This is a genomic window from Tamlana sedimenti (assembly GCF_038148895.1).
Classification (GTDB): domain Bacteria; phylum Bacteroidota; class Bacteroidia; order Flavobacteriales; family Flavobacteriaceae; genus Tamlana.
In genome coordinates this window covers 1-57671 of the sequence record NZ_JBBVGQ010000006.1, presented here as the reverse complement: position 1 = coordinate 57671, position 57671 = coordinate 1, and the positions used below count along the sequence as shown (strand labels likewise).

Here is a 57671-nt window from a genome sequence, read left to right as displayed (position 1 = left end):
CTAATATCTGTTTGCTCTTTAATGTGCTGAAGCGCCTCAACAATAGCCGTTTTTAACGCTGAAGGTTTACCTGCTTCTATTAAACGCTTTTGTACACGGGCATATTTTTTATCACCTTCGTATTTGTCCTTTAATAAATTGTTGCGTCTATTTAGTTCGGTAATAGCTTCATGAATTTGTTTTAAAGACTTCATATTAGCTTGCATCTCTTCCTGTGAAACCTCGCTTAAGTTTTTATTATCAAACAAACGCCTCAACTCGTCATACAAACTAACCCATTCAGGATCTTTAGTATCGAAATTACCACCTAAAGCCTCTCTGGTTTTCTTTAAAATATCTTTAAGGGCATCGCCCAAAATCATTTCAGCCTCGCCAGTTTTCTTAAATTCAAACAGGATATCTTCGAGTGCAATATTAAGCAAATTACTAACTTCTTCATTGTTTTGTAATGCTTCTTTAGCATTTAATAATGCTAACCTATCGGAAGCCATGATACGCAGCGCACCTAAGGTTCTAAAATCCAAGGTTTCCAGTAAATCATACTCACCAACTAAGCGAATAACATTATAAAGTGATCGTGCCTCTTCTAATGCTTTTCTAATTTTAAGCATCTCGCCACGATTATTTATTTGTGAAATCTGCGAAGAGAAATTTTCAGTGTTTTTTAAGTCGAAATCCGCTAACGTTTCTTTAATTTCTTGAATGTTTTCCTGCATTTCTTCACGCGACATGAATAAATTAGAATAACTTTCCATTTCATCTCCTAAAACCTCCTGAAGCTCGTCGAAATACGCACGGTTGGTTTTATCAAATTCTTTAGATATATCAGCAAAATCTACCACATAACCATATTTATAGTCTTCGTATGTTCGATTAACACGGGTTAATGCCTGCAACAGGTTGTGGCTTTTAATAACACGACCTAAATAAAGCTTTTTAAGGCGTTTAGCGTCGAAACCAGTTAACAACATATTATAAACAAATAAAATATCTATTTTACTTGCTTTAAAATCGTCACGCCATTGCTTTAATTCTTCTTTACTACCAGAATTATAAAGAATTAAGGCAGCTTTCTTAGCCCGACTTTCTTCCGTCATTATTTTACCATAAGTAGGGTTTGGTTCCGCGGCATTTAATAAACCACTATCATCAGCATATTTTTTATTAAAAACTTCAAACAACATTTCCGCTTGTTCAGCACTATCGCAAATAACCATAGCCCCCGTACTCGGATCTGAATTTCTTATTCTAAATTGCTCGAAATCTTTAATAATATATTCTAACATAGGCTCAACAAAAGACGGATGTGCATATACATCTGTTTTCTGAATATCCCCCTTTTTAATATCGATGCTATCTAATGCATTCTTTAATATAACCTTATATTCGGTTTCAATTTCTTCACGAATTAACTTTAAAGTATAACCATCGGCTATCGACTTGTTGTAGTAATACTTATGAATATAATCACCGAAAAGGTATTTAGATTTTAATGTCTCACCAATTAAAGGCGTACCTGTTAGCCCTATTTTAATTGCTTTTTTATCACTTTGCTCCAAATTTGCTAAAAAGCTTCCTTCTGGGTTGTAACTACGATGTACTTCGTCAAGGAAATACACGCGCTGCACATTAATATCATAATCGGTAGCTGCGCTAACGTGAGTATCATCCTTAAACTTTTGGATGTTAACTACGGTTATTTCTCGTATACCTTTATCGTTATTTACTGCATTTTTCTTTCGTAAATCCTTTACAAACTCGTCTCTTGAATTTACGGTATGTACTTTTAAACCCCTTGCCGTAAACTCATCTCTAGCTTGGGTTAAAAGGTCTAAGCGGTCTACAATAAAATAAAACTTCGGTACTTTATGTTGTTTCTGAAAGTAGTCTGTTAAATGATGTGTATTATAATAAGCCAATGCCGTTTTACCACTACCTTGTGTATGCCAAATAATCCCCTTTTTAATACCCTTATCTAAAGCTTCTTCAATTGCTTTAGTTGCAAAAAACTGTGGATAACGCATGATATGCTTTTGCAAGCCTGTTGTTTCCCTTACATAGGCAAACGCGTATTGCAGCATAAACTTTAAACGATCTCTACTTAACAATGAAGTAAGCACCCTGTTAGTTGGTGAGTTAGGGTTTTTATTCGTATTAAATTCTGGACTGCTTTTTAACGTGGGGTAATTGGTGTCCTGTAATAAAAACTCCTGCGTCACTTCATCTAAAGGCCTTAACTCTTTATTCAAGTTAAAACCTATTTCTTCCCTAAAATAATTAAAGATTGGTTTTTTATACGATGGTGACGCATAATAAGCCCCCTGCCACGGTTCAATTTCCTCAGGATCGTATTCCATGTTGTTAGAAAAGATCATAAACTGGGTAATGTTTACAAACTTTCTAAACTTCTTATTTCTAAATCGTTCCTGTATGCGCTTACGTTCTGCTAAAACACCATCTCTATTGTTTGGCTTTTTAACTTCAATAAACACTAAAGGCATCCCGTTTATTAATGCTATTATATCTGGCCTGAACTCATCCTCGCCGTTTTTATAGGTTAGCTCAGTAACAACATGAAATTGGTTATTTTCAAAATTCTCAAAGTCGATAAGACGAGTTCCAGAACGTTGGGTAAGCATTTCGTAAAACACCTTTCCTAAATCATCATTTTCTAATGCTAATTGAACATCCTGATATAGCCGATTTAAATCGTGGCTATTTAGGTTAGGGTTAATGCTACTAACAGCTTCAAAAAAGATATCAGTAAAAACATTAGTTTCAACATCCCATTTTGCCCCTTTTAAAGAAAGGTATTTATAGCCTAATTGTGTTAGATGTAATATAGCTGGTAACTTAACTCTTGAGTCTTCGTTTTGGTTCATGCAGTGTTAATACTTCAAGTTTAATGTAGGGAGTTTATAAAAATATAAATCTTTTCTGTCAGATCCCTATAATTTTCACAATAATTTTGAAGTAATAAAACACATTTTTTTACCACTAACTAGGTATCACAAAAAAACAACTACGTACTACAAAACCTGTATTACGCCGTATTACACTATATTTAACGTTACAAACGTCACTAAAAACCTTAAAAAAGGCATTTTATTAATGTAATATCTGTACCACGAAACTCTTTTTTTGTCTTACGCTACAAGCTCTTCTAAATTCAAAAAATCTACTAAATCATCACCTTCATCTAAATTTTTATGTTCTAGTAAATCACTACATTCAATATTGTAGCCTAACCGCCGTAAACTTTGGGATTTCAAATGCCAATCCTTAAACTCTGTCTTATCAGGAAACAGCGTAATATTATAGCTTTTTAAAGGCTTTAAAAGCGCTTCTTTTAGGTTAGATTTAGAACCTGTAGCTAACCATAAGAACGTAGGGTATATTATACTTAAAATAACGGCTGTTTTCTCGGACTCGACTATACAAACAGTTTTACCTAGCTCGTAGTCAATTATGTTATGCATTCCGAAAAGACACTGCTGTAACACGAAAGTATCTATCCCTAAAATCCTATGCATCCAATTTATACGGACTTTAGGTTGTTTTACTCGCTTACCTGTAACTTCGTCGTATAACATGACTTTACCTGCGCAAACATTCAATTGCTCATCAACTTGCCAAAAAATTGTAGCGCCATCCCAATATGTACTAGTCCCGATATGATACTTTTTAATAGCTTTGATTACATCTTCACTTCTGAAATATTTTAGCAAATAAGTGACAAAATGGTTTTGGTTATTCTTATAATCTCGACCATAAGCCCCAATCACACCATCATCATGACACGAAGGTTCAGGCTGAATAACAGGATTACTTAATGTTACTAATGTTTTATTTCCGTTAGGTGCTAGATGGTAACTACATTTACTCTCTCTATCACAACGTCCAATCGATGCTTCAAGGTAGCTATTAGTCTCTACTTCAACATATTTTACAAACGTTTTTTTACCACAACTTGGGCAAATAAACTTTTTACTCGATTTATCTAAAGAATATTTATACATCATAATTTTAAATTAGTACTTCTCGTACTCTATTTTAAGTACGAATGGTACGAGGTTGTTTTTTAAGCGGCTTTTACTTTATTAAAATGGTTGGCTAACAAATACCTGATACCGTCTTCTACCGTAAAGTCTGGCAATGGTTTCTTTTTTGGTTTTATAGCCTTTTGGGGTTGATAGTTAATTGCGAGCATATCACATAGCTTATCCAGCTCTTCTTTAGGAAGAGCCTTAGCTACATTATATACATCGTTAGCGTTCATAATTACAGACCTAAAGCTTTTCTTCGTTTTCTTATTGCTCCTTCAGACAAGCCTAATTCTTCTGCTATTTTAACGTTAGAAAGCCCTTGACTCATCAAATCCTTCATTACTTCATCTCGTTCAGAAATGGTGTCATAGGCCCCCTGTTTTAAGTGATCTTCTTCGAAACCATAGTCTTCAAACTCAAAGCATAAAAAATTAGCTGCCTTAGATAAACGACATACCACAACATTATTCGCATGATATAAATGCTCTGTATTACGCTGTTTAATCTGAATTAAATACCTTAGTGCAGGATCTACCGCACTGCCACCAATAGCAAATGAACTATCGCAAAAATTCATTAACATCTTGCTTCCTGCCAGATCGTTTTTAGTTATTGGGTTCGAGGCATTTCTTTTGGGTGTATGCGCTAAAACTAAAATGGAAACATCTTTAGTTTTAGTCAGATACTTTAAAAACTTCATGAGCTCTAAAGCATCTTTAGCCCTTTCGTTATCGGTTTTTAGATAAGTAAGGTTATCAACTATTATAACTTCTACACCCTGATTAACTATTGTATTTTCTAGTGTTTTTGTTAAATAATCTTCAATGTTTTTACAATCTTTAGGCAAATCAAATTCAGGGTTTAGTTCAGCCCTAAGTAGATTTGAAGTGAAATTATAGTGGTTAGTATAATTTTCGGAGCAACGATTTTCAAACTGCTTGTCGGACAATTCGAAGTCTAAATACATAACCTTTTTAGGCTGTGTTTGAAGCTTAAACCCTGAAACAGGTCTACCGCGGCTTATACTATCGGCTATTTGCACAGCTAAAATAGATTTGCCGATGTTTGTATCGGCAAATAAAATACAGAGTTCTTTTTCATACCAAAATTCACTAAAAAGCATATTCGGTATTGGACGGTTTTTAGCCTCTTCTATCCATTTATTGGCAGGTTTAACAATTAAGCATCCCTGTTTCGACCATGTGTCTTGAAGCCTATTTTCTTTGGCAGTTATTTCGTTTAAAACTTCTGTAAACGCTTCATCTTTCTGTCTAGCCTCTATCATATCTCATGCTTTTTTTCAAGAGACCAGATCTCTTTAATTAATCGGTCATAATTGAAGGATTGATGATTTCCCATAACAGAAAACGCAAACTGCTTATACTGGTAATCGGGCTCTAACAAAAACCGATTTAAATCGTTAAGTACCTTTAAGAACTCCATTTTTAATTCTTGTGAAAACCCACTAGAATTTATTACAGACTCCACCTTACTTTTAATTCCCTCCAATGCCTCTTTACTAGCAGGTTCAACAGGATTTGAATACCTACAAAACAGCCACGTCAAAAGTGCCGTAAACTCAAACGTTTGTTCGTAGCCTTTAGTTAGTTTCTTGGCTGGTATGTCTAAATACACAACTTCAGGAATACTATCATAATCCACTTGAAATTGCTCGACATGATCGGAAAGCAATGTTCTTAAATACACAGATAAGGTCTGATTTTCCTCTCTGGCTAGTTCTTCTAAACCAAGCTTAACATCTTGGTCAATTCTTAAGTTAATTTTTTCTTGCATTGATAATTGGGTTTATTATTCTAGGCAAGATTACGACGATAGGGCCGGTGATTTGCTATGGATTGAAACAAGGTTGAAAGAAGATTGAAAACCTTAAAAACCTAAAAACAAACACTTTAAAACAAAAAAAATAAGCTTATCAAGCTTATTTTTAGTAAAAAATTGATTAAAACAGTAGACTTTTACTTATTTAATTTATTAGAAACTTCCGTTTTCATCATTCTAAGTCTACCTGAAATAGCCTTTAATTTTAAACTTTCTAGTTTGGATAATACAGAGTTTATTTTTTCCAGTTGTAATTTTTTATTTGTTGTGTAATCAATCCCCCTATACGCCATCTGATATATAGTAGATTGTTGAATTTTATCATTAAACACAGACCAATCTTCATATAACCCAACAATTTTACAAGCTCGAATAAATTCAGGTAATTGCACACCATGGTTTGGTTTCGATACCAAGTCATAAAGGACACTTAGCACTAACATACGTTCATCATCTTTAAAATCTGCTATCATACTTTCAGTAATACTTACATTTTGATTTACATCTTGATTAAAAGGTTCTTTTTCATTGTTATCACCCTCATTAGACGCTTCAAATTCTTTTGCCTTATACGGGTATTTTACAACAATCATCTCTTTATATTCTTCAGAACTTTCGTAAGACATATTAGTAAAATCTTTTAAATAAAAGTATTGGTATTTTTCCTGTTCGTAAATAAGTTCGTAGTAATTGTAATGAATATGGTAATGCCTAGATATCTCATTCAAAGCATCGTTAATTGCTAAATCTTTAATAAAAGCATTATACGTTTTGTAATTCTTTCCGAGATAAGCTTGTTTTACTTCCTCTTCTAATACCCATTGATGTATCTTCGATGGTTCGCCTTGGTAAAGGGTGTATCTTTCGCTAAATTGAGAAAAGGCTTCATATTCTGAAGCCTTTAAATTATTCTCAAATTTAGCTTCCCTATAAGGCGTTATCCATCTTAAAAAATCATTATTTATTTTATTAAATGGCCTATGCCTTTCTTTTGATTTTTTAAAATATCTTATAAGTAATCTTTTGGCTGCCTCTGTAGTTTTATTGTATGTAGTCTGGTAAACTTGTTGGTATTTCATCTATTTTAATAATGCTGAATAGTCTTCTGGTAATTCGGCATCAATATCTCTTAGATATTGTTCTAAAGCCTTCATGGTAGCATGACCCGTTATTAATTGTAATTTGCTTTTTACTTCAAAAGCGGTAGCATTTTTCGCCATTTCCTTATATAATTTAGTTATAAAAGTGTGCCTAAAACTATATAAACCATAGTCAACACCCAACCCGAAATGATCTTTCACTTTTTTAAAACGCTTGGTATAAAAATCTCGTTTGTTCGTTTCTTCCGTTTCCCACTGCCCTCCAATATTGGCTTCTGCAAATAAATAGTCTTCTTTACTAAATTGAGACAAATCAGGAAGTTCTTTTATTAATATATCTGGTATTATTTTAATCTTTACTGGCTGGTTCTTGGCTTTTACATATAATTTTTTGTCCTGAATATCTATATCTCCTATTTTAAGCCTACACACTTCTATAGGCCTTAAATAATTGTAGGATATAAACTGAACATATAAGAATAGTGTAGGATCATATTTTCTTAAATACTTAAAAATTTCTTCTTGTTCCTTTGGCTTGTATGTTTTATTACGAGAAGGTATAGCCTTTAATACATTTATCTTTTTTACAAAGTTCTCTAGTACTACGTCATTATCTTCTAAAACTTGATAAAATGACGCTAAGTCAGTTCGCGTATTATTTCGGTTTCTTGGACTGGTACGCTGTAATACGTCATTTAGATATTGTATTACATGCTTTTTGGTAATACTTGTAATTTTATCAACATCCTTTAAACCTTCTAATTTAATCCATTTAGTAAAGTTGTTTATACGGCTTTTAAACTTCACAAAAGAACTGGGAGACATCATGTTCATCTTTAAATCTAAAGCTAGTTCAAAGGCCTCTTTTATAGTCATAGAGTTATCTTCAACTACTTCTACAATTTCTACCGAAGCTTGCCTTACTTCTTTCTTTTTAGTTTTAGCTTTCTGTTTATTATCTAACTTATCCAGTAAATATTCGGTTAATGATCTGTTATCTTCGTATGGATTAAAGCCTTCTCGCAACACAACAAGTAGGCTTTCTTTCATAACATTTAATAAATGTAATCGTGTACGTCTATCTTTATGCTTATTAACACCTCCCTTAATATTCGTCTGACGGGTTAACTTGCCTGTTTTAGGATTTCTAAATGTATAGTATACATACCACTCCTTTTCTAAAGCTTCTTTCTGTTCTTTTTTTGACAACTTAGACCATTGATTGACATCAACACCACCAGTGTAAAATTTAGGTTCAGAATAATTGATTTTCATGGGCAAAACGTGTACGGAATTGTGTACGTTTTGTAAAAGTAAAAAAATTGAAGACATAAAAAAACGGATTGTGAGTACACAATCCGTTGATTTTACTAGCATTTCGCTTTGTAGCGGGAACAGGACTCGAACCTGTGACCTTCGGGTTATGAGCCCGACGAGCTACCTACTGCTCTATCCCGCGATATTGGACTGCAAATATACAATCCTTTTTAGTTTCTGCAATATTATTGCGAAAAAATATTATTGCCCAATGCTATCCGCTTGAAAATGTTGCAATTCAGAGTCAATAAATTGTAAAGAAATTTGAATAGGGTTACAACAAACCTCGCAATCCTCAATATATTTTTGATTTGGAACTGAGTTATCCAATAACATAGAAATGTTTTCCCAACAATACGGACAAGTAAAATAATGTTCAAGCATTTTTAAATATAAAAAAAGCCATCAAATTTGATGGCTTTAACAAACTAAAATTTATAAACTTTACTTTTCAATTATTCTTTTTCAATATCCATTACAGCAGTTGAACTTTCTAACTCTAAATTCATAAGCACTGGAGGATTTTTACCTGAAACACTAATATATTCTTGGTTTAAGTTATTATCGCTAACCATAAATGTGTTTAACTTAGTTAAATTCATAAACTCCTTTGGCACATCTCCACTAAACTGATTTGTTGACAATAATAGTTCTTCCAAATCTCTTAATTGAGCAATTTCAGAAGGAATTTCACCATCCATTTGGTTATCCATCAAACTTAATTTTTGCAATTTGGATAATGCGTAAATCTCTGTTGGAATTTGACCTGAAAGGAAATTGCTCCCCAATAAAAGTTCTTTAAGGTTTGTCAACCCCATTAACGAACTTGGAATTTCTCCAGTAAATTTATTGCTGTATAATTTTAAAGATTCAAGCTTTTTCAATTCTCCCAATTCTGATGGAATATTACCTTCAAAACCATTCATGAATAATTCAAGGTCAGTTAACTCTTTTAAATTTTGCAATGTTGAAGGAAGTGTTCCATATAATTTATTGAAACCTAAATTGATAACCCTCAAATTGGTCAAATTACCAATTTCTTCAGGAAGCTCACCATTCAAATTATTGAATTGAAGATTTATTTCAACAATTTTATCACCTTCCACTTTAATACCATACCAAGAATCAGCTGATGCGCTTAAGTCCCAAGTGGAATTCCACTCAGCACCGTTGGTGGCATTATATATAGCGATTAGAGCATCTTTTTCTGTTGGAGATATGCTGGCAAACGAATAAGCCGTTACAAAGAAACATACCACAATAAGTTTTAAAGTCTTCATTTTTTGGATTAAATTTGGGATTAATTCTCTTACGAAAGTAACCCAATACTAGACTAAAAACTATTTTATTCGATGAAATGCATAATATTTTAACATTTTCATTTCGACCAACTACATATTTAGGATATTTTTTCTTTTAAAATTTGTATGATTTTCAAAAAATTTAAAATTCCACATTTAATAATTCACCACAAATTTGAAGCATTTCAAGTTCGGCAAGTTTGGCCAAATACCTTGCGCGATTTCTACTTAATTCTGTACTTAAAAGATTAAGCTGTGCTTGTCTAAACTCAATGGAATTAACCTGTCCCAATTTGAATTTTTCCTCGGTACGGTCAAAGTTGTTTTGTGATGTTTTAATATTTTCTTCCTGAAGCTCGTAAATTTTAAGTTTGTTTTGAAAATCGTCCCAGGCATTATTAAAGTCATGGACTATTGTTGCCTGCAACTGCTCCTTTTCAATGGCACTGGCTTCCAAATTTATTTTGGCATTCTTAACCCTTGTAATGGTACTTCCCCCATCAAATAAATTCCAACTTAAATTTAATCCGCCAGAAAGACCTGTATTTGTTGATACAGAGACAAAAGACGCCGCGTTATTGTTATTTTTATTCCATCCATAACTACCTGTTAAACCAATAGTGGGCAAATAAGCAGACTTTTCAAATTTCACCCCCAATGAATTGATATCGATATTCTTATTTACTTGTAACAAACGAACATTATTGGTCATTGCCTTTTCCAAAAGTTCATTTTCATCGTACAAGTTCTTAAATTCAATGGTTGTTTCAACATCAAATTCATTCAACAATGCATTTCCCAAAACCAAATTCAAATCCCTTTTATAGTTAAGCAATTGCTGCTTAGAATTCATTAAATTGATGCTATCGTTATTTATATCAACTTGCGCATTAAGTACAGCCAACTTGGTGCTTTGCCCATATTGAAACTGATACTCCGAACGGGTTAACCTATCCTTTGATATGTCCAAAGTTTGAGCAATGGCATCAGTATTTTCAATAAGTTCGGCAACATTATAGTAAACCGTAAAAAGTTGTAAAATTGTATTTTCAATAGTTTCGCGGGCCTGAAGCTCCGTTAGTTGTTGAGTTTCCTTTAATTGATTGTAGTTATAGGCACGCCCCAAACCATCAAACAATACATAGTTCAAATTTACTGATGCATTGTATCTTGAACTTTCAGCACCATTTAGTGTGGTGACTCTTCCATCTGTGAATTCAGCCTCAGTATTATCTACATTGAATGTTCCTCCAGCATTTCCTGTAACCGTAGGCAGATATCCTGAATTCAGTACTCCAGCATTGTTGGTAGCTATTTCAACATTAGTATTCGCCAATTTGATACCATAATTATTTTCAAGAGCCAAAGTCACGGCTTTTTCTGGCGTAATCAATTCTTGAGCAAAAACTGAAACCTGCGACATTAAAAAAATACTAAAAAGGCCTATTTTAATATTCATGTTCTTCTTTTTGTTCTTTAATGGCTCTCTCTACTTCCTCTTTGGTTACATCATTTCCAGTAGCCAACCATTTTACATTCTTTTTTAATTCATTGCTGAATGACAAAAACAACGGCAAAACCAACAATGTGAGTATGGTGGCATAACCTATACCAAATGATATGGAAATAGCCATTGGTTTTAAAAACTGCGCTTGTCTACTTTTTTCGAGCAATAAAGGGGCAAGTCCCGCAATAGTAGTCAATGAGGTTAAGAAAATAGCCCTAAATCTTGATTTTCCAGCCTCAGAAAGAGCCAAATCAAAGGGCATACCCTCTTTTAAATTTGAATTGAATTTCCCGATGAGTACTAGACCATCATTAACCATAATACCTATTAAAGCTATAATACCCAACAAGGACAAAACGTTTACTGGAAAACCTAACAGCCAGTGCCCCCAACCAACGGCCGTTAAACTAAACGGCACGAGCAGTAAGAGTAAAAGTGGCTGACTGTAACTTCTAAAAGTAAATGCAATGGTAATATAGATAAGCAGCAGAATAGGAATACCAGCCCTTTTTAGGGAATTTGACAATTTGGTCGCTTCTCTATTCTGGCCCTCAAAAGATGCCGATATTGTTGGGTACTTTGATTTGATTTCTGGAAGAATATTGTTTTTAATATCATCCAGAATATCTGTAGCACTATTACTAGGGTCTTTTAAATCAGCCGAAACTTGTATCTCACGTTGTCCTTCCAAATGGTTTATGGCAACATCTCCTCGCTGAATGCTGTACGTGGCAATGTCCTTTAAGGTAACACGCTCACCCGTTGGTGTTACGATACGCATATCGTCAAGGTTATTAATCGATTCCCTGTTGCTTCTGTCGTAACGCACCCAAACTTTAATTTCGTCCTGTCCGCGCTGAAAACGTTGTGCTTGAACACCAAAAAAACCTCCCCGAACTTGGGACATAACTGTTCGTAAATCCAATCCCAATAAATAGGCACTTTCTTTTAACTCTAATCTGATTTCCTTGATTCCCGCTGGATCATTGTCTTCAACATCCTTCAACAGCGGATTGGTCTGCAAAACCTCCTTTAGTTCAACTTTTGCGCCTTTTAAATCTTCAATATTATTACTTAAAAGAGATACTGAAACTGGACTTCCACCGAAATTTCCTCCCGAACCAAAAATCAAGCGCTCAGTACCGATAACAGGACCAACAACTTCGCGCAATCTGTTGGCTACCAAACTTGAATTTATGGCATCTGGACGCTCTTCCCCTGGAAGCATATTGATATCCAAACGTGCACTGGATGAACTATTCAATGTTAAAATAGTGTTCTCAAAAAGTTCTTTACCAGTACCTTTAAAATATTTTTCCGTGAATTCCTGATTTACCAAAAACGATTTTTCCTCAATCATGGAAATGATGGAATCTGTTACTTTTACATTGGTGCCATTAGGCATATCCAATTCTACCGAAACCCTGTCACTCGCAATGGATGGAAACAATGTCATCCCAATTATTCCACCACCAATAGAACCAAATGTTAGAATTAATAGTGCCACAAAAATGCCAAATGATAATAGTTTGAATTTTAGAACAAAGTCTAAAGTGGGACTATAAACTTTATCCCTTAAAAAGGACATAATGCGATCACCTATTTTATTGATAAAACGCATTTTAGCAAAAAACTGCTTGGTTTTGGAGGGGTTTTCAACCTCAACTGGTTTTCTCAATGCTTTGGAATGTGCCAAATGTGCGGGAAGAATAATAAGGGCCTCTATCAATGAAATTGACAAGGTTAACATCACTATAACAGAAACTTCACTGAAGAATTCGCCAATCCTACTTTCTAAAAACAAAAACAATGAAAATGCCAAAAGTGTTGTTACAATAGCCGAAACTACCGGCGGAATAACTTCCATAGTTCCATCAATGGCCGCCTGAATAGGTGTTTTACCCTTTTCGTAATGCTGATAAATGTTTTCCGCAATTACAATACCATCATCCACCAAAATACCAATTACGATTATCATCCCAAATAGGGATAGCACATTAATTGTGACATCAAATTGGCTGGCAAAAATAAACATGCCCAAAAATGAAATGGGAAGACCAAACGCCACCCAAAATGCCAATCGCGTATTTAGAAACAATGAAAGAAATAAAAGCACCAAAATAATACCGGCAACAGCATTTTTTATGAGCAATTCTGTACGTTGGTTTAATGTAATGGATAAATCGCGAACAACATCAAGTTTTACATTATTATGGCTTTGGTTATAACCCTCAATGTATTCTTTTACCTTATCGGCCGAAGAAATCAAGTCTTCATTATTGGTACTGGTAACCGTAACATTAACTGCAAGATTTTCATTAAAATATGAAGCATTTGGAGTTTCAGAAAAACGGTCTCGAATGATGGCTACATCCTTTAATCTTACTGTTTTTCCATCACTTGAAGCTTTTACAATAACATTTGATAGCTCGTCACCATAATAAGATCTGTTGTTAGCACGAATTAAATACTCCTCTGCCAATGTTTTGATATTTCCACCAGTAACCAAAATATTGGAAGCACTTACAGCTTGTGCCACATCTGAAAAACTCAAATTATAGGCCAATAAACTAGTTTCGTTAACAGCAATTTCAATTTCCTCTTGAGGGTATCCAGTGATTTCAACTTGCGAAATACCATCAATGGCCCGTAAATCGTTTTCAACTTGTCTTCCCAATTGCTTTAAGGTAGCCAAAGGAATATCCTTTCCGCTTACAGCAAAAGAAATGGTTTGCCGCACCTCTTCCCGCTTGGCGACAATTAAAGGTTCCATTCCTGTTGGGAACGACGGCACTCTATCTACTGCATTCTTAACCTCCAAGAGCATGAAATCGATATTTTCTCCCTTTTCAATTTCAACTGTAATGGTACCACTATTTTCTCTAGAAACGGAAGTTACACGGTCTACACCTCTCAATCCTTTTAAATTGTCTTCTATTTTAAGCACGACGCCCTCCTCTATTTCTTGGGGAGATGCTCCAGGATAAGTAATGTTAATATTGATAATTTTGGAATCTACCAATGGAAAAAAGGACGACTTTAAGGAGAACATCCCAATGATACCAAATGCAAAAAACGCCAAAATGAACACGTTTACCGCAACATGATACCTTATGAAATAGCTGATTAATTTTCTCATGTATTAACGTCCTATTTCGTTGAAGTTTCAAATGGTTTCACGAGCATTCCCGCATAAGCACCAGGCACCGATTTTTTCAAAATGACGGTACCATCCGGCACATTTTTTAAAACCACTTTGCTTTCTGAAAAATAAACAGGCTTAACATCAACAACATCCAATAGGCTATCTCGAACAACAAAAATCTGTTGGCTTTCCAAAAGCAAATTCCTATCTATTTCAATGGCATTTTGCTCTTCTTTGGCATCCAAATTAGCTTCTAAATAGAGCCCTTCTTTCAAATTATCATCTTTAACCTCAATAAAAGCAGTGATGGTTTGCGTATTGGCATCAATACTACCGTTAACGCGAGATACGGTACCCTTATATTGCTCTGTCTTGTTTAAGTTGTTTAAACTCACAGACTCGCCAACCTTAAGCAAATTTGCGTAATCCTTACTTAATGCCACTTCCATTTCGTAAACTGAGGGATCAATGAATTCGCCAAGCTTTTGCCCGTTTCTTATCAAGGAACCTTCGGTAACCAACGCCTCAGTTAAAACACCAGAAAACGGAGCGGTTATGGTGTATTTTGACAAACGTTGTTCTAAGTTTTTAACATCGTAGTAATCTGTAACTATATTACGTCCTGTGATAAAATAGTTTTCCTTTTCGGAAGTCATTTTTGGCAGTTCAGGAGTGGATTTGCTTAAATCAAACCCATTAAGATAATTTTGCCATTTTGGATAAACCTCAGGAAAATCCAAACGCAAATCCGGCATTATGGCTGCAATGGTATTATATAATTTACTTTTTGCTGATTGCACATTAGCGTAATGCTCTGAGGCATCCATACGAATCAAAGCCTCGCCTTTGCTGTATTTTTGACCTGGTTTAAAGAGTTTTGCCGATGGCTTAAACACACCTTGAACTTCAGAATACAATTCCACTCTTCGTTTGGCAACCAAACTTCCATTTGCAGGTATTACAATTTTTATTGTGCTATTTTCAACCGTATCGGTAAAAACAGTCTTAACCACCTTTTCCTTTACAGGCTTCGGTTTATTTTTATTGGCAATGAGTCTTTTAGCGAAAAGAAAGGAAAAAACAATTAGTAAAATTCCTAATACGGAAAGTATAATTTTACGCATGCTGGTAATTTTGATGGTCAGAAATCAAAAATACCTAAATAGTTCTGTATATCAGTTAAAATAAACTTAAAAAACTATCCCTCAAATGTCTCAATTTGAAGCTGGATATCTTCCCATTTTTGCATGCAATCCTGCAAATCTGCTTTCTTTTTTTGATAATCGTCAAAGAAGTTTGGTTTTGAAGTTACTTCTTCGTAATTAATCTCCAGCTTTAAATCAATGGCCTTAATATCTCTCTCCAATTCATTTATTCTGGCCTCAACATTACTGAGTTTATTGTTTAAAGATTTGAGCTTTTTTTGGTCTTCGTATGATTGCTGCTTTTTTTCCTTTGGCTTTTCCTTTTGTACCGTGCGCTTTTCAACTTCGCGTAAACTGGCTACCTTTCGTTGTTCCAAATAATAATCAATATCGCCCAAATATTCCTTCAGCTTGTGGTCTTTAAATTCATAAACAACATTAGTTAGCCCTTGAAGAAAATCACGGTCGTGCGAAACCAAAATCAACGTGCCACCAAATCGTTTTAAGGCCTCCTTTAAAACATTTTTAGATTTGATATCCAAGTGGTTAGTGGGCTCATCCATAATCAGGACATTAAACGGCTGCAGCATGAGTTTTGCCAATGCCAATCTGTTTCGCTCACCCCCTGAAAGCACACTTACATATTTTTCAACCTCATCGCCACGAAACAAAAATGAGCCTAAAATATCGCGCACTTTACTTCTGTTGGTTTCGTTGGCAGCATCAATCATGGTATCTAAAACGGTTTTCTTACCATCTAGATACTCAGCTTGGTTTTGAGCAAAGTACCCGATTTGCACATTGTGGCCCAACTTCAAATGCCCTTGGTGCTTAATTTCACCAACAATAATTTTGGCCAAAGTAGATTTACCTTGTCCGTTTTGCCCAACAAAAGCCGTTTTGCTATCGCGTTCAACCATTAAATTAATGTGTTTTAAAACCTGGTTATCGCCGTAGCTTTTGGAAATATTTTCAGCTTCAACTACCACTTTTCCGGGAGTGACTGAAACGGGAAAATTTAGGGTCATAACGCTATTATCGTCTTCATCAACCTCAATCCTATCAATCTTATCAAGCTTTTTGATGAGTGACTGCGCCATTGTTGCCTTTGAAGCCTTTGCACGGAACTTTTCAATTAATTTTTCGGTATGCTCAATTTGTTTCTGCTGGTTTTTTTGTGACGCCAATTGCTGTGCCCTTATTTCTTCTCGCAGTACCAAATATTTAGAATACGGCTTTGGGTAATCGTAAATTCTGCCCAAAGAAATTTCGATGGTTCTGTTAGTTACATTGTCCAAAAACATTTTATCGTGAGATACGATTACAACCGCTCCCGCATAATTTTTTAAAAAGCCTTCCAACCAAATTATAGATTCTATGTCCAAGTGGTTTGTTGGCTCATCCAGCAATAAAATGTCGTTATTTTGAAGAAGCAATTTGGCCAACTCAATGCGCATACGCCAACCGCCCGAAAACGTGTCGGTCAGTTTGTTGAAATCCTCTCGCTGAAAACCTAAACCTTGAAGTATTTTTTCAGTATCGCCTTGGTAATTGTACCCTCCTAAAATTTCATATTGGTGCTGTAACTCATTAATATCGACCATAAGTTGATGATAGCCCTCACTTTCATAATCAGTACGCTCTGCCATTTGGGTATTTACAGTCTCCATTTTGGCTTCCAATTCTTTTATTTCGGTAAAAGCCTCATAAGATTCCTCCAAAACTGTTCTACCAAAAACAAAATCTATATCCTGTTTTAAAAAACCTATTTTAAGTTCTTTATCTGTAGCAATTTGCCCAGTATCAGGCTCCATTTCCCTGGATAAAATTTTGAGCATAGTAGATTTACCAGCACCATTTTTTCCGATAAGCCCAACCCTATCGCCATTTCCTAGCTTAAAAGTAATGTCCTCAAAGAGGTATTCCCCTTGAAATGAAATCGATAAGTTATGAATATTCATCATAGAAATGTAACTTTTATCACAGACCCAACATTATTAAATCTTACTTTTGCCTGAAATTTAGGTTGCAAAAATACATTAAATTATATGTTTAAAAAAGGAACAAAATTATATAGCATATTTACAGGCACATGCCCAAAGTGCCATGAAGAATCTATGTACACCAACAAAAACCCTTATATACTTTCTGAGGCCTTAAGCATGAACGAAAAATGCAGCAACTGTGGCACAAAATACAAAATAGAACCTTCATTTTTTTATGGCGCCATGTATGTAAGTTATGCTGTGGGCATTGCCTTTGCGGTAGCGGCTTTTGTTATAAGCTTCTTGGTTTTTAATGCCGGTAGAAATATTATATTTATTTCAATTATTGGCACTTTGGTGGTTTTTATGCCAATTATCATGCGTCTATCAAGAAATATTTGGATTAACTTTTTCATGAGTTACGACAAATCACTTACAAAGAAAAAATAGATAATGCTCCCACTTATTTGAAAAGCTAATTTTATTTAATTTTCAAATCGCCTAATATCAATTTCTCCATCCAAAGAAATGTTGTATTCTATAAAATTATAGAGTTGTTTAGCCACATATGGACCAATCATAACGCCCCGAGTTCCCAGGCCATTTAGTACGTACATATTTTTATGACGTTCATGTTGCCCAACCAAAGGTCTTCTATCTTTTACTGTCGGCCTAATGCCAGCCACTTGATTAACGACTTCAAAATCACATTTTATCAGTTTTTTTAACTTAGATAACAGTTCGGTTTTTGCTTTTATGGATATCTCTTGGCTTAAATCCTTCCATTCGTAAGTAGCTCCAACTATATATAAATCGTCATTTAAAGGAATTAAAAACACGCCTGCCTTTAGCACAAAATCTATTTTTAGATTTGGGGCATGAATGGTCAAAAGTTCGCCTTTTGCGGGAACAAGGGGTGAATTTTTGAAATATGGGTTTTTTAAAACGCCATAACCTTCAGCAAAAACAATATGCTTCGCTCGGGTATCCTTATATTCAACAACATTGCTTTCAGTTTTTAAAAAATTATATTCAAAGGGTTCTTGAAACAATATCCGCTTTTCTAACAAATCTGTTTTATAAGCCTCAATCATGGTTCTCACATCAATTCTGCCCGTATTTAAAACTTCACCAAAACCAAATGGCGCAGCTATAGAGTCATTATTGTTTTTTAAAATATTTGTTGAAAGGTATTTCGAGAGGAGCGGTTTATCTGAAGCGCTAAACCAATCATTTTGTTCTTCCAATGAGTTAAATCTTCTGTAAACCGGCACTTTATAATCCAATTTTATGTTTAACTCATTTTCAATTTTCGCATAAAGGGGCAATGCCAAATCAAGTTGCTCCTCACTTTTCCAAACTGATGTAAAACGTTTTAATACCACAGGATTATACAGACCTCCCGCAACCACGGAAGATTGTTGTGAAGCATTGTCGAAAACAACAAAGGTTTTCCCATTTGCTTTTAATTGCTCACAAAAGCTAATTCCGGCTATTCCAATGCCAACAATTATATAGTCCACATTCATAATTACGCGCAATATAGTCAGAAAATAAATTTCTACATCTTTAGGAATAACCCAAAAACAAAAACGCCCACTTTTTAGGTGAGCGTTGTATTATTTAAATTAATTATGGCCGAATTAGTACGTCCACATATCAAGTTCAAAATCTCTAATTTTGTTTTTAATCCTTTCAGATTCAAGAAGTTGCATTAAAGCATTATCTGAAATGTACTCAGATATTTTTCTATCCTGCTGTACATTTTCTTCCTTATAGATATAAGCCTGAAAACGTCTTGCATTCAACACATGGTCAAACGAAAATGGCATAGAACTATTTGCATTGTTAAAGGATTTAGCTTCGTGCAACACTTCTCTAGCATCTGGGAAAAATACCCAGAATAATTCAACTAGATCAGGTGTATCTGTATCAATGAAGTTAACATCTGGTGCTACAGGAGCTATACCTAACAATCTGTATTTCATTTCAGCTTGGCGTTTATCAAAATACCAAAGTCCTCTAATACGGTATTCCATAATATCGGCTGCCGTAATATCTCTTCTAATAATATATTGAGGATCTAATTCTTCTCCAGCATTAATCTGTTCAATACCTAATTCTGTGGTATCAATCATAGTTAATGCACCTTCAATATCTTTTAAGGTTCTTTTTGTGGTAAAATAAGAATCATCGTAAATATTTTCTATTTTACCGTTTTTGATGTTCTTCATCAGCACATCATATAAAGACCGTCTATCGCTACCGATATTGTTGGTATCTATGGGATAGTACAAAGGGAAGTTCGCACGTTCGTCAAGAACGATTCTTTCCCAAACCATCTTAGAAAACAAAATATCTCTATCATCAACATAACCATACTCCAATGGTTTATCATTGTCAACAGCTTTTTGGGCTTCAGTTCTTACACCAATTTCCTCAGGGCTTTTTGCATTAAGTATATTGGCTTGTGCAAACATACTTGTAGCCGTAAAAGCGGTAACAACGGTTAATAAAAAACTTTTTAAATTCATCTTATTCTTGTTTTACATTATAATTATTTGGGATAAGCCAAGGCTTATCCCAAATAGTATCCTTTTAATTTGTAAGCTCAACAAATACAGGAGATACTTTTTTAAGTATCACACTTACGCCACTGGCTTTAGCTTCGATATCAAATATTTGAACATCAGAGCCACGTTTTGCTTTGCTTAACGCTTGTTTTGCTCTAGCATCTAGCTTGCTACCATTTACGTTTATTGTTGGCTGTCCTGCAACTTTAAATTTAAATCCTGTAACGTTTAACGGTAATTCAAAATCAAAATCATCGAACTTAGCACCAATAGTAGAAATCTCTAAGCTATTACGTTGCATTTTAATTGCACCATCTTCACCTCTAACAGTTCCTGTTGGTTTTGGCAAATCTTTAATTCTGAATTTTGCATTATCACTAACAGGTTTGCCATCTGGCAAAGTACCAGTTACATTGATTGTTACTTCTCTACCTTTAATTAATGTAGCATCCATAACATATCTGCTTCCTCCAAGTGAACTCAAACCTTGGGCTGAAGCTCGTACTTTGTTATCTGGAATACCTGCAAATGAAATAGTCATTGGGTTTTTAACACCACGATACACAACGTTCATCTTATCAGCTGAAATAGTAGCTGCATTTGGTTTTGCAACGGTTGCGAATGATGAGCTAACAGGTACTTCAATTTCTTCACCATCTTGCGCAAAGATTAGCTTACCTTCAATTTTGTGTTCACCAACACCACCTGTACCAATTTTCAACTTCACTTTTCCATCTTCAATAGAGTATTGATTTTCAGTAAGTGGTCTTCCATCTAATTTTAATTCTACTCTACTTGGTTTTGTAGTAGCGTCTTTACGACCTAATACAATTTGACCATCAAACTGCTCACCATTAAAGTAAGCTGATTTTGAAGTTTCCATTAAAGTGGTATAGTTTGTCATAGACACTTCACTTGAAAGGGTGCCTTGTAACATATTTGACAACACTTCTGATTCAGTTGTTTTAATATCAGCTTGCAATTGTGTCATCTTTGTTAACGATGCAACTAAAGGGAAACCTTTGTAGTGGTAATCTAACCAGTCTATTTTTATACCATCTCTGTTAACTTCTTGTTCGGTACTGAATTTTTCTTTCACATCTTTCACAATGTGTTCCATACCCTTTTCATCTTTCAACAAGTCAACTACACCATCTCTAAACGAGTTGATTTGGTTTAAAAACTCCTTACCGTCGTCTTTAAGTTTGTCTCCTTTAAAGAAATGTTCATCAAGATAGTCGCCCTTGTCCATTACTTCATAATCGGTAGCGTCGTCTACCGTAGCTGTCATTTTTCCTTTTAAGTCTTCTAAATAAGCATCAAACTTTTTTGCCATAGCATCAATTTGATCTGCTTTAGATTTTAAAGGCACATACTTTTCTGGTTGATCTGAAGCTTTTTGCTCTAAATTTGCCATAAAGTTATCGTTACGTAACGTAGTGGCTTCATTAGACTCTGTAAGCTTTTTGTTCATTAATCCGAAGGCTGAAAGCACTTCTTTCGACATATTTAATGCTAGCATTGCTATGAAGATTAAATACATCAGATTAATCATTTTCTGTCTGGGTGATAAATTTGCTCCTGCCATGTTTAACTAGGTTTTTGGTTAATTAATAGATTTAGGTAACCCCTAATTAATTTTTGTTCATAGCAGACAACATACCACCGTATACGCCATTTAATGAAGATAAGTTAGACGCCAATGATTGCATTTGCTCTTTAAGTTTAGCGGCATTTTCAACAGACTCTTCGTTAATAACAGCTTGTTTGTTGATGCTCTCTAACTGTACTTTGTAAAGGCTATTTAAAGACTCCATTTGAGCTGCAGCCAATGACAATTCTTCACCATATTTTTTAGTAGCTTCAATTGAATCTACAGTAGATGACATATTTTTAGCAGCACCTTCAAAGTTTTTGATGCTTTCACCTAAACTAGCGATAAGTTCGCCATCTATTTTAGCTTCTTTCAATAAGTCATCTAATTTTTTAGATAATAATCCTTGTGGATCTTCTTTCTTGCTTGATTGTCCCCCAGCAAGTTCTGGATAAACTAAAGACCAATCTAAATCGTCATCAACAGGTTCGAATGCTGATAAAGCGAAGATAATTGCTTCTGTTACAAGACCAATGGTTAACATAACGTTACCAGTTAAAAATCCAATTTCGAAATGAATAATTTTGAACAGTGCACCAACGATTACAATTGACGCTCCTAATCCGTAAGCCATATTCATGAACTTCTTGTTTGCTTTTGACTTTGCCATAATTTTCGGTTTTAATTTTAAGTAGGTTTTTACTTAAGTAGGTTAATTAATAGTGTTTAAAAAAATTGATTTGATTCTAAATTATTGTCCGTTCTTTGTTACTTGTGTCCCCATATAATCTTGAACGGTTCTGAAACCTATATAACTTCTTGCTGAATCAGCATACTCGTAATCTCTTGAGCTTACCTGTAAAAAGTATGCTACGTCTTTCCAAGAACCCCCTCTTACTATTTTACGTTGGTTATTTTCATCATTAACACTTGGGTTAATTGTTGATGTATATTGGTAAGATGACGGATCGTAAGATGCATTCACCCATTCTGACACGTTTCCAGCCATATTATACAAATTGTAATCGTTTGGCTCATAAGATTTTGCTTCAACGGTATATAATGCTTGGTCTGCAGCATAATCTCCTCTTACAGGCTTAAAGTTTGCCATAAAACAACCTCTATCGCTCTTAGTGTAAGGCCCACCCCAAGGATAAGTAGCCGCTTGTAGGCCTCCTCTAGCAGCATACTCCCATTCTGCTTCAGAAGGTAATCTAAATGTGTTTACCAATGCTGCACCTTTTCTAGATTTTTGGTAAGAGTTCTTATTAATAGTTCTCCACTCACAGAAGGCTTTTGCTTGTTTCCAAGTCACACCAACAACTGGATAATCACTGTAAGCATCATGCCAGAAATAATCGTTGTGCATTGGCTCATTATAAGAATATGCGAAATCTCTAATCCATACTGTTGTATCAGGATATACTTCGATTTCCTCCTTCATAATAACATCCTTTCTTTTAACACCTCTATTTCTAGCGGCTTCCTGGATGTCCATATAGTTGTATTGAAACTTAAATTTAGTAACATCCCAAGTACGCTGACCATTATAAGATTCTTCCAAAGGCAGATACATGGTATCCATAACCTCTGTGTAATATTCATCTGGATATTCTGATGTATCAAAAATCAAGTCAATATCTTTATTGATTTTTCTACCTTCATAGCCTGTTGGACCTAATCCAGTATAGTTTTCGAACATATATTTTTCGTAAACGGACATATTGGCTGTATCTGCATCTTTAAATGCATACTCACCAATTCCGCCATCTTCTGGAACTTTACCAACCTCGTCAGCCAAGATTGCTAGTTTCATTCTAACAATAGAATCTCTTACCCAATTAACGAATTGACGGTACTCACTATTCGTAATTTCGGTAGCGTCCATGTAAAAGGCTCTTACTGTCACTGTTTTTGATGGGGCATCCTGCACGCCGGCAAGGTCATCGTCCGCTTTACCCATTATAAAAGCACCTCCTGGAATAAGTTCCATTCCATAGGGCTTTTCAGGGTGCCACTTCTTTCCTTTAACACCTACTAGCTCGCCTCTATCTTTAGAGCCACAACTTGTTAGTATTGCTAATACTGCGGTTAATAATATAAACTTCTTCATATCCATAGAAAACTCGAGGTTAATTATTCATGCTTCAATTTTGAGAGCGTAAACATATTTATATATTTTTTAAAAAACAACTTTTTATCTAAAAAAATAACGTTTCATCGTAAAAAAATAGCATTTCACCGATAAAATTGACTGTTTACCTATACTTCGTCTTTTACACACTATTCTTCTGAAACGCTTTGTACCAGCGGTCTGGAACCATATTATTACATGCATCAAGATAATCTTGGTGCATGCATGGTAATAACGTGTGTCTTTTTAATTTATTATTGACTTCAGCCAAAAAAGGTATCTCAATCCACCATCTACCCGTTTTATTGCTTTTATAGAACACCAATTCTTGGTCATCTACCAGACTAATAAACTTTTGATAGTTTCTATCATCTTGGAAATCATCGTCCTTTACCCTGTAATTAACACCTTCAATGAAATACCAAAGCATTTGTGAAACGAGCATAGCCGTCATTTCATCATCTTTTGAAGGTTTATATTCATAAATTCCAAAAGAAGTTACTTTATTACTAATACCAGCATAGCGTGCAATGGCACAAATTTCCTTGCCATCCAAGCCGTTTGGCGAAGATTTTTGATTTAGACTGACTTCGGAACCTTTAACACAACTTAAATCGATACTTACAATATTGGCGTCCCTTAAAACAGGTTCTACTATGGTAATATCTTTTGAAACTTGCCCTAATCTATAAGACTCAAAGTACAGACTGTCCATTAAATCAATTTCTTCTTGCGAATTAAAATAGGTTTGGTAGCCAATATTGGCATAATTGAACAAATTGTAAGGCTTATCTAAAATGATTTTGCCCACAAAACTATTATTTTTTATGGGTTTTGTGGAATCCCCCAAGTTAAATTGGGTATCTACATTTACTATGTTCACCATTGGGATTAATGCATCATAAGCCCGATAATTGGCATAAGTAAGGTCTTGAGATCCTCCTAAGATAATAGGAATAATATTTTTTTTAATAAGGATACTTATAGCCTCTTTTACGGCAAAATAGGTATCCTCAACACTTTCACCCCTATTTATGTCGCCCAAATCGGCTATTGTAGTGTTCCAACTTCCAGGAAAAAGCCCGTAAAAGGATTTACGGATTTCATTTAAATGAAATTCTTCACCTATATAATTAACATCATTTCTGTTTTCCAACACCCCGAAGATGGCAATAGTAACATCATCTAAATCTGGAATACCCTGTTGGGCTGAATGAATTTTAAGTTTTCTTCCTAGTGCTTGTGCAGATAGTAGCTCATTATGGGCGAGAACAGAATCTGAAACGGGTGAGAGAAAATTAAAGTTCATGGGCTGTTATTTCTTTTTTGATGCTGTCGTCTTTTTGGTTGGCGTTTTTCGTTTAGCAGTTTTTTTCTTTGGTGCCTTGGCCTCAATTATGCCTTTGGCTTCTTCTAAAGTCATATCGTTCACATCAACGGTTTTAGCCAATTCAACCTTCACCTTGCCTTTTATAACGTTATGCCTGCCCCAACGTGCTTTTTCAACACGAATGCCTTCATCTTTCCAATTGTGGATGACTTTATCTTTTTCCTTTTGGATTTTATCTTCAATCAATTCAACAATGTCATCATCCGATAAATTGTCCCAATCGTACTTTTTATTGACGTTGATAAACATATTGTTCCATTTTATGAATGGCCCGAAACGTCCTTTACCTTTCTGCACCGGCAAATCTTTAAAAATATAAATAGGTGCATCGGCTTTTTGTTTTTCCTTAATCAATACAATGGCATCATCTAACTCCACACTTAAAGGATCTGTACCATTTGGAAGTGACACAAAACTATCACCGAATTTTACATAGGGCCCAAAACGGCCATTGTTAACCTCAACTTCTTCACCTTTATATTCACCCAATGATTTTGGCAACTTGAACAAATCCATGGCCTCATCATAGGTGATCGTATTTAATTGCTGGTCTGGGCTTAAGCTTGCAAATTGGGGTTTTTCTTCATCGTCTACCGTACCAATTTGAACCATTGGCCCAAAACGTCCTAAGCGCACACTTACTTGTTTTCCCGTTTTAGGATCGGTTCCCAAAATGCGTTCCCCAGATTCTCTATCAGCATTTTCCTTTACGTCTTCTACTACGGGATGAAAATTGCTATAAAAAGATTTCATCATTTTTGTCCAATCTTCCTTGCCTTCGGCTATATCGTCAAAATCCTCTTCAACCTTGGCAGTAAAATTGTAATCTAAAATGGCATCAAAGTGGTTTACCAAAAAGTCGGTTACAATCATGCCTATATCGGTAGGCACCAACTTTCCTTTATCTGAACCTACTTTTTCGGTTAGGGTTTTATCCTTAACAACACCATTTTTTAAAGTAAGCTGTGCATACTTGCGCTCTACACCTTCAACAGTTCCCTTTTCAACATAATTTCTGTTTTGGATGGTTGAAATAGTAGGGGCATATGTTGATGGACGCCCAATACCCAATTCTTCTAACTTTTTAACCAAAGAAGCCTCCGTGTATCTTGACGGCGGACGGGTATATCGTTCTGTGGCCGTAATATAACTGTTAAGTAAAGTTTCGTTTAACTTCATTGCTGGCAACATACCGTCTTGCTCAACGTCTTCATCATCAGTACCTTCTAGATAAACCTTTAAAAATCCATCAAAGGTAATCACCTCGCCATTTGCCGTAAAGGTTTCATTGTGCGTTGAAGCCTCAATCTTAACGTTGGTACGTTCCAATTCGGCCTCACTCATTTGTGATGCAATGGCCCGCTTCCAGATTAAATCGTATAAACGCGCTTGGTCTCTATCAATATCTACCGAGTGCGTGGCAAAACTTGTTGGTCTAATGGCCTCATGCGCCTCCTGTGCCCCTTTTGCTTTGCCTGTATAATTTCGTGGTTTACTATACTTTCCTCCAAATGCGTTCTTAATTTCGGCCTCAGCACCTTTTCTAGCCTCATCAGATAGGTTAACACTATCGGTTCTCATGTATGTAATCAGACCAGCTTCATATAGGCGTTGGGCCATGGTCATGGTTTTACTTACAGAAAAATATAGTTTACGCGATGCTTCTTGCTGAAGCGTTGACGTTGTAAATGGTGCAGCAGGTGATTTTTTGGCTGGTTTCTTTTGTAAATCTGAAACCTTAAAAGTAGCAGATGCATTTTGCTCTAAAAATTTTTGAGCTTCTTCTTTAGTTGAAAAATTCTTTGGAAGTTTTGCTTTAAAGGTTTGCCCATCTTCATTTGAAAACTCAGCATCAATTCTGTATGACGCTTCAGGCGTAAACCCCTCAATCTCTCTTTCTTTTTCCACAATCAAGCGCACAGAAACCGACTGAACACGACCAGCAGACAACCCTCCCTTGACTTTTCGCCATAGAACTGGGGATAACTCATAGCCAACAATTCTATCCAACACACGGCGTGCTTGCTGTGCATCAACCAAATCATAATCAATACCCCTTGGATTTTCAATGGCTTTCTGAATGGCCGATTTGGTTATTTCATGAAAAACAATACGTTTTGTTTTGGCTTTATCAAGTTTTAAAGTTTCTGCCAAATGCCAAGCTATAGCCTCTCCCTCACGATCCTCATCACTTGCTAACCATACGGTATCTGCTTTTTTGGCTAAATCCTTTAATTTTTTTACAACTGCTTTTTTATCTTTTGAAACTTCATATTTGGGTTCGAAATCACCATCAACATCAACCCCTAATTCTTTGGAAGGTAAATCGGCAATATGCCCAAAACTTGATTCTACCTTATAATCTTTTCCAAGAAATTTTTCAATGGTTTTTGCTTTTGCTGGTGACTCTACAATCACTAAATTCTTCGCCATACTTCGCTTTTTGGTGCTACAAATGTATATCAAAAAAAGTTTATCTGTAACATTTTAAGGATTATCTGTACATTAACTAAATAAAAAAACCTGCTTTTAAGCTAATAAAAACAGGCCTTTTTAAATAAAATTTGAATTTTATTCAATATATGTTCCAATTTCATCAATAATACTTTGCTCATCAAACCCTATGACGTCTTTGTAAATAAAATAGGCCGGCAAATATGCAAAGGCCGCGGTAACAAAAACCCCAACAAAGCACATAATTAGCCCAACCATTTGAGCCAAAAACCCCGAAACAAGCATCAAACCAAAGGTTATTAACCATTTTTTGTTGCCCAATTTAAAACCAATATTTACAACATCGGATGCAGAAATTTCAGGATTGAAGGCATAAATAACATTCATCAACGCCACGGGTACCATCACGTAAATAACAGGAAAAACACACAATAAAGCCGCTATTAAGGTTATTCCGAAGGTCATTGCAGCCAATTTTATAGTTTTGCCCAAATAAGGTTTTTTGAAAAAATAAAAATAATCGTCTTTTGAAGCCTCATTGAAATCTTTAAACTTACAAATCCTATAAAAAGCCGATTTTAGGGCAAAACCTATTATTACCGCAAAAAACGTGAACACAATCATGAGCAAATAAAAAGGCACGAGAATCGCCAAATTAGGCTCGCCTCCTTGCTGTAGGGACTCAGGATCAAAAACGCCCATGGCTATTAAAGGCAAATACATAATGATATAGAATGGAATCATCATTGCCATGGTTAATAACAACATGACCAATCCCTGAAGCCATACTTTTTTAAACAGTTCTATAGACCTATTAAAAATATCTCCGAAGTCAAGTTCTTTAGCGTTTTCTACTTTTTCCAATAAACTGGTTAATGCATTCATTTATAAATTAATTTTAAAATTATTAATAATCGGAATCATCAGCTCGGCCAATTAGATCAATCTCACTGGTATCATCAAAGCCAATAACTTCCTTGTAAATAAAAAATGCCGGCAAATAAGCTATGGAAATGGTAAACAAAATACCGATGCCACAACCAAGAATACCCAATGCGCCCATGAGCCCACAAACGAACATGGTACCGAAACTGATAAACCATTTTTTATTGCCGAGTTTAAAACTTGCCTTTACAATTTCCATTTCACTTAATTCAGGATTATTGGCAAATATGATTGAGAAATAAGCTAACGGCACAAAAACATAAATTATTGGAACTAAAAACATGAGCTGGGCCACCGTGGAAATCGCCGTATGAATGATGCCCAACATCAATAATTTAGAAAAATATTGTTTTTTAAAAAAGTAAAAATAATCGTCAACCACAGTTTCACCTGACACAAATTGCTTGCAGATTTTATAGAATGCCGAAACAAAGGCCAAGGTTAATGTAGCAATAAGAATGTTTTGTGGAATACTATAGAGAGCACTTGATGAATAGAACTGCATGTATGCCTCCAAACTAAATCCATCCATAAAGACATTACTGTTTGGCGCCAATCCAATCAAGGAAAACAAAATACTCGCTACGATAGCACAAACACTAACCAACAAAATAACCAAAAAGCCTTTTAGCCAGACTTTTTTAAAAAGTTCTATAACATTGTCAATAATTTCACTAAAATCTACAGGTTTTGCGTTATCTATTTTACGCTCTAAGGATTGGTAAGAATTCATATAGGTTTTGGTTAGCTCATCAATTAGCCATAAAAGTAAACGTTTTTTAAAAACCACAAATAAATATGACAGCATTTGTTGGTTTTTTCTGCATTTTTTTGACCAAAATAAAACTGCCACTTTGTCATAAAACACAAATTAATTGTATCTTTGCATACTTATTGAAAAGCTGGAGTTTCATTAGTTATTATGGAAAAGATTATAGACGAAAATAAACAAGGAGAATCCTTGATTTTAGAACAAAAAGAAGGCAACAAACGTAAACTTTTTATTGAAAGTTACGGTTGCGCCATGAATTTTAGCGATAGCGAGATTGTGGCCTCCATTATGGCCGACCAAGGATTCAACACCACGCAAAATTTGGAAGAAGCCGATTTGGTTTTGGTAAATACCTGCTCTATTCGAGACAAAGCCGAACAAACCGTGCGTAAACGCCTTGAAAAATACAACGCCGTAAAACGCGACCACAACCCAAAAATGAAAGTGGGTGTTTTGGGCTGTATGGCGGAACGCCTTAAAGCAAAGTTTCTTGACGAGGAAAAAATTGTTGATTTGGTGGTTGGCCCTGATGCCTACAAAGATTTGCCAAACCTTTTAGCAGAAGTAGACGAAGGCAAAGATGCTATAAACGTCATTCTATCCAAGGAAGAAACTTACGGAGATATAGCTCCTGTACGCTTAAACTCTAATGGCGTAACGGCTTTTGTATCCATTACCCGTGGTTGCGATAATATGTGCACGTTTTGCGTAGTGCCTTTTACCCGAGGCAGGGAACGCAGCCGAGACCCGCAAAGCATTTTGGAAGAATTAAACGATTTGTGGAACCAAGGCTACAAGGAAGTGACCCTACTAGGACAAAATGTAGATAGTTATTTATGGTATGGCGGCGGTTTAAAGAAAGATTTTGAAAAAGCTAGCGATTTACAAAAAGCTACAGCCGTTAACTTTGCCCATTTATTGGAACTTTGTGCCAAGGCACGGCCAAAAATGCGTATTCGTTTCTCTACATCCAACCCGCAAGATTTTACTTTGGAGGTTATTGAAACTATGGCGAAATACCCTAATATTTGCAAACACATTCATTTGCCGGTTCAAAGCGGAAGCGACCGCATTTTAAGGGAAATGAACCGTTTGCATACTCGAGAAGAGTACATGGAGTTGATTGACAACATTAAATGCATCATTCCAAACTGCGCCATCAGTCAAGATATGATTGTTGGTTTTCCAACGGAGACTGAAGAAGATTTTCAAGATACGGTATCGTTGATGGAATATGTGAAATACGATTTTGGCTATATGTTTACCTATTCTGAACGCCCGGGAACATTGGCAGAACGGAAAATGGAAGACGATGTACCCGAACCCGTTAAAAAGCGAAGGCTTGCCGAAATTGTTGAACTCCAACAAAAACATAGCGGAATTAGAACCAAACAACATTTAAATACCATTGTAGAGGTGTTGATTGAAAAAGAATCAAAAAAATCAAATCAGCATTGGTCGGGTAGAACATCAGAAAATGTAGTTTGTGTTTTCCCGAAAGAACATTATAAAATTGGCGATTTTGTGAATGTAAAAACAACAGATTGCACCACAGCCACCCTAATTGGAGAGGCTGTTGGGTATTCAGCCAATAACTAACAATGAAAATAAAAATGAATAAGTGGTCAACTTTTCAATATTTTAACTTTCAACCTTAACCTAACATGGAATCCGTTCAAGCAATAAAACAACGTTTTGGCATTATAGGCAATACACCTGCCCTAAACCGAGCTATTGAAAAAGCTATTCAAGTCGCGCCAACCGATATTTCGGTATTGGTAACAGGTGAAAGTGGTGTAGGCAAGGAAAGCATTCCTAAAATCATTCACCAATTATCACACAGAAAACACAACAAATACATTGCAGTAAACTGCGGGGCTATTCCAGAGGGCACTATTGATAGCGAACTTTTCGGGCATGAAAAAGGAGCTTTTACAGGCGCCACGCAAACCCGCGAAGGTTATTTTGAAGTGGCCGATGGCGGCACCATTTTTCTTGATGAAGTTGGCGAACTTCCACTAACTACACAAGTGCGGTTATTACGTGTTTTAGAAAACGGTGAGTTTTTAAAAGTAGGCTCCAGTAAAGTACAAAAAACCAATGTGCGTATAGTTGCGGCCACCAACATCAATATGTTTGAGGCTATTCAAAAAGAAAAATTCCGTGAAGATTTATTTTACCGTTTAAGCACGGTAGACATCCATTTACCACCATTGCGCGAACGTCAGGAGGATATACATTTGCTATTTAGAAAATTTGCTAGCGATTTCGCTTTAAAATACAAAATGCCGACCGTAAAACTAACTGATAACGCCGTCCATTTGTTACTTAAATATCGTTGGGGAGGAAACATCCGTCAGCTGCGAAATATTGCAGAACAACTTTCTGTTTTAGAGCAAGACAGAACCATTACAGCCGAAACATTGCGATCTTATCTACCAACAACAGGTTCTAATTTGCCTGCCGTTATAAAAACCTCAAAATCTGAAGGCGATTTTAGCAGCGAGCGCGAAATACTCTATAAGGTTCTTTTTGATATGAAAAGCGACCTCAACGATTTGAAAAAGCTCACCATGGAATTGATGAAAACGGGTAATGTTAAAGATGTTGAAAAAAACAATGAAGGCTTGATTCAAAAAATTTACGGCGATGCGGATGAAGATGAAGCCGATTATGAGGACACCTCAGAAGAAACCGAAGTTTTGTCCATTCCAGAGCATCTAGAATCTATGGAAGACATTGGTAGCACCCAGGACAAATATCATTTTGCCGAAGAGATTGAAGAAGAAGAAACGCTTTCGCTTCAGGACAAAGAATTGGAATTAATTAAAAAATCGCTTGAACGTCACAACGGAAAACGTAAATTAGCCGCTGCCGAATTGGGTATTAGCGAACGTACATTGTACAGAAAGATTAAACAATACGATTTATAGTGTTTTTTGTTTAAACAACAATGTAAAAACTGAAACGTTTATAAATAGTTGTTTTATCAAGTGATTGCCCTAATTTTAAAAATTTTATTGATGAAAAAAACAATTTTCTTTTTAGCACTAACCATTTCAACATCCATATTTTCGCAAAACAAGTTTGGAGCTTTTGCTGGAATAAACTACCCTACAATTTCAGACGGATTTCTTAAAAAATTTTACTTTGGAAGTGAAATTGCTTTCCATATTGGAGGTCTTTATGAATTCGAAATAACAGACAATATAGTCTTTAGACCGAAGATTACGTATTCCCAACAAGGAGATAGAGAAAAAAACAACTACTCATTTATTGACGTCAGAAGCATTGACTATAAACTTTCATATCTAAATGTACCTTTTAACTTCAAATTCTTTAATAAACCCTACTTATTGCTAGGTCCTCAAGTTGGGTTTTTACTTTCAACTGAAAAACAAAGTCAAGATTTTGGAAACGTCAGAAGCAATGTCGACTTTGGAGCCAATTTCGGAATGGGTTATGATTTTAAAAATATTTTTTTAGAATTTAATCTTTATCAGGGAATGTCTACACTTATAAAAACTCAAAGTGTATTTGCTAAATCTGTCGGATTTGATGGAACAAATACTGTTCTCCAACTTAGCCTTGGTTATTATTTTGACTAAATTACCAACGGAATAATGAAAAAACACCTCATATATTTTACACTTTTAGTATTCAGCTTTACACTTGTTAGCTGTGGTTTTTATTCCTTTACGGGTGCATCCATTCCACCGGGCACTAAAACCTATCAAGTAAATCGTTTTGAAAATACGGCACTCTTAATTGAACCTGGCCTTGAGCGTGATTTTAAACTGGCTTTGGAAGATTTAATTCAAAACCAAACCAATTTGACCTTAGTGCAATCAAACGGCGATTTGGTTTATGAAGGCGAAATAACCGATTATAGAATTTCACCCACCACAGCAACATCACAAAATACAGCTGCGCAGAACAGGTTGACCATTGCTGTAAAACTCCGTTTTTTTAACACGAAAAAAGAGGAAGATGATTTAGAACAAACCTTCACCTTTTTTTATGACTACCCAGGAAGTGCGCAGCTTTTAGGTGCACAAAAAACAACAGCGCACGAAACCATTTTTGAACGTATTACGCAAGATATTTTTAATGCCACACTGGCAAAATGGTAATTTGTTAACCGTAACAAAAAAATGAATAAATTTGGCATAGCCAATGAAAACATCAGATTTTATAAACACCCTTCAAAACCCACAAGCTATAACACATGAGCAAACTGAGGGCATAAAATCTATTATTGACGATTTTCCATATTTTCAATCGGCACGAGCCATTTACCTTAAAGGATTAAAGGACCAGGGCAGCATAAATTACAATCAAGAAATAAAAACTACCGCAGCTTACACTACGGATAGAAGCATTCTTTTTGATTTTATTACTTCTGAAACCTTCATTCAAAATAAAATTTCAGAATTAATAAAGCAAAACACCTCAAATTTGAAAGACTTTGATGTTGATGCCGATGTTGTAGACATTTCAGTCCAAAAAAGTATTAACATTGATGATGCCCTTAACCAGCAAATAAAGGAAACCGAAGGCGTTTGGGACCCAAAACTTTTTGAACCAAAGGAAGAGCGCCCGAAAAAAACAACAGCTTTTGTTTTAGACGAATCTGAACGTATAGAAAACGTTACCCAAGAAACCAAAACCCAAGAAGCAACGGCAGAAGACATTTTGAATTTGGGAAAACCGCTTCAATTTGATAAAAGAGAAAAACATTCGTTTAACGAATGGCTAAAACTCACGCGATTTAAACCTATAAACCGAGATGAAGAAAAGGTTGAAAAACTGATTGTAAACGAGGACGTATCGGAAAAAGAGAAAAAATTTGAACTTATTGATAAGTTCATTTCAACAAACCCAAAAATAAACCCAACATCTCCCATTTCGCAAAAAGGCAATCTAGCAAAAGCCCAAATGTTAAAGCCTGAAGCCTTAATGACAGAGACTTTGGCACGCATTTACGTTGAGCAAAAAAACTATAAAAAAGCAATTCAATCTTATAAGATTTTAAGTTTGAAATATCCAGAAAAAAGTAGTTTCTTTGCAAACCAAATTAAAGCAGTAGAACAATTACAAGAACAAAACAATAAAGAATAATGAGTACGTTTACAATATTTTTAATCCTTATAGTAGTTGTGGCATTTTTACTTGTTGTAGTAATTATGGTGCAAAACCCTAAAGGTGGCGGATTATCATCATCATTTGGTGGTGGTGGCACACAACAATTGGGTGGCGTAAAAAAGACCACGGACTTTTTAGACAAAAGCACATGGACTTTGGCAACAGTGTTATTGGTATTGATTTTAATATCCAATGTGGCCATAAACAAGGGTTCAGAAAGTGTTGATTCAAAAGCATTAGATCCAGATGCAACTACAACACAGCCATTACCTGAGGCTTTGCCAAGCAACCAAGATGCCACACCAGCTATGTCAAATGACACAGATTCAAACAACACAACAGCAACAGAATAATTTATTTTTGCAAATAATAAAAATGCCAGCTTTTACAGTTGGCATTTTTTATTTCCACCATTTCAATAAACAGATATGAAAGTTTGTCAGTTAAATTGCATTGGCACATTTTTAGCATAACGCCTAAGCGTTAACATTAATTTTAAAATTAAAAATATACATCAAATGGCATTAAACATTAAACCATTAGCAGACCGTGTTCTTATTGAACCAGCTGCAGCTGAAACTAAAACAGCATCAGGAATCATCATTCCAGATAACGCTAAAGAAAAACCACAAAAGGGCACTGTTGTTGCTGCTGGAAAAGGCACAAAGGACGAGCCCATTACCGTAAAAGTTGGTGACACTGTTTTATATGGTAAATATGCAGGAACAGAGCTAAAACTTGAAGGCAAAGATTACCTAATCATGCGGGAGAGCGATATTTTGGCGATTATATAACTGCTATTAGTTTTTGACTTCTAGCTCCAACTAAAAAGAATTAATAAACAAATTAGCCAGTAGCAAATAGCTATAGGCAAACAGCTAAAAATTAATAAAATGGCAAAAGACATAAAATTTGATATTGAAGCACGCGATGGTTTAAAACGCGGTGTTGATGCATTGGCAAATGCAGTAAAAGTAACTTTAGGTCCTAAAGGACGTAACGTAATAATCAGTAAAAGCTTTGGAGCACCACAAGTAACCAAAGATGGTGTTTCTGTTGCTAAAGAAATTGAACTTGAGGATGCTCACGAAAACATGGGCGCTCAAATGGTAAAAGAAGTAGCAAGTAAAACCAACGATTTAGCTGGTGACGGAACAACAACTGCTACGGTTTTGGCGCAAGCCATCGTAAAAGAAGGCTTAAAAAACGTAGCCTCTGGTGCTAACCCAATGGACCTAAAACGTGGTATTGATAAGGCTGTTGAAGCTATTACTAAAGACCTAGAAAAACAAGCCAAACAAGTTGGTAATTCTTCAGAAAAAATAAAACAAGTTGCTGCTATTTCAGCGAACAATGATGACACTATTGGAGAATTAATCGCAAAAGCGTTTACCAAAGTTGGCAAAGAAGGCGTAATCACTGTTGAGGAAGCAAAAGGCTTAGACACATATGTTGATGTTGTTGAAGGTATGCAGTTCGATAGAGGATATTTATCACCTTACTTCGTAACTGATTCTGATAAAATGATTGCTGATTTAGAAAATCCGTACATTTTATTGTTCGACAAAAAGATTTCAAACCTACAGGAAATCCTTCCAATTTTAGAGCCAGTGGCGCAATCTGGCCGCCCGTTATTAATCGTTGCAGAAGATGTTGACGGACAAGCTCTTGCTACTCTAGTGGTTAACAAATTGCGTGGTGGACTTAAAATTGCTGCGGTAAAAGCTCCTGGTTTTGGAGACAGACGTAAAGCGATGCTTGAAGACATAGCCATCTTAACTGGTGGAACCGTGATTTCTGAAGAAAGAGGATTCACCTTAGAAAATGCAGATTTAAGTATGTTGGGTACGGCCGAAACTGTAACTGTTGATAAAGACAATACAACTATTGTAAACGGTTCTGGTAAAGCTTCTGACATAAAAGCTAGAGTAAACCAAATTAAAGCCCAAATTGAAACCACAACTAGCGATTACGATAAAGAAAAACTTCAAGAGCGTTTAGCTAAATTGGCCGGTGGTGTTGCTGTACTTTATGTTGGTGCCGCCAGTGAAGTAGAAATGAAAGAGAAAAAAGACCGTGTTGACGATGCATTACACGCTACAAGAGCTGCCGTTGAAGAAGGCATTGTTGCCGGTGGCGGCGTTGCCTTGGTAAGAGCCAAAGCTGTTTTAGAGAAATTGACTACTGACACTTTAGATGAAACCACAGGCGTTCAAATTGTGAACAAAGCTATTGAGGCGCCATTACGTACCATAGTAGAAAATGCTGGTGGTGAAGGCAGTGTTGTTATCAATAAAGTTTTGGAAGGCAAAAAAGACTTTGGTTACGATGCTAAATCTGAACAATATGTTGATATGCTTAAGGCTGGTATCATCGATCCTAAAAAAGTAACCCGTATTGCTTTAGAAAATGCAGCTTCTGTGGCCGGAATGATTTTAACTACGGAATGCGCATTAATCGACATTAAAGAAGATGCTCCTGCAATGCCAATGGGCGGCGGAGGCATGCCAGGCATGATGTAGTCGAGAGCCTAGAAAGGCACCTTATCTCACTCGGACTCAAAAAAACGAGTGAAACTAATATAAAAAAACGCTCTGATCGATTTCAGAGCGTTTTTTTTATGTCTTTCAATTTTTAAGCCTGTGATAATAAAAAGCCGGCAACAACAAAATCAAAATTATGGGTTGTATCAAAAACCGCCGTATATTAAAAAACAAATAATAGTCTTCTTGCCTCGGGTTGATGACAAAATACAGATAGATTATAATTAAAATGATAAAGGCTAAGGCATAAATAATGGCCGAAAATTTCACGATACTTTTATCCTTAAAGAACACATATAAAATACCCAAGGAAACTAAAGTGTTCAAAGTGTATCGCAAAGTTGTAAAAGCAACTAATTTGGCTACTTCTCGCCTTGGACTATCAATGTACAGATAATCATTTTGAAAAAATGTAAGATACGGATCGTAGAACAGGGTATCCTCAAAAAACCTAATCAATACCAATAAAAGAAACAGAATGGCTAACCATATGTATTTTGAAAACTTACCCATTACTTTTATTTAATTTTGAAAATCGATTCACCCAAAAAATCCACAGCAAAAATACCATGCCGTAAATAATAGCAGGAAAAATTACCGTGTGCAACACATCTTCATATTTGGGATAATGATACAACCCAATGGTCAACAACACAATGCGCAACAAGTTTACCGAATAAATCAAAACACTTCCCGAAAGGATATAAAAAAAAGTGGTTTTAAACTTGCCCGAAAACGCCACGATAAAAGACAAAAATAGAATAATAATACTCACGGCATTACATCCCTCGATAACGCGGGCCAAATATTGCCCGTTAACAATTACTTTCATGGATGGCTCATCTGGGTGCGGCAAAACTTCGGCGTTATAACCAAAGGAATCCAAAAGCGCTTCACTTTGTTTGGCCACCAAATGCGTCATATAATCGGGGTAGAATTTTGAACCATCAGAATACTGTAAATACAATTTATACCCAAAAGACAGAACACCATAAACCAACAAAAATGTTAGAATGAATCTTATAACCGATTTGTATTTTATGAAAAGCTGCTTCAATTATCTTTTGTTATTTTCCCTGTCCACAAAAACGGAAACATGTTAAAGTTGTTTGAACGGGATACCGAAATTAAGCCTTTTTAAATACTTTTACCAAAACTTTTTATGCTATGATGTTCGAACAGTTAAAACCCCAAGTAAAAACAATTGCTTCAAATTCCAAAAAGACCGTTGACGAACGACTTTTGGCCATTTGCGCTTTACTTGAAAAACATGTTGACCATTACAATTGGGTTGGGTTTTATTTTCGAAATGGCGATAAGGAAGAATTAAAGCTAGGCCCCTATGTTGGCGCACCAACCGACCATACCATTATTCCTTTTGGCAAAGGCATTTGCGGACAAGTAGCGGTTAGCAACCAAAACTTTGTGGTACCTGATGTAGCCGCTCAAGACAACTACATTGCTTGCAGCATTACGGTTAAGTCTGAAATTGTCATTCCCATTTTTCTAAACGGTGAAAATATTGGTCAAATTGATATTGACTCAAACACACTAGACCCATTTACCGAAGCTGATGAACGATTTTTGGAATTTGTTTGTGCTGAAGTTTCATTGCTCTTTTAACTTTTAACTTTTCGTGTTAACAACTTCACTTTTTCGTTAAAAAATCACCGTCATTTTTAATTATTCTGCATTTGTTTTTTAAAGGAAATAAGTACTTTTGCACTTATTTACAAATTTCAACATAAACTCCTGAAAAACAGCAAGAATTTTAATTCATAACAACTAAAAATGAGCAACGAAAAAACCATTAAATCGGCATTAATATCAGTATTTAGTAAAGACGGTCTAGAGCCGATAGTGAAAGAACTGAACAAACAAGGCGTTACCATATATTCAACCGGTGGCACCGAAAAATTCATTAACGATTTAGGTATTAACGTTGTTCCTGTAGAAGATGTAACCTCCTACCCTTCCATTCTTGGTGGACGCGTAAAAACATTGCACCCAAAAGTGTTTGGCGGTATTTTGAACAGACAAAATCATGAAGGTGATGTGGCTGAATTGGCCGAATACGAAATCCCACAAATTGATGTGGTTATTGTGGATCTTTACCCTTTTGAAAAAACCGTGGCTTCAGGGGCAAGCAATCAAGATATTATTGAAAAAATAGATATTGGAGGCATTTCATTGATTCGTGCAGCGGCTAAAAATTATGCTGATGTAATTTGTGTTTCTTCCGTGGATGATTATGCCGAGTTTTTAGAATTAATTTCTGCCAATAATGGCTCTATTTCAGAGGAAGACAGAAAACGTTTTGCTGGAAAAGCCTTTAACGTGTCATCGCATTACGATACGGCTATTTTCAACTATTTCAACCAAAACCATGATGAAGCGGCTTTAAAAATAAGCGAAACAAAAGGTAAGGTTTTACGTTATGGCGAAAATCCGCACCAAAGAGGCTTCTTCTTCGGTAATTTTGATGAACTATTTACCAAACTTCACGGTAAAGAGTTAAGCTACAACAACCTTTTGGATGTCGATGCGGCGGTTAATTTAATGTTGGAATTTAAAAATGAAGCACCAACCTTTGCCATCCTAAAACACAACAACGCTTGTGGCTTGGCACAGCGAGACAATTTACACCAAGCTTACGTTGATGCATTGGCAGGCGACCCTGTTTCTGCCTTTGGCGGTGTTTTAATAAGCAATACCGAGATTGATTTGGCTACTGCCGAAGAAATCCACCAACTGTTCTGCGAAGTGGTGATTGCACCTTCTTTCGCTCCTGAAGCTTTAGAATTACTAAAAGGTAAAAAGAACAGAATTCTATTGGAAATCCACGACATTGACATGCCAAAAACCAATGTAAGGAGTTGTTTAAATGGTGTTTTGGTTCAAGATAGAAATAACATTACCGATCAGGCTGAAGATCTAAAAACGGTGACCAACACCACACCTACCAATGCCCAAATTGAAGATTTATTATTTGCTTCAAAAATCTGCAAGCATACAAAATCCAACACCATTGTTTTGGCCAAAAACAAACAATTGTGTGCAAGCGGTACTGGACAAACAAGCCGTGTTGATGCTTTGCAACAAGCTATTCATAAAGCAGGTTCTTTCAACTTCGATTTAAAAGGTGCCGTAATGGCAAGCGATGCCTTTTTTCCGTTTCCAGATTGCGTTGAAATTGCCAATAATGCAGGCATTGCAGCAGTAATCCAACCAGGAGGTTCCATTAAAGACCAATTGAGTATTGATTACTGCAACGAAAATGGAGTTGCCATGGTAATGACCGGAACACGCCATTTCAAACATTAATTACAAAAAAGTATTGTTTTAGTGCTTTTAATATTATTACAATGGTCTAAAAATCGATGAATAACGTATAAGAACCAGATAGAATAATTTAAAAACATTTTGAATCCTTTAAAACCTATATATTTATCAAGTTTTATTACATTTACGGGATTCGTTTTTTAACTACTAAACAACTTTAAATAGCCCATGGGATTTTTTGATTTCTTAACCGAAGAAATTGCGATAGATTTAGGTACTGCAAATACACTTATTATTCACAACGACAAAGTAGTTGTTGATGCACCTTCAATAGTAGCCCGAGACAGAATTTCTGGAAAAATAATTGCCGTAGGGCAACAAGCCAGTTTGATGCAGGGCAAAACCCATGAAAACATAAAAACCATCCGTCCGCTAAAAGATGGGGTAATTGCCGATTTTGATGCTTCAGAGCAGATGATAAGTATGTTCATCAAAAACATTCCGGCATTAAAAAAGAAGTTTTTTACACCTGCACTTCGTATGGTTATTTGTATTCCATCAGGTATTACCGAAGTGGAAATGCGTGCGGTTAAAGAAAGTGCCGAACGTGTTAACGGAAAAGAAGTTTACTTGATTCACGAGCCAATGGCCGCAGCTATTGGTATTGGCGTTGATATTATGCAACCTAAAGGAAATATGGTAGTTGATATAGGTGGAGGTACAACCGAAATTGCAGTGATTGCATTAGGTGGCATTGTATGTGACAAATCGGTTAAAATTGCGGGTGATGTTTTTACCAACGATATTGTTTATTACATGCGTACCCAGCACAACCTTTATGTTGGTGAGCGCACTGCCGAAAAAATAAAAATACAAATTGGTGCGGCTACCGAAGATTTAGAGTTGCCTCCAGAAGATATGAGCGTACAAGGACGTGATTTATTGACCGGAAAACCAAAACAGGTATCCATTTCGTACCGTGAAATTGCCAAGGCATTGGATAAATCCATTTTACGAATTGAGGATGCCGTAATGGAAACCCTATCGCAAACCCCACCAGAATTAGCTGCCGACATTTACAACACTGGTATTTACTTAGCTGGTGGAGGTTCCATGCTTCGTGGTTTGGATAAACGTCTATCGCAAAAAACAGACCTGCCTGTTTACATAGCCGAAGATCCTTTGCGTGCTGTTGTAAGAGGTACGGGCATTACACTTAAAAATTTACCTAAATACAAAAGCGTATTGATAAAGTAAGCGTAAAATAGGCAAATAACCCATGCAACAGATTATTAATTTTATAATAAGAAACAAAAACTTTTTGTTGTTCTTGTTGCTCTTTTGTTTATCGCTTTTATTTACCATTCAATCACATTCTTACCATAAAAGTAAGTTTATAAATTCGGCCAATTTTTTAACTGGGGGCGTTTACAATACGGTTAACGATATTAGCTCATATTTCAGTTTAAAATCGCAGAATAAATTGCTGTCCGAAGAAAACAGAAGGCTAAGAACGCTTCTTAGAAATTCTGGCATTCAACATGAACTTTCTTTTATTGATAGCACTTCGTATAACAAGACCTACAGGTTTTACAACGCCAACGTTATAAAAAACAGCTATTCGTTAACGGATAACATCCTTACGATTGACAAGGGAAAAAAAGACAGCATTAAGCCTGATTTTGGCGTTATTTCCTCAAAAGGTATTGTTGGCATTGTTGATAAAACGAGTCGTGGGTATGGCACAGTCATTTCTATTTTAAATACAACCAGCCGAATAAGTACCCAATTGAAAAAAACCAATCATTTTGGCACCCTAAAATGGAATGGCAAAGACCCTGCTTTGGTTCAGCTTATAGACATTCCAAAAATTGCCCCAGTGCAAATTGGAGATACCATCATTACCTCTGGGCGTTCATCGATATTTCCGAAAAACGTTCCTGTTGGAACTATTGAAGATTTTGCTCTTGATGCGGCCGAAAACTATTATGAAATTAACGTAAAACTATTTAACGACATGACCAATCTGGAGCATGTGTACATTATAGAAAACGTTAACAGCGTAGAAATAAATAACCTATTGGATAGCGACTAAATGAACAATATCTTTTCCATACATACCGTTCGTTTTGTGGCCTTGGTTATTTTGCAGGTTTTAATATTGAACCATATTAATTTTTTGGGATATATCAACCCATATATTTACATCCTGTTTATTGCACTTTTTCCAGTAAAACACAACCGTATTGTCTTAATGCTGTTGAGTTTTTTACTTGGTTTAATTATTGATTTATTTTTAGATACTGGCGGTGCCCACGCCGCTGCTTCGGTTTTCATAGCTTATGCACGCCCCTTGGTTTTAAAATCTTCGTTCGGCACCATTTATGAGCACCAAACGGTAAAATTCAATACCATAGATTTTGGTTCAAAACTCACTTATTTTACATTATTGACCGTATTGCATCATTTTGTACTGTTTTTTTTAGAAATATTTAGTGTTTCCAAGATACTTTTAGTGTTTCAAAAAACGTTATTCTCAAGTATATTTACTATCTTATTAAGTGTAATCGTAACGATTATTTTCAGTAGAAAGCCCAAATGAGACAATTTTTACTTTTCATTTCTGTTATTGGTGTTGGCCTTTTGTTTATTTCAAGGCTGTTCTATCTACAGGTCTATAATACAAATACGCAAAGCTTATACGAAGACAACGCCATTAGAAAAGTGTTCGACCTGCCAAAACGTGGATTTGTTTACGACAGAAATGGTGAACTTTTGGTTTCCAACCAACCGTCTTATGATGTCATGGTTATTCCCAGGGAAGTGGAACCTTTGGACACTTTGGAATTTTGCCAACTTCTAAAAATTGAAAAAGAAGATTTCATAAGCAAATATGAGAAAGCTTATCACTATTCCCCAAGGCTGGAATCCGTTTTCGTATCCCATTTATCCAAGGAAGATTATGCTGTTTTACAGGAAAAAATGCGAAAATTCAAAGGCTTTTACATCCAAAAACGTTCGTTAAGGCATTACACCACCACTATTGGCGCCAATGTTTTGGGCGATATTGGTGAGGTAAACAACAGGATTATAAGTAGAGACCCTTACTACCGTATGGGCGATTTAATAGGAAAACAAGGCGTTGAGGCTTCCTATGAAAATACACTGCGCGGAGTAAAGGGCATTAAGTTCATACAAAAAGACCGATTTAACAGAAATATTGGGCCTTATAAAGATGGTAAGTTCGATACTATTCCCGTGCAAGGAAAAGATATTACCATAACCATTGATGCCCAACTTCAAGCCTATGGTGAATTGTTGATGAAAAACAAACGAGGCGGTGTTATTGCCATTGAACCTTCCTCAGGTGAAATTTTGGCCATGGTTGCCGCGCCAACCTACGACCCCAATATTTTGGTTGGTAGGGAGCGTTCAAAAAACTTCACAAAATTGTATAACGACTCCATCGCTAAGCCACTTTTCAACAGAAGCTTACAAGGTGTTTACGAACCTGGTTCACCATTTAAATTGATGAATGCCTTGATTGCTTTGCAAGAAGGCGTTATTACACCTCAAGAATCGGTGACCTGTTATAAAGGCTACCGCTATGGTAACCGAGTTATGAAATGCCATTGTAATTACGGTACAAGAAATAATTTGATTACCGGTATACAACGGTCATGCAACGCCTATTTTGCAACCACTTATCGAAAGATTTTAGATAAGGACGGTAATGCTTCCCACGGCATTGATGCTTGGAGCAAACATGCCAAAAGTTTTGGTTTGGGCGAATTTTTAAATAACGATCTTTATGTTGGGCAAAAAGGTAGAATTCCAGACCGGGATTATTATCGAGGTATTTATCCAAAAACCTTTTATTCCACCTACACGATTTCAAATGCCATTGGCCAAGGCGAGGTAGCCACAACACCCATACAATTGGCAAATATGGCGGCGGCTATTGCCAACAGAGGTTATTATTACACGCCGCACATCATTAAACATATTGAGGGTGAAACATTACCTGAACAGTTTACAGAGCCAAAGCAAACCACCATTGAGAAAAGACATTTTGAACCCGTAATTGAGGGCATGCTACAGGTTTACAAAAATGGTACTGCCGCCTCGCTGCAAGTTAAGGACATTGAAATATGTGGAAAAACCGGTACTGTTGAAAACTTCATAAAAATTGACAGCGTGAAAACCCAACTTACCGACCACTCTATTTTTGTGGCGTTTGCACCCAAAGACAACCCTAAAATCGCCATCGCTGTTTTTGTTGAAAATGGTTATTGGGGAAGCCGATTTGCAGGTAAAGTGGCCAGTTTAATGATTGAAAAGCATATTAAAGGGTACATTACCAGAACCGATCTGGAAGAGTGGCTTTTAAGGCACAGCCTGCAGGACGAATATGCAAAACCGTATACTGGAGAGCCTTTCCAAATAAATGGATATACCACGTTACAGGTTGTTCAGGAACAAGAATACAATCGACTAAAGAACGAATTAAACAAAATTAACAAAACGGACAATTAATGGTTAGAGAAACCAACAGGCATTATAGATTCGATTGGATTACCATTATTCTTTTTTTGTTATTAGTCGGCTTTGGCTGGCTAAATATTTTATCGGCATCGCACACTGGAACCAGTGTCAATTATTTCGATTTTTCACAACCTTTTGGCAAACAGCTTATTTTCATTTTCTTGACCTTTGGGTTGATTATTCTCCTTTTGGCCATCGATGCAAAGTTTTACGAACGCTTTTCAAGTATTATTTACATCATTTCCATGCTTTCATTGGTTGGGCTATTCCTTTTTGGGAAGAATGTAAACGGTGCAACATCGTGGTATGCCATTGGCAGTTTTACCATCCAGCCCAGCGAATTTGCAAAAACTGCTACCGCATTGGCTGTTGCCAAATACATCAGTGACTTAAATACCAACATTAACTCAGTAAAGGACCAAATTCGGCTATTTATCATCATCATTATTCCTGCTCTATTGGTACTGTTGCAAAATGACACGGGGAGCACCATTGTTTATGGGGCATTCTTTTTTGTTTTGTATCGCGAAGGCTTGCCAAAATATTATTTGACCATTGGTATTTCGGTCATTATCATTTCGGTTTTAGCTTTAAAATTTGGGGCCATTATTACTTCGGTTTTCGTTCTTTTATGTGTTATTGCCTATCATTTTTTGAGCAAGAAAAAACTACGTGTTTACCAATCCATTTTAATCACTTTGTTTGCCGTAGCCATTTCGTTTGGCATAAAATTCTTCTACCAAAATGTTTTGAAACCGCACCAGCAAGACCGCATAAGTTTGTGGCTGAATTTAGAAAAAGACCCCGAAAAACTGGAACGGATGAAACAAACTTTTGCCTACAACCTTAACGAATCTGAAAAAGCTATAGGTTCAGGCGGTTTTATGGGTAAAGGTTTTATGGAAGGCACCCGAACAACAGGTAAGTTTGTACCCGAGCAGCACACCGATTATATTTTTAGTACGGTTGGCGAAGAGTGGGGCTTTTTGGGCAGTAGCTTGGTGGTAATTACTTTTGTGTTGCTTTTACTGCGTATACTGCATTTGGCAGAACTACAAAAATCGCAGTTTAGTAGGGTTTATGGCTATGGGGTGGCCTCTATTATTTTCATACATTTTTTTATAAATATTGGTATGGTTATGGGCTTGATTCCAACTATTGGTATTCCGTTGCCCATGTTCAGTTATGGTGGTTCGGGGCTTTGGGCCTTTACCATTTTAATATTTATTTTTATTAAATTAGATTCTAACAGAATCAACGAGTGGTAGTCGGTCAATAATTGACTTTCAATTTTTAGTTGTACCGTCATTGCGAGCGCTGCGCGGGAATCTGTTTAAATTTACTTGTAATCATGAGATTGCTTCACTTTGTTCGCAATGACGCAGAAACCACTAATGTAAAACATGCCTATCCGCAATAATTTCCTATGAAAAAGACCATACTTTTTATTTTTACCTGCCTGGTTGTAGTTAACTGTTCAAGCACCAAAAACCTCAAGAAACACAGCTTTTCTTCTGAAGAAATAAAATTGATTATGCAGGCAGACAGCCTGAAACCTATGCGGGTTTATAAAATTACCAATACCAAAGATTCGATTTTGCTTCGTACCAAAAGCAGTTATATAAAACCCAACCCCAACGACCCTGTTTTAAATCGGTTTGTAGAACGGCTTTATACCACGGTTAGGGATAGCATGAGCTTGGGCGTGGGCATTGCGGCACCACAGGTTGGCATTTTGAAAAACATTATTTGGGTACAACGTTTTGATAAAGAAAACTTTCCGTTTGAGGTGTACCTTAATCCAAAAATTTTGGAGTATTCTGAAAAAAAGCAAGTTTGCCGAGAAGGCTGTTTATCCATACCGAACCGAAGCGATACGCTAAAAACAAGGGCATATGCCATAAAGATTGAATATGATACCATGGCGGCCGAACACAAAACCGAAACTGTTGAAAGTTTTACGGCAGTTATTTTTCAGCATGAAATAGACCATCTTAACGGCATTTTATATCTGGACCATTTGGAAAAAGAAGCTAAGGGTGTTGAAAATTAAATAGGTTATTGTTTTATTTTCTGTCCGAAAATTTATATTTTCAGATTTTAAAACCTATTGTCTTGAATAATTTTCCCAAAGTAGTATTAAGGCCAAAATTTCATAAGAACGCCAACCAAATCCTTATCCAGTTTGATTATAACGATGTTCTTATAAAACAGGTTCGCGCTATTCCGGGAGCTACATGGAGCCAAAGTTTAAAAAGCTGGTACGTAAAAAACAATCCTTCAAACCTTAAATTGATATTTTCCGTTTTTAAAAACCATGCCCATGTAAACAGCAAACCCCTGTTTGAAAAACCTGCCGAACAACCAAAAACCTTCCCTGTAAAAAGAGTGAGGCAATTGAGTGCGGAAAACAAGAACCTGCTGAACCATTTTTACAAATATTTAAAGGGCAAACGATACAGCGATAGCACAGTAAAAACGTATAGTTTTTTTATGGCCGATTTTATTGATTTTTATAATAACAGGGAATTAAATACTTTAAGCAATAAAGATGTAGAATTGTTTATAGAAAAAGTTTTTATAGACCGAAAGTATGCCATAAGTACCCAACGACAGTTTATAAGTGCGGTAAAGCTTTTTATTGTTTTTTATCCCAACACCCAAATAAGGAATTTGGAATTAATGCGCCCCAGAAAATCCAAAATATTGCCCAATGTAATCTCACAAGAAGACATTATTAATCTGCTACGTTGCACAAAGAACCTAAAACACAGGGCTATTTTGGCCTTATTGTATTCGTCTGGATTACGTATTAGCGAGGTTTTAAATTTAAGGATAGAGCACTTTTTAATAAACCGAAAACAGTTGGTGGTTAAAAACGCCAAAGGCCGAAAAGACCGCTACGTAACTTTGGCAGAGAGCTTTTTGCCACTGTTGTTCAACTATTTAAACACCTATACGCCCAAGGTTTACTTTATTGAGGGCAGAAATGGCACTCCTTATACGGCAAGTAGCATCAGGAAATTTTTGGTACAATCATGCAAAGCAGCTGGCATAAAAGCCCATGTTACACCGCATACCTTGCGCCACAGCTACGCCACACATTTATTGGAAAATGGCGTGGGCATTAGGCACATACAAGAACTTTTGGGGCACAGTAAAACAGAGACCACCATGATTTACACCCATGTAACCCGAAAAGATTTGGTAAATATTAAAAGTCCGTTGGACCATGCCATAAACCAATTAAAAGAAACCCAAAATGAGGAACAAAAATTCCTATTATCCGGAAATAAATAAGGGATAATGCGAACTTTTATTCCACATATAACACGTTGGCAGTAAGTTTGAGAAAAATGGAACTACAAAACAATATTGTTGAGATGAAAAGAGAATTTGGCGAATTTGACAAAGTACGCTTTACTTTTCGATATCTTAAAGTAAATAATGTCGAGCGGACTATAATTGAAAAAGAATTATCGGATTTAACTCTTAAAATTAACGAAGCAGATAATGGCTCTTTTGTAATTACATTTCCATTAACCGCTGACATCAATTCTGAACGGATAAAAAATCTGAATGAAAAAATTAAATTGTCTGATTCACAATACGGAATTTTTGTTGCATTCACCACTAATTATGACCATTCAGGATTTAGACTTCCAAAAGAAATAAGAAATTTTTATCAGGTAGTTGGTGGCGAATTCGATTGTTCAATAATTATGATGAAAAGTGACTGACCAAAAACTGAATTAAAAAAACCTACTGCCAACACCGGCTATAATTCAGCGTGGCTTACGGTTAATCTAACGAACTTTTCTTACTTTTAACAAACCTGATTTCTCTGCGGACAAATCCTGCGGATTTATCCACGCCGAAATCATAGCCAAACCGTTGTGCGTAATTTGACAAAACAAATCTCAAGAAAAAAATTATCCGATAAATGAACGAAGATTTACTAAATGAACTAACAGAGATAGACGAAATCCATTGCGTCTTAAAATTACAACAAGAGGCAGAGGAATATCTAAAAAGTTTTGACTGGTGCCTGAAAATAAAAAAATCTTGGTACGACAATGAATTTAGTTCTTATGACATAATTGGAGTTTTTCTTTTTGAAATTGAGCCAATAAATGAAACCGTAGATGACTTTGTTTGGGTTATTGTTGGCGATTTACCTACTGTTTATTTGGACAAAAGTGTCACTTCTGGAAAAGAAGCATTAGAAATTTACTGTGACCTAATGGAGGATTGGATTGATAATGTAAAAAACGGACAATCTTTGGAGGAATGTTTTCCTGTTCCAAATGAACCGACCGCTGAAAATGCTGATTTATTAAAAACGCGAATAGAATTAATAAAAGAAATATTTTTAACGGAATAATAAAAACTACGCACAACACAGTATATAAAAAATTGCTGTTTTGTGCTTAACCAATGTGAGTTGCTTTGTTTGCTTGCATCTGATTTTCCTTCGGAAAATCATCGCACTCAAACACGCAACTTTTCATATACCCAACCGTTAGCTACAATGCGAAAATGACAAACTCAATAGAGACATATTTTGAGATTAAAGATGGAATTGACTTCATAAGAGTTGATGTAATAAAACAGAATTTCCCAGATGCGGAATTGGATTGGGATAAAAACTCTGTGAATTGTTTGATTTCTGTAAAATGTGGAGGATTTTCAGGAAACTTCAGTGCGGATTTAATTTCAACTGACTTTGAAATATTCAAAAAAGAGTTGGAAATTGTTTATGAAAATCTTGACCGTAATGCAACCTTTGAGGGAATTGAAAGTCAAGTGACAATTCGAGTGGAAGGAGACGGAATTGGACATTTAAAAACAAGATGTTGGTTAATGGATTATTCAGGAATTGGAAATGAACTGAATTGCGAAATGAATTTTGACCAGACAGCTCTTCCAAAATTGATTGAACAATTAAATAAAATAACATCTGAATACAAAGTGTTCGGAAAAATAAAAGATAAAAAGCACAGTAGCTAACAACGGCTATAATTCAGCGTGGCGACAGTTCTAAAACCAAAAGTAAAACATATATTTAAGCTGATTTCTCTGCGGAATAGTCCTGCGGACAATTCCACGCCGAAATCATAGCCAAACCGTTGTGCAACATTTTAAGAAAACCCAAAATTTGATTTGAAAAAGTGGATTTTGATATTGTTTTTCTCGATTTTAATCGGACTCTATTTCGGACTTGGGACAATTTTCGGGTTTTTTAAATTATTGTTATTCTTTGGACTTTCGACTCTGATTTTTATAGCGCTGATATTAATCTGGCAAAAACAATTTAGAAAACGGAATTATGCAATTTGGATTTATTTGACCATCTGTTTCGGACTGATTTTTAGTTTATTAATTTTTCAATTAAAAAAAGCATATAATCAACATAATGCTAACTTATTAACAGAACAGATAATTGATTTTAGAAATAATAATAATCGTCTACCAAACTCGATAGCTGAATTAAAAAAGGATACTGAATTACCAAAATACTTTGACCAATTTGAACTAAAAGATTTTGAGTATTCATTGAACCAAAAAACGAATGAATTCAATCTGAGTTATTCGCTCGATGGTTGGCATATTAATGAATTTAATAGCAAAACCAAGGAATGGGAAACGAGAGATTAAATAAAAAACGTTGCACAACAACGTGTAAAAATAATTGCTTGGTTCTAGCCTACTCGGAAAATCCTACGGATTTTCCTCTGGTTCGTTCCTTTTTAGTAAGTTAGTTGCTTGCACACGCAACTATCCTTACACAAACCGTTGTACACAATACGAATGAAACTCATTTTTAAAATAATATTACTCGTATTTTTGACCATTTCTGGTTGTAAATCAAAACAGGTTGACAAAATCAAACCGAGTTCTGAAACACCAAAAGTTGAGTTTACGGAATTCGATTTAGGCGAGAGTGATTTACCAAAACTGAAACGAGAAGTAAATGATTATGAATTTATTTTTACGCCAGAGCAGTTGGAAAAATTGACATTAATAATTCGAGAATTTGAGAAAGAAACAACTAACCAAATTGCTGTAGTGTCAATAGACTCAATTGGAAAATATACTGACTTTGACCAATTCGCAATTGACTTATCGAATTACAACGGAGTTGGACTAAAGGAAAAAGATAACGGATTAACAATTGTTTTTAGTAAAAATTTGAGAAAAATAAGAATTTCGACAGGTAATGGAACTGAAAAAATACTGACTGACAAAATCTGTAAGAAAGTAATTGACGAAACTATTATTCCTGAATTCAAAAACGGAGAATATTACAACGGAATTGAAAAAGGAATTACGGAATTAATCACAAAATGGAAATAAAAGTACTGTGTACAACAATGTATAACCGCAATTACGGCGGATTCGACTACGTCCGAATCCACTCGGAATTGCTAACGCCAGTTCTTAACCGAATAACAGTAACTTAAAACCCGTAACTGACGGTTATACGAACCGTTACCACACATTTAAAAATGACCCTCGAACCAAATAAATAATGGGTGTAATAAAACAGATAAATAGATTAATAAAACAACTGCTATTGCAGATAAAAAAATCATTAGTAAAACTTTACAAAAAGATTGAAATATTATTAAAGCGTTTTTTTTTATGGTTTTCGAAGATAACATGGCGTTCAATTTTAAATAGTTTTTTAGCTTTTTTAGGTTTTTATGCAACAATCTGGGGGTTTAATAATCACTACAAACCAAAAGTCAAGATAGTTTGCATCGGACAATTAAAAGATGACGATTTATTTACATCGAATTTTTGTATAGATAATACTGGGGAATGCAACATATATGATGTAAATGTTGATTTCTTTTTAAAAAAAGCCACCATAACAAATAAGGCAAAACAAGACACAAGGATTAGAGAGTCTTTTTTTGAGCCTGAATTTGGTGTTTTTAAAATAGTAACATCTAACAAAAGACAATGTATAAAATACGACTTCCTTAATGACGGTGGTATTAATTTTTACTCTACAATACACAAAACAGATTTTCAAACAATTGATGGTGAACTTGAAATTTATGTCGAATATAAATATTGGAGAAAAACAATTGAACAAACTAAAAAGGATACGTTTAAATTTATATCCTCTAAGTTCAATCATGGAAAGATAAAATGGATTGAAAACCAATAAATTCATAATATTTGATTTTAAAATTAATAATCTGACTAAAAAAACGTGTGGTAACAACGTATATAATTTATTGCTAGTTCTAGCTTGCTTACGAAAATCCTCGCGGATTTTCTATTCGGTTTGTACTTGCTAAATTCATTGCTTTACCACGCAACAAATCATATACAAACACGTTGGCAACAATATGAAAAAACCTATCACTTTGAAATATTTCTTTTCGATAATAATAATAATAATATTTACACTTTTCTCTTGTGAAAGTCAAGTTGACAAAGACAATGAAAGACTTGAGAAGTTAATCTATAAAAAAGCGTTAGAAATTAATGATAACTACTTGAAAACTAAATCAGACTTTGCTAACAGTGGATTAGCAACACTTTTAAGCATTGATAGATTAAAAAAGGATAAAGAGAATGGCTTGTCTGAATCTAAACTTATTTTAAAAAAATTAGATTCATTAAACATAAATTTTAATCAAACTAACCAATCATTGATTTCTGACTTAAAAACTTTGTTTGACTCAATAAAACCATCCGAAATATATAATGACGAAAAGCGAAAAACGATTCAAGACAAATATGAATATGCAATTAATATAACTAAAGAGAATTTCGAAATCGACACCAATATTATTGACTTAAGTAAAAAAATAATAAGTCTTTTAGATGAAAGTTGCGAATTTGAGATAGTAGATAATCAAATTAGGTTTTACACTCAAAAATGCGTGAACAATTATAATTTTTACAACTCTAATCTTGAAATGGCTATTTCATCTGCAAAAATGAAAATCCAAATGAGAGAAATGAAAAAAAACTTGGAAAAAACAAAACGTAATGACTAACAAAACAGGTTATATTTTAGGATTGATAAGTGCTATAATTTATGTATTGGTACTTTATGGAATTGACACAAATCATATTTTGGACTTTTTTGCATACTTATTAGGTGCTTTGTTAATTCCTGCAATAATTGCTGGACTAATTTCACTTTTTTCAAAAAACAATTTTGGAAAAATATTCGGATTTACCTGCATAATTATTCACATATTATCAGGTTTAGGAGGCTCATTAATGTAATTATCTGAAAATAAAATACTGTTGCCAACACCGTGTAAAAATAATTGCTTGGTTCCTGCCTACTCGGAAAATCCTACGGATTTTCCTCTGGTTCGTTCCATTTTTGTTAAGTTAGTTGCTTAACCACGCAACTATCCTTACACAAAACCGTTGTAAGCCATTTGAGAACCCGAAAAGTTAAGTATGAGAGCATCTATACTGATTGTCAATTTAGGTGCTGAATAATAAGTCAAAAAGTATGGTTAATCTTGATAATATTTATTTAGCAATTCTTTATTTCACATTTGGTTTACCAGGTGCTGTGGTTAGATTCAGCTACTTGAATATTTTGGCATTATTTAAAAATACCGCTGACTTTAATTTCAAAAAGCTATGGTCTAAAGATGGAATTATAGAAACATTTTTACACCCATATAATTTGGTTATTGGAATATTGATTTTTATTGTACTAATGATTATTTTCATCTAATAAACTGACTTTTGACTTACTAATGGCATCGGAAATAATAAAAAAAACGGCTTACAACAAAGTGTATAATTCATTGCTTCTGATTTTCCTTCGGAAAATCCTCGCGCTGAATTATTGCCAGTTTTAATTACTAACTTAGTGCCAAAACCACGCAACAAATCATACACAAACCGTTGTGCATCATTTAACTTGAACACTTACAATATTGATTAAGCAATTGACAATCATAGTTCTCGTTTTAACAACAACTTTCTGTTGGAGTCAAGTTACAGTTACAGGGAAAGTTATTTTCAAGCAGGATAAGTTAGCCGCTCCTGGAGTTAATGTTATTGAAAAAGGAACCAAAAACGGAACAACAACTAATTTTGACGGTGCCTTTGAATTAACTGTTAGTGACCAGAATTCAATTTTGGTTTTCTCATTTATTGGTATCAGAACTCAAGAATACCATTTAAATGGACAACGTGAAATATCCGTCCAACTAAAAGAGGATTGCAACAAGGACTTTTTTGACGCATATCATATTGCTTTATATGCAAACAGCGGACTTGTTCACAACCCGATTGGCGGACAAATTGAAATATCATCACCGTATACTTCTATTGGCGTTATAAAAGGTTCTTACAGTTATCAAACAAACCTAGATGAAAATGAATTTCAAACTGGACTAATGGAGCTTAGTCATCCCATATCTAATTGTGAATTTGATATGGACTTCAGATGGAGCTACCGAAACGTTTCATTTAACAAGGACTTTCAATCAATTGCGAATTCAGGTGAGGCACAACTTAATTTAAGAAAAATAAGCCTTATTGCAGGGTATAGCCATTTGAAAATGACTAAAATTGCTGAGAATAAAACCAAAGCTTCATCTGGTGTAATAATTGGACTTGGGAAAGAGGTATTCTTCCGACCCTTTTTTGGGACAATTTCAACAAAGATTGCCATTTATCACAGCAATGTTGAATACCAAGCCGAGTTTAAAAGTGGATACAGATGGTTTCAATGTTTTGTTAGATATAACAAATTGGACTCGTTTGACGAATTAAGTTTAGGTATAGGAGCACAAATTAGTTATTATAAAAAGAGAAGATAAGGTAAACGCTGCACAACAACGGCTATAATTCAGCGTGGCGATGGTGCGAAAAATGAAAGTAAAAACATTAAATTAGCTTGATTTCTCTGCGGAATAGTCCTGCGGACGATTCCACGCCGAAATCATAGCCAAACCGTTGTGCACAAGCTGAAAAAAATCGAGAATGACAGGAATATTAGCCCAAATAATTGCAATTACATCCTTTGGAAATGAATATTTGAAAAATGGAAATCTGACCAATTTTTTTCCTCAAAACTCTACTTTTCAACACTGTGATTTTGTTGACTTCAGAGAAATGAGAAAAAAGAATTTTTTCAGTTCAAAAAAAGAGTTCGTCGTTTCTAAAAATCCAATCGAATGGTTTGAATACTTGAAAACAAAAAATTGCAAAAAACTTCGACTTTTTTATCAAACAGTTAAAGAAGATGACCATAAAATGGCTGGATTTGTTGGCGGTGGAGGAAATTGGTTTATTGAAACAATTTTCAAGAATCAATCTGACTTATGGATAAGTCGTTGGAATCACGACAAGAATTTGACCGAGAAACCTTGGCAAGTTACATACGGAAAGGCATACGAAAATCGACCAATTATAAATCAACAATTAGACTTAACTCAAACAAGAAACAAATTAAAAAGTTCACTTGAAAAAATAACAGAATTTGCGTTTAAGGAAACAACAGAGAATTGGGGAAACATATTTAAAAAAGCTAAAAACACACTTGAAAGTGAAAACCCAGAATCTGACTTTTATCATAACGATTTAATCTGTTGGAATAATTATGGTTTACAGAATCGTCAACTTCTAATGTCGGCGAGTAAGGCGTTTGTGTTTGGCGGAATGGGTTCTTGGAATGATATGTGGTTTGAGAAAGAAGAAACAAATGAGAACTATAACAAACTATCGTCTGAATTATATGATGCAATGATGAAATCAATAATTTGTGCAATAAATAATGATAAAATGGAATAAAGCCAGTGCACAACAATGTATAACCGCAATTACGGCGGATTCGACTACGTCCGAATCCACTCGGAATTGCTAACGTCAGTGCTAAACCGAAAATTATTAACTTTAAAACCGTAACTGACGGTTATACGAGACCGTTAGGCACAATTAGACCACAACAATGAGAATAAACATAATTATAGATGAAAATTTAGAAGTCGATTATGATAAACTAGAATTGTTATTCAATAAACACTCAAAATCAATTGACTTTAAGGTTTATAAGAATGAATTCTCTTGGGATGAGGAATACATAGTTTATCCACGAACTCACGAAAAAATATATGAATCCTTGTCTAAAGAAGAGGTCAATTCATATATAAATTTCATATTTACAGATATTCAATATATCAATAATTTTTTCTATGAAGGTCACGAAAACCTTGTTCCCTTCTCACTTTTTGACTGGGACTATTTAACTAATCTTCCCATTGAAAATGGAATATTATTTTTTACAACGACTTACTTGGCTCGTCTTCTTGAAAACGCTGATAATAGGCACTACGAAAATATTGGTTGTGTTTATGATTTTTTAGGAGACAAACGAGGAGTAGATGATGGAATGAGACAAGCATCATTCTGTAAAAACTGTCTGGAAAGTTTAGAGCAAGAAGTTCTATCCGAAGAGGATGAAAAACTTTTAGAAGACTTAAAACTACTGTTAGACTTATTATCCACATCATCAAAATGGAATAAAAGTATTCTCGATGACATCAAAAAAGAACCTTTTCAAACAAATAAAAAAAGGAAAGCAATTACTGAAAAAGAGATAAATGTAGTTATAGCATCACCCGGAGATTTAATTGAGGAAAGAGAATTATTAATTGATAAGTTGGAACGTAAATTTAGGACTGACAAACACGAAGAACTTTGTAAACATAGATTAAAAGTTCACGGTTGGGAAGACTTGGCTTCACAAAACGGATATCCTCAAGACGTGATAAACGAACGAATTATTAAAAATATGGATATCGTTTTAGCAGTATTCAAACACAAGTTAGGTTCACCAACTATAAATCAAGAAACTGGTAAAGAAAGATTCCCTTCTGGTACGGCAGAGGAAATTTTATTTGCAATAGACAATAAAAATACAGATTCACCACTTGGAATGGTTTATTTTTACTCTAAACCACCAGCACCTTCCTTTGAAGCCGAAAATTATAACAAATTAAAGTCAGAATGGGATAGGCTGAAAGCCTTTAAGCATTCAATAGGAAATAAAGTTATCTACAAACCTTTTACATCCAAAGAAGAGTTAATCGAAATTGCCAGTAAAGATTTGATGAAAAATATTAGTGAACTATTTGAAAAATAAAATAACTGTGCCTAACAATGGCTATAAGTAATTGCTTGTTCTCGCCTAATTTGGAAATTCCTGCGGAATTTCCAAATTAGTGCGTACTTGTAAAGTTAAGTTCTAAACCACGCAACTACTCATAGCCGAGACCGTTAGGCACAAGCTGAAAAAACCGAATGGCGAAAAAAATTGGAATATTAATATTAATCGTAATTATCTCTATAATTCTCGCTTCGATTTACGGAATTTTACACAACCAGATTTCTTACTCTATATCATCTGAATATTTTACAAAATTTAAATTTGACCAAATTGGAGAATGGTTACATCAAGTAGAAAACGAACGAATTGCAATCTCTTTTGTCGGATTTGTATCTACTTGGTGGTTCGGACTTTTACTCGGACTGATTATTGGAATCGTAGGAATGTTTCAGCCGAATTCCAAAATTATGTGGAAAAGTGGAATCGGAGCAATATTTCGGACTTTAGGAATAGCAATCGGAATTGGAATCGTGGGGATTTTGGTTGGGAAGTTTCTTATCTCAAACTTAAATGCAAATTGGAATCTACCAGCTGAATTGATTGACCGAAAAAGCTTTTTGACTGCTGGAACGATGCATAATTTCAGTTATTTTGGTGGAATAATCGGACTGATTTACGGAATAATATATCAACTAAAAATAAAAAAAGCCAGTGCCTAACAATGGCTATAATTCCTTTAGACTTGCATAATAAAATATAGTAACTTTAGGATTGACCAAAGAGCAGGTAAACTATTATAG

The 57671-nt window shown here is 35.2% G+C and carries 54 protein-coding genes and 1 tRNA gene (1 of these 55 running past the window's edge); 30 read left to right on the top strand and 25 right to left on the bottom strand.

Annotated elements, in window-relative coordinates; genetic code table 11:
• From WJN01_RS13960 to WJN01_RS13895, 14 genes are all read right to left on the bottom strand, one after another.
• Window positions 1-2882: the 5' portion of a type I restriction endonuclease subunit R gene (locus WJN01_RS13960; RefSeq protein WP_445197776.1), read on the bottom strand. Its footprint begins 181 nt before the window's first position; 2882 of the gene's 3063 nt are visible here — the first part of the coding sequence; the start codon lies at window positions 2880-2882; the stop codon falls past the left edge of the window.
• Between the two features lie 264 nt (window positions 2883-3146).
• Window positions 3147-4022, bottom strand: coding sequence for a DUF6371 domain-containing protein (locus WJN01_RS13955; protein WP_445197775.1), 876 nt, complete (start codon window positions 4020-4022; stop codon window positions 3147-3149).
• A gap of 59 nt (window positions 4023-4081) precedes the next feature.
• Window positions 4082-4279 (bottom strand): hypothetical protein, encoded by a 198-nt coding sequence (locus WJN01_RS13950; protein WP_445197774.1) that lies wholly within the window; start codon window positions 4277-4279, stop codon window positions 4082-4084.
• Window positions 4280-4281: 2 nt separating this feature from the next.
• Window positions 4282-5331 (bottom strand): AAA family ATPase, encoded by a 1050-nt coding sequence (locus tag WJN01_RS13945; RefSeq protein WP_445197773.1) that lies wholly within the window; start codon window positions 5329-5331, stop codon window positions 4282-4284.
• Window positions 5328-5840 carry a hypothetical protein gene (locus tag WJN01_RS13940; protein ID WP_445197772.1) on the bottom strand — a complete coding sequence of 171 codons (513 nt, stop codon included), beginning with the start codon at window positions 5838-5840 and terminating at the stop codon, window positions 5328-5330. The genes WJN01_RS13945 and WJN01_RS13940 overlap by 4 nt, the downstream gene beginning before the upstream one ends.
• Window positions 5841-6022: 182 nt before the next feature.
• Complete coding sequence (locus tag WJN01_RS13935; protein WP_445197771.1) at window positions 6023-6964, bottom strand: hypothetical protein; 942 nt, start codon at window positions 6962-6964, stop codon at window positions 6023-6025.
• Complete coding sequence (locus WJN01_RS13930; RefSeq protein WP_445197770.1) at window positions 6965-8260, bottom strand: tyrosine-type recombinase/integrase; 1296 nt, start codon at window positions 8258-8260, stop codon at window positions 6965-6967.
• Window positions 8261-8371: 111 nt separating this feature from the next.
• Window positions 8372-8444 (bottom strand) — tRNA-Met (locus WJN01_RS13925).
• A 59-nt stretch (window positions 8445-8503) separates the two neighbouring features.
• The gene (locus WJN01_RS13920) at window positions 8504-8686 is read right to left on the bottom strand and encodes a CPXCG motif-containing cysteine-rich protein (protein WP_445197769.1); all 183 of its coding nucleotides are present in this window, start codon (window positions 8684-8686) and stop codon (window positions 8504-8506) included.
• A 71-nt stretch (window positions 8687-8757) separates the two neighbouring features.
• Complete coding sequence (locus WJN01_RS13915; RefSeq protein ID WP_445197768.1) at window positions 8758-9582, bottom strand: Two component regulator three Y domain protein; 825 nt, start codon at window positions 9580-9582, stop codon at window positions 8758-8760.
• Between the two features lie 163 nt (window positions 9583-9745).
• Window positions 9746-11062: a TolC family protein gene (locus WJN01_RS13910; RefSeq protein WP_445197767.1), complete on the bottom strand. Its 1317-nt coding sequence runs from the start codon at window positions 11060-11062 to the stop codon at window positions 9746-9748.
• Window positions 11052-14249, bottom strand: a complete 3198-nt coding sequence (locus WJN01_RS13905) for an efflux RND transporter permease subunit (RefSeq protein WP_445197766.1) — start codon at window positions 14247-14249, stop codon at window positions 11052-11054. The genes WJN01_RS13910 and WJN01_RS13905 overlap by 11 nt, the downstream gene beginning before the upstream one ends.
• Window positions 14250-14260: 11 nt before the next feature.
• Window positions 14261-15379 (bottom strand): efflux RND transporter periplasmic adaptor subunit, encoded by a 1119-nt coding sequence (locus tag WJN01_RS13900; protein ID WP_445197765.1) that lies wholly within the window; start codon window positions 15377-15379, stop codon window positions 14261-14263.
• Window positions 15380-15453: 74 nt separating this feature from the next.
• Window positions 15454-17364, bottom strand: coding sequence for an ABC-F family ATP-binding cassette domain-containing protein (locus WJN01_RS13895; protein WP_445197764.1), 1911 nt, complete (start codon window positions 17362-17364; stop codon window positions 15454-15456).
• 84 nt (window positions 17365-17448) lie between these two features.
• On the opposite strand from WJN01_RS13895, the gene WJN01_RS13890 reads away from it, so the two are divergent.
• Entirely contained in the window at window positions 17449-17835 is a 387-nt protein-coding gene (locus WJN01_RS13890; RefSeq protein ID WP_445197763.1) for a DUF983 domain-containing protein, read from the top strand.
• 35 nt (window positions 17836-17870) lie between these two features.
• Here WJN01_RS13890 and WJN01_RS13885 read toward each other — a convergent pair whose 3' ends face one another.
• The 9 genes from WJN01_RS13885 to WJN01_RS13845 all read right to left on the bottom strand — a co-directional run bounded on the left by WJN01_RS13885 (window position 17871) and on the right by WJN01_RS13845 (window position 29283).
• Window positions 17871-18914, bottom strand: coding sequence for an NAD(P)/FAD-dependent oxidoreductase (locus WJN01_RS13885; protein ID WP_445197762.1), 1044 nt, complete (start codon window positions 18912-18914; stop codon window positions 17871-17873).
• 114 nt (window positions 18915-19028) lie between these two features.
• The gene (porN, locus tag WJN01_RS13880) at window positions 19029-19919 is read right to left on the bottom strand and encodes a type IX secretion system ring subunit PorN/GldN (protein ID WP_445197761.1); all 891 of its coding nucleotides are present in this window, start codon (window positions 19917-19919) and stop codon (window positions 19029-19031) included.
• 64 nt (window positions 19920-19983) lie between these two features.
• Complete coding sequence (porM, locus tag WJN01_RS13875) at window positions 19984-21546, bottom strand: type IX secretion system motor protein PorM/GldM (protein WP_445197760.1); 1563 nt, start codon at window positions 21544-21546, stop codon at window positions 19984-19986.
• A 46-nt stretch (window positions 21547-21592) separates the two neighbouring features.
• The gene (gene porL, locus WJN01_RS13870) at window positions 21593-22222 is read right to left on the bottom strand and encodes a type IX secretion system motor protein PorL/GldL (protein WP_445197759.1); all 630 of its coding nucleotides are present in this window, start codon (window positions 22220-22222) and stop codon (window positions 21593-21595) included.
• Between the two features lie 81 nt (window positions 22223-22303).
• Entirely contained in the window at window positions 22304-23665 is a 1362-nt protein-coding gene (gene porK, locus WJN01_RS13865; protein WP_445197868.1) for a T9SS ring complex lipoprotein PorK/GldK, read from the bottom strand.
• Window positions 23666-23828: 163 nt separating this feature from the next.
• Entirely contained in the window at window positions 23829-24995 is a 1167-nt protein-coding gene (locus WJN01_RS13860; protein WP_445197758.1) for a formimidoylglutamase, read from the bottom strand.
• Between the two features lie 6 nt (window positions 24996-25001).
• Window positions 25002-27509, bottom strand: a complete 2508-nt coding sequence (gene topA, locus WJN01_RS13855) for a type I DNA topoisomerase (protein WP_445197757.1) — start codon at window positions 27507-27509, stop codon at window positions 25002-25004.
• Between the two features lie 138 nt (window positions 27510-27647).
• The gene (locus WJN01_RS13850; RefSeq protein ID WP_445197756.1) at window positions 27648-28415 is read right to left on the bottom strand and encodes a hypothetical protein; all 768 of its coding nucleotides are present in this window, start codon (window positions 28413-28415) and stop codon (window positions 27648-27650) included.
• A 22-nt stretch (window positions 28416-28437) separates the two neighbouring features.
• Window positions 28438-29283, bottom strand: a complete 846-nt coding sequence (locus WJN01_RS13845; protein ID WP_445197755.1) for a hypothetical protein — start codon at window positions 29281-29283, stop codon at window positions 28438-28440.
• 114 nt (window positions 29284-29397) lie between these two features.
• Between WJN01_RS13845 and miaB the strand changes: the two genes are divergently transcribed.
• From miaB to groL, 8 genes are all read left to right on the top strand, one after another.
• Window positions 29398-30846 carry a tRNA (N6-isopentenyl adenosine(37)-C2)-methylthiotransferase MiaB gene (gene miaB / locus WJN01_RS13840; RefSeq protein ID WP_445197754.1) on the top strand — a complete coding sequence of 483 codons (1449 nt, stop codon included), beginning with the start codon at window positions 29398-29400 and terminating at the stop codon, window positions 30844-30846.
• A 65-nt stretch (window positions 30847-30911) separates the two neighbouring features.
• The gene (locus tag WJN01_RS13835) at window positions 30912-32180 is read left to right on the top strand and encodes a sigma-54 interaction domain-containing protein (protein WP_445197753.1); all 1269 of its coding nucleotides are present in this window, start codon (window positions 30912-30914) and stop codon (window positions 32178-32180) included.
• A gap of 90 nt (window positions 32181-32270) precedes the next feature.
• On the top strand, window positions 32271-32855 hold the full coding sequence (locus WJN01_RS13830; RefSeq protein ID WP_445197752.1) for an outer membrane beta-barrel protein: 585 nt from the start codon (window positions 32271-32273) through the stop codon (window positions 32853-32855).
• A 15-nt stretch (window positions 32856-32870) separates the two neighbouring features.
• A complete protein-coding gene (lptE, locus tag WJN01_RS13825) occupies window positions 32871-33380 on the top strand; it encodes an LPS assembly lipoprotein LptE (RefSeq protein WP_445197751.1) in 510 nt (169 codons plus the stop codon).
• Window positions 33381-33423: 43 nt separating this feature from the next.
• Window positions 33424-34368, top strand: coding sequence for a DUF8458 domain-containing protein (locus WJN01_RS13820; protein ID WP_445197750.1), 945 nt, complete (start codon window positions 33424-33426; stop codon window positions 34366-34368).
• Window positions 34368-34745, top strand: coding sequence for a preprotein translocase subunit SecG (secG, locus tag WJN01_RS13815; protein WP_445197749.1), 378 nt, complete (start codon window positions 34368-34370; stop codon window positions 34743-34745). The genes WJN01_RS13820 and secG overlap by 1 nt, the downstream gene beginning before the upstream one ends.
• A gap of 165 nt (window positions 34746-34910) precedes the next feature.
• Window positions 34911-35186: a co-chaperone GroES gene (locus WJN01_RS13810; RefSeq protein ID WP_370479857.1), complete on the top strand. Its 276-nt coding sequence runs from the start codon at window positions 34911-34913 to the stop codon at window positions 35184-35186.
• A 99-nt stretch (window positions 35187-35285) separates the two neighbouring features.
• Entirely contained in the window at window positions 35286-36914 is a 1629-nt protein-coding gene (groL, locus tag WJN01_RS13805; protein WP_445197748.1) for a chaperonin GroEL, read from the top strand.
• 105 nt (window positions 36915-37019) lie between these two features.
• Here groL and WJN01_RS13800 read toward each other — a convergent pair whose 3' ends face one another.
• Together WJN01_RS13800 and xrtF are read right to left on the bottom strand one after the other, a co-directional pair.
• Window positions 37020-37448, bottom strand: coding sequence for an exosortase F system-associated membrane protein (locus WJN01_RS13800; RefSeq protein WP_445197747.1), 429 nt, complete (start codon window positions 37446-37448; stop codon window positions 37020-37022).
• Window positions 37441-37992, bottom strand: coding sequence for an exosortase family protein XrtF (gene xrtF / locus WJN01_RS13795; protein WP_445197746.1), 552 nt, complete (start codon window positions 37990-37992; stop codon window positions 37441-37443). Before xrtF ends, WJN01_RS13800 begins: the two co-directional genes overlap by 8 nt.
• Window positions 37993-38102: 110 nt before the next feature.
• Here xrtF and WJN01_RS13790 point away from each other — a divergent pair, with 110 nt between their 5' ends.
• From WJN01_RS13790 to WJN01_RS13690, 21 genes are all read left to right on the top strand, one after another.
• Window positions 38103-38558 carry an XrtF-associated fRMsr-like GAF protein gene (locus tag WJN01_RS13790; RefSeq protein ID WP_445197745.1) on the top strand — a complete coding sequence of 152 codons (456 nt, stop codon included), beginning with the start codon at window positions 38103-38105 and terminating at the stop codon, window positions 38556-38558.
• Window positions 38559-38726: 168 nt separating this feature from the next.
• Window positions 38727-40259, top strand: a complete 1533-nt coding sequence (gene purH / locus WJN01_RS13785; RefSeq protein WP_445197744.1) for a bifunctional phosphoribosylaminoimidazolecarboxamide formyltransferase/IMP cyclohydrolase — start codon at window positions 38727-38729, stop codon at window positions 40257-40259.
• 186 nt (window positions 40260-40445) lie between these two features.
• A complete protein-coding gene (locus WJN01_RS13780; RefSeq protein WP_370479847.1) occupies window positions 40446-41474 on the top strand; it encodes a rod shape-determining protein in 1029 nt (342 codons plus the stop codon).
• A 22-nt stretch (window positions 41475-41496) separates the two neighbouring features.
• The gene (gene mreC, locus WJN01_RS13775; protein ID WP_445197743.1) at window positions 41497-42312 is read left to right on the top strand and encodes a rod shape-determining protein MreC; all 816 of its coding nucleotides are present in this window, start codon (window positions 41497-41499) and stop codon (window positions 42310-42312) included.
• Window positions 42313-42819 carry a rod shape-determining protein MreD gene (locus tag WJN01_RS13770; protein ID WP_445197742.1) on the top strand — a complete coding sequence of 169 codons (507 nt, stop codon included), beginning with the start codon at window positions 42313-42315 and terminating at the stop codon, window positions 42817-42819.
• Window positions 42816-44753, top strand: a complete 1938-nt coding sequence (gene mrdA / locus WJN01_RS13765) for a penicillin-binding protein 2 (protein WP_445197741.1) — start codon at window positions 42816-42818, stop codon at window positions 44751-44753. The genes WJN01_RS13770 and mrdA overlap by 4 nt, the downstream gene beginning before the upstream one ends.
• The gene (rodA, locus tag WJN01_RS13760; RefSeq protein ID WP_445197740.1) at window positions 44753-46030 is read left to right on the top strand and encodes a rod shape-determining protein RodA; all 1278 of its coding nucleotides are present in this window, start codon (window positions 44753-44755) and stop codon (window positions 46028-46030) included. Before mrdA ends, rodA begins: the two co-directional genes overlap by 1 nt.
• 158 nt (window positions 46031-46188) lie before the next feature.
• Entirely contained in the window at window positions 46189-46815 is a 627-nt protein-coding gene (def, locus tag WJN01_RS13755; protein WP_445197739.1) for a peptide deformylase, read from the top strand.
• 62 nt (window positions 46816-46877) lie between these two features.
• Complete coding sequence (locus WJN01_RS13750; RefSeq protein ID WP_445197738.1) at window positions 46878-48062, top strand: tyrosine-type recombinase/integrase; 1185 nt, start codon at window positions 46878-46880, stop codon at window positions 48060-48062.
• Window positions 48063-48118: 56 nt separating this feature from the next.
• Entirely contained in the window at window positions 48119-48502 is a 384-nt protein-coding gene (locus WJN01_RS13745) for a hypothetical protein (RefSeq protein WP_445197737.1), read from the top strand.
• 203 nt (window positions 48503-48705) lie between these two features.
• On the top strand, window positions 48706-49146 hold the full coding sequence (locus WJN01_RS13740; RefSeq protein WP_445197736.1) for a hypothetical protein: 441 nt from the start codon (window positions 48706-48708) through the stop codon (window positions 49144-49146).
• 155 nt (window positions 49147-49301) lie between these two features.
• Window positions 49302-49772, top strand: coding sequence for a WapI family immunity protein (locus WJN01_RS13735; RefSeq protein WP_445197735.1), 471 nt, complete (start codon window positions 49302-49304; stop codon window positions 49770-49772).
• Between the two features lie 153 nt (window positions 49773-49925).
• Window positions 49926-50420 carry a hypothetical protein gene (locus tag WJN01_RS13730; RefSeq protein WP_445197734.1) on the top strand — a complete coding sequence of 165 codons (495 nt, stop codon included), beginning with the start codon at window positions 49926-49928 and terminating at the stop codon, window positions 50418-50420.
• A 153-nt stretch (window positions 50421-50573) separates the two neighbouring features.
• A complete protein-coding gene (locus WJN01_RS13725; RefSeq protein ID WP_445197733.1) occupies window positions 50574-51119 on the top strand; it encodes a TPM domain-containing protein in 546 nt (181 codons plus the stop codon).
• A gap of 175 nt (window positions 51120-51294) precedes the next feature.
• A complete protein-coding gene (locus WJN01_RS13720) occupies window positions 51295-51942 on the top strand; it encodes a hypothetical protein (protein WP_445197732.1) in 648 nt (215 codons plus the stop codon).
• A gap of 184 nt (window positions 51943-52126) precedes the next feature.
• Entirely contained in the window at window positions 52127-52783 is a 657-nt protein-coding gene (locus WJN01_RS13715) for a hypothetical protein (RefSeq protein WP_445197731.1), read from the top strand.
• Window positions 52776-53018, top strand: coding sequence for a hypothetical protein (locus WJN01_RS13710; protein ID WP_445197730.1), 243 nt, complete (start codon window positions 52776-52778; stop codon window positions 53016-53018). The genes WJN01_RS13715 and WJN01_RS13710 overlap by 8 nt, the downstream gene beginning before the upstream one ends.
• A 686-nt stretch (window positions 53019-53704) precedes the next feature.
• Complete coding sequence (locus tag WJN01_RS13705) at window positions 53705-54583, top strand: carboxypeptidase-like regulatory domain-containing protein (protein WP_445197729.1); 879 nt, start codon at window positions 53705-53707, stop codon at window positions 54581-54583.
• A gap of 217 nt (window positions 54584-54800) precedes the next feature.
• Window positions 54801-55556, top strand: coding sequence for a hypothetical protein (locus WJN01_RS13700; RefSeq protein WP_445197728.1), 756 nt, complete (start codon window positions 54801-54803; stop codon window positions 55554-55556).
• A gap of 157 nt (window positions 55557-55713) precedes the next feature.
• Window positions 55714-56907, top strand: a complete 1194-nt coding sequence (locus WJN01_RS13695; RefSeq protein ID WP_445197727.1) for a DUF4062 domain-containing protein — start codon at window positions 55714-55716, stop codon at window positions 56905-56907.
• A gap of 158 nt (window positions 56908-57065) precedes the next feature.
• Window positions 57066-57590, top strand: coding sequence for a hypothetical protein (locus WJN01_RS13690; protein WP_445197726.1), 525 nt, complete (start codon window positions 57066-57068; stop codon window positions 57588-57590).
• Window positions 57591-57671 lie beyond the last annotated feature (81 nt).

Excerpts from the sequence above, each read along its gene's own strand:
- WJN01_RS13935 (WP_445197771.1), bottom strand. The coding sequence starts at position 6,964 with ATGAAATACCAACAAGTTTACCAGACTACATACAATAAAACTACAGAG.
- topA (WP_445197757.1), bottom strand. The coding sequence starts at position 27,509 with ATGGCGAAGAATTTAGTGATTGTAGAGTCACCAGCAAAAGCAAAAACC.
- WJN01_RS13910 (WP_445197767.1), bottom strand. The coding sequence starts at position 11,062 with ATGAATATTAAAATAGGCCTTTTTAGTATTTTTTTAATGTCGCAGGTT.
- def (WP_445197739.1), top strand. The coding sequence starts at position 46,189 with ATGAAAAAGACCATACTTTTTATTTTTACCTGCCTGGTTGTAGTTAAC.
- WJN01_RS13915 (WP_445197768.1), bottom strand. The coding sequence starts at position 9,582 with ATGAAGACTTTAAAACTTATTGTGGTATGTTTCTTTGTAACGGCTTAT.
- WJN01_RS13940 (WP_445197772.1), bottom strand. The coding sequence starts at position 5,840 with ATGCAAGAAAAAATTAACTTAAGAATTGACCAAGATGTTAAGCTTGGT.
- WJN01_RS13790 (WP_445197745.1), top strand. The coding sequence starts at position 38,103 with ATGATGTTCGAACAGTTAAAACCCCAAGTAAAAACAATTGCTTCAAAT.
- mreC (WP_445197743.1), top strand. The coding sequence starts at position 41,497 with ATGCAACAGATTATTAATTTTATAATAAGAAACAAAAACTTTTTGTTG.
- WJN01_RS13745 (WP_445197737.1), top strand. The coding sequence starts at position 48,119 with ATGGAACTACAAAACAATATTGTTGAGATGAAAAGAGAATTTGGCGAA.
- WJN01_RS13905 (WP_445197766.1), bottom strand. The coding sequence starts at position 14,249 with ATGAGAAAATTAATCAGCTATTTCATAAGGTATCATGTTGCGGTAAAC.
- WJN01_RS13690 (WP_445197726.1), top strand. The coding sequence starts at position 57,066 with ATGGCGAAAAAAATTGGAATATTAATATTAATCGTAATTATCTCTATA.
- WJN01_RS13950 (WP_445197774.1), bottom strand. The coding sequence starts at position 4,279 with ATGAACGCTAACGATGTATATAATGTAGCTAAGGCTCTTCCTAAAGAA.
- WJN01_RS13800 (WP_445197747.1), bottom strand. The coding sequence starts at position 37,448 with ATGGGTAAGTTTTCAAAATACATATGGTTAGCCATTCTGTTTCTTTTA.
- WJN01_RS13780 (WP_370479847.1), top strand. The coding sequence starts at position 40,446 with ATGGGATTTTTTGATTTCTTAACCGAAGAAATTGCGATAGATTTAGGT.
- purH (WP_445197744.1), top strand. The coding sequence starts at position 38,727 with ATGAGCAACGAAAAAACCATTAAATCGGCATTAATATCAGTATTTAGT.
- porN (WP_445197761.1), bottom strand. The coding sequence starts at position 19,919 with ATGAATTTAAAAAGTTTTTTATTAACCGTTGTTACCGCTTTTACGGCT.
- WJN01_RS13820 (WP_445197750.1), top strand. The coding sequence starts at position 33,424 with ATGAAAACATCAGATTTTATAAACACCCTTCAAAACCCACAAGCTATA.
- miaB (WP_445197754.1), top strand. The coding sequence starts at position 29,398 with ATGGAAAAGATTATAGACGAAAATAAACAAGGAGAATCCTTGATTTTA.
- WJN01_RS13900 (WP_445197765.1), bottom strand. The coding sequence starts at position 15,379 with ATGCGTAAAATTATACTTTCCGTATTAGGAATTTTACTAATTGTTTTT.
- WJN01_RS13945 (WP_445197773.1), bottom strand. The coding sequence starts at position 5,331 with ATGATAGAGGCTAGACAGAAAGATGAAGCGTTTACAGAAGTTTTAAAC.
- WJN01_RS13720 (WP_445197732.1), top strand. The coding sequence starts at position 51,295 with ATGGGTGTAATAAAACAGATAAATAGATTAATAAAACAACTGCTATTG.
- lptE (WP_445197751.1), top strand. The coding sequence starts at position 32,871 with ATGAAAAAACACCTCATATATTTTACACTTTTAGTATTCAGCTTTACA.
- WJN01_RS13930 (WP_445197770.1), bottom strand. The coding sequence starts at position 8,260 with ATGAAAATCAATTATTCTGAACCTAAATTTTACACTGGTGGTGTTGAT.
- WJN01_RS13895 (WP_445197764.1), bottom strand. The coding sequence starts at position 17,364 with ATGATGAATATTCATAACTTATCGATTTCATTTCAAGGGGAATACCTC.
- WJN01_RS13830 (WP_445197752.1), top strand. The coding sequence starts at position 32,271 with ATGAAAAAAACAATTTTCTTTTTAGCACTAACCATTTCAACATCCATA.
- WJN01_RS13850 (WP_445197756.1), bottom strand. The coding sequence starts at position 28,415 with ATGAATGCATTAACCAGTTTATTGGAAAAAGTAGAAAACGCTAAAGAA.
- mrdA (WP_445197741.1), top strand. The coding sequence starts at position 42,816 with ATGAGACAATTTTTACTTTTCATTTCTGTTATTGGTGTTGGCCTTTTG.
- WJN01_RS13810 (WP_370479857.1), top strand. The coding sequence starts at position 34,911 with ATGGCATTAAACATTAAACCATTAGCAGACCGTGTTCTTATTGAACCA.
- WJN01_RS13715 (WP_445197731.1), top strand. The coding sequence starts at position 52,127 with ATGAAAAAACCTATCACTTTGAAATATTTCTTTTCGATAATAATAATA.
- porM (WP_445197760.1), bottom strand. The coding sequence starts at position 21,546 with ATGGCAGGAGCAAATTTATCACCCAGACAGAAAATGATTAATCTGATG.
- porK (WP_445197868.1), bottom strand. The coding sequence starts at position 23,665 with ATGAAGAAGTTTATATTATTAACCGCAGTATTAGCAATACTAACAAGT.
- WJN01_RS13770 (WP_445197742.1), top strand. The coding sequence starts at position 42,313 with ATGAACAATATCTTTTCCATACATACCGTTCGTTTTGTGGCCTTGGTT.
- porL (WP_445197759.1), bottom strand. The coding sequence starts at position 22,222 with ATGGCAAAGTCAAAAGCAAACAAGAAGTTCATGAATATGGCTTACGGA.
- secG (WP_445197749.1), top strand. The coding sequence starts at position 34,368 with ATGAGTACGTTTACAATATTTTTAATCCTTATAGTAGTTGTGGCATTT.
- groL (WP_445197748.1), top strand. The coding sequence starts at position 35,286 with ATGGCAAAAGACATAAAATTTGATATTGAAGCACGCGATGGTTTAAAA.
- WJN01_RS13835 (WP_445197753.1), top strand. The coding sequence starts at position 30,912 with ATGGAATCCGTTCAAGCAATAAAACAACGTTTTGGCATTATAGGCAAT.
- WJN01_RS13710 (WP_445197730.1), top strand. The coding sequence starts at position 52,776 with ATGACTAACAAAACAGGTTATATTTTAGGATTGATAAGTGCTATAATT.
- rodA (WP_445197740.1), top strand. The coding sequence starts at position 44,753 with ATGGTTAGAGAAACCAACAGGCATTATAGATTCGATTGGATTACCATT.
- WJN01_RS13955 (WP_445197775.1), bottom strand. The coding sequence starts at position 4,022 with ATGATGTATAAATATTCTTTAGATAAATCGAGTAAAAAGTTTATTTGC.
- WJN01_RS13695 (WP_445197727.1), top strand. The coding sequence starts at position 55,714 with ATGAGAATAAACATAATTATAGATGAAAATTTAGAAGTCGATTATGAT.
- WJN01_RS13735 (WP_445197735.1), top strand. The coding sequence starts at position 49,302 with ATGACAAACTCAATAGAGACATATTTTGAGATTAAAGATGGAATTGAC.
- WJN01_RS13740 (WP_445197736.1), top strand. The coding sequence starts at position 48,706 with ATGAACGAAGATTTACTAAATGAACTAACAGAGATAGACGAAATCCAT.
- WJN01_RS13860 (WP_445197758.1), bottom strand. The coding sequence starts at position 24,995 with ATGAACTTTAATTTTCTCTCACCCGTTTCAGATTCTGTTCTCGCCCAT.
- WJN01_RS13885 (WP_445197762.1), bottom strand. The coding sequence starts at position 18,914 with ATGAATGTGGACTATATAATTGTTGGCATTGGAATAGCCGGAATTAGC.
- WJN01_RS13845 (WP_445197755.1), bottom strand. The coding sequence starts at position 29,283 with ATGCTGTCATATTTATTTGTGGTTTTTAAAAAACGTTTACTTTTATGG.
- WJN01_RS13890 (WP_445197763.1), top strand. The coding sequence starts at position 17,449 with ATGTTTAAAAAAGGAACAAAATTATATAGCATATTTACAGGCACATGC.
- WJN01_RS13725 (WP_445197733.1), top strand. The coding sequence starts at position 50,574 with ATGAAACTCATTTTTAAAATAATATTACTCGTATTTTTGACCATTTCT.
- WJN01_RS13920 (WP_445197769.1), bottom strand. The coding sequence starts at position 8,686 with ATGCTTGAACATTATTTTACTTGTCCGTATTGTTGGGAAAACATTTCT.